Consider the following 57,671-nt stretch of genomic DNA (forward strand, 5'->3'; position numbering starts at 1 on the left):
GTCGATGGCTTCTAATAAATGCAGGGGCCCAGTTGTGGGTGACTGAATATAGAAAATAAGTCCAGGATGACGATTGAGCGGCAGGTAACCTGTGCCTACCATATAGCCCAACTGTTTTTCAGTACGCAGCTCATGGAAGAAGGTGGACGACATAGTGTGATTCAGTAAGCTAAATAGCGCCATTTTTTCGGGTGTTGCCACGGCAGATTGGTAATACACAATAATTGCGCTATCTTGATGATCTATTGCGAGTTCTCTCAGTAACGTGCCTTGGCCTGTTAAATTCACTAATTCTCTGGTGGACTCGGCGCTCGGCGTCGAAACTAAGGATAAAATGTGCTCTAAACGTTTGCCGAGAGCTTGTGCTTCAGAGACTAACCAATCCCCGTAGACTAACCCTTCAAGATAGATCTTTTCGTAGAAGGCGCGTACATGGTTATGTAAATCTTCTAGGCTAATATCTTCCAACATTTGAGCCATACGTGCTGGTTCATAACTGCTTTTTTGCAGCGTAACAGTCAGGCTAGTAAATAATTGTGAAATCGGTTTAGCCTGTGTTTGATTCTGCCAACTGCGCAGAAGCTGAGATTTTATGAGGGCAAAGCGCTCTTCGGTAAAATTGCGCTCTCTGGCTTTATGGATTAATAGCGCTAATAACGTTTCTTGATTGCCGGTAAAGCCCGATAAATGCAGTGTAATTCCGCCTTGATGCGGATAAATGTTATAGCTTAATCCAGCAACTTCGGCCTGATAGGTTGGCTCGGTGAGATAATCGAGTAGCATTTCAACATATAAGCGGGTGAGGGCGGCATGCCTTGGCGTTTTACTTGCCTGCTCTGAATCCAGCGATAAATACATGTGACCCTTTGGCACATTAAACTCATCATCTTTCTTATGCCAAATGCGGTATCCAGTTGATTCAGCAACTATCACAGGCACGTCAACATCGCTCTTATCCGGACGGGCAATCGAGTCGGCGACAATAAAAGGATTTGCAGCCGGTAGTTGTAATTCAGGGCGAATATTGTTCACTTTCCAACGAGCGAGGGACTGTGGCGCAATTGGGCGGACTTTGTACGGCGTGTGATACCAGTTTGCTTTACGATCCGTTTTAACCGACTGGGCGATAAGCTGCAGGCGCATATTCTGTGGCACCATGAGCTCAAGTAGCTCAATGGTTTCAGGGATATCCAGCCCATCCATCCGATAATCGCCAAAGACCAAGTCTTCGACTTCATAGTGATGCATATTGATACTGAGATGGCTGGCTAAATCGAGTGATTTAACTTGCTCTTGATAACGAAACGCCATTTTGAGCAGGTTTGCACGCTCCAAATAACGCCATTCATCTAAGCCTTGGGTTTTGATAAGTTCAATATACTCAAAACAGCAGCTGATAATTTCATCGAGATTGCCTAGCCCTTTATCGGTTAACTGTAAACCGATACTGTAATCCTTGAAGTTATAACCATTTACACCGCCGCCCGCAGACAAGTTGTTCACTAATCCTTGTTCTTTCAGATACGACAACAGACTGCCATGACTCTCATTGCCTAAAATATGGCTGATATAAGTCAAAGGCTTACGTTTGTAGTAGTGATCAATTCCTGGGAAATTAAAACTGATGCTTAAGCGTTTTTGCTCCTTAAGCGGCACAATATCGATTTGCCTCAACAGTTCTTTTTCTGAAAATAGTGGTACTTGAGGATAGTTTTTCACTAAGTTCAAGTTTCGGATCCCACTAAAATAGTGACAGGCTAAATCTTGTAATTCATCAAGGGAAAGCGGAGCGACTAAGCACAAGGTCATTAAGTTAGCGCTGTAATGGCTTTGATAGAAATCGAGTAATTCACTACGTACCTGTGCCTGTTCTCCGCCTAAGGTGACTAAGTTACCCACGGAAAATTTCGAAAATGGATGCCGTGGGTTGACTGTCTCTTTGAGTACTTGATAGGTTCGACGGATATCATCTTTCAGTTTTAAACTAAATTCAGATTCAATAGCTTGGCGTTCTCTATCGACTAAATCTAAATCAAATTTTGGGGCGATAAAAAATTGGCTGAATCTGTCTAAGGAGTCGGCAAATACTTCTTCATTGATGGTGAAAAAGAAGTTAGTGTGCTCTGTGCCCGTCCAAGCGTTATTGCTGCCGCCATGTTGGTTGATAAAGGCGTGATACTCGCCTGAGTCTGGGAATTTCTCAGTACCTAGAAAGAGCATATGCTCTAAAAAGTGCGCCATGCCGGGTCTATCTGCGGGATCATCAAAATGACCCACGCCAACAGCCATAGATGCGGCAGCTTGGCTAGCATCTTGATCTTCAACCAATAACACCCTGAGCGCATTATCTAATACAAGATAACGATACTGGCGGTGATCATTTGGACTTTTATATATGGACTGAGAGGCTTGCAAAGAGACACTCCGGTAACGATAGCTTGTTATATATTGATAGTCTTAATGGTTTTTAGCAAATATCTCTTGTGTTTATCGACTAAAGATTAAGTCTTGTGAGGTTTGTTGAAACGGATTTTAGGGCTACAATTGGGATAAAACAAAAACAAGTTTGAGTCGCGAGAGAAGTATGCAGCTATTTTTGATGAGACATGGTGACGCCGGATTTAATGCTCAGTCTGATAGAGACAGAACACTGACCGATGTTGGAAGGCACCATACTGTGTTGATGAGCAACTGGCTAGCTCGCAGTGTGGCTGATTTCGATCTTGTTTTAGTTAGTCCTTACTTACGAGCACAGCAAACGTGGCAGGAACTGAGTCAGCATTTTCCTGAGCCACGTAAGTGGCTAGTCGCCGATGATCTTGTGCCTTCTGGCGATCCCGCTAATGTAGCCGCCTTGGTTGTGGCTTATGCTGAGTTATACAAAGCGGATAAAGTACTCGTGATTGCTCACATGCCGTTACTGGGCTACTTAGTCAGTGAGTTAGTGGCTGGCGTTGAGCCGCCATTATTCGCGACGTCAGGCATTACGCTCATTGATAAACATGCCGAGCAAGCCTCAATCGTGTGGCAGCACGCCCCCCATAGTATTAGCTAATCTAGGTTTATATCTCTTTTACAAAACAAACGGCCCACATTAAATGGGCCGTTTGTTTTCGCTAAATAGTAAATGTTAAAGCCTAAGCCGATAGCTAGCTAACGTCTATGCGGCTGCTCGCCAATATCAATCAGCACTAATAACGCCGCATCGCCACCCCATTCTTTAGGCGCTTGATGGAAAGCTTTCACCATAGGATGCTGCACTAACCACATGGGAACTTGTTGTTTCAATATGCCACTGCCATAACCATGCATAATGCAGCAGCACAGGCTTTGCTGTTTAACGCAGGCTTGGATCAGTGCCGCTAACTCAAGTTTGGCTTCTGATTGGCGATAGCCGTGCAAATCCAGCAGTAAATCTGGCTGGTAATCGCCGCGTCTGAGGCGCTTGAGCTCTAAGCTTTCAACACCTTCTTCCAACCAACGCATCGGCCCTTGTACAGGCAGTAGTGGTTGATAAGTATCTGAGAAATAACTGTTAGCATGCAGTTGCTGCTCTTTCAGTTCTATTTCTTGTTTGGTTTTTAAGGGCATGCGAAAGTGTCGCTTATTTTGCGTGATGGGTTTAATTCCATCAATAAGCTTTGAGAACATCGCCAAGCCTTCTTTGTCGTCGTCTTTATTCATGGCGGGTATTCTATTGAATCCTATGGTTTCTGAATAGAGTTCAGTTACAATGTTTGCGAACAAACTAGCGGGAGCACGTTTTGGATAAGATCTTTGTAGATGAAGCTGTGACAGAATTATGTACTATTGGCGATATGTTACGTTGGGCCGTGAGCCGTTTTAACGATGCCAATGTGTATTATGGTCATGGTACTGATAATGCGTGGGATGAAGCCATCGCCTTAGTTTTCCATGCCTTACACTTACCCGAAGAAATCGGTCAGCAAGTGATTTTAAGTAACTTGACCAGCAGTGAAAAGCATAAAATTGTCGAGTTGATCATTCGTCGAGTGAGAGAGCGCTTACCTGTGCCTTACTTGACCAACAAGGCGCGTTTTGCTGGGCTTGAGTTTTACGTCGATGAGCGCGTGTTAGTGCCTCGTTCACCGATTGCCGAAATGATCGCTAACCGTTTTAGCCCTTGGTTATATAACAAGCCAGTCACACGTATTTTAGATTTATGTACTGGCAGCGCTTGTATCGCGATTGCCTGTGCCTATGAATTTGAAGACGCCGAAGTCGATGCGCTGGATATCAGCGAAGATGCCTTAGATGTGGCGCAAATCAATATCGAAACCTTAGGTGTGATGGACAGAGTTTTCCCGATGCAATCGGATCTGTTTTCGGCCATCCCAGAAGGGCCTCAGTATGATTTGATTGTTTCAAACCCACCTTATGTGGATGCTGAAGACATTGGCGACATGCCTGATGAATATCACCATGAGCCAGCCATTGGTTTAGCCTCAGGTCGCGACGGGTTAGATTTAACCAAGCGTATACTCGCCAATGCCGCGCAATACCTCACGCCAACGGGTTTACTCGTAGTCGAAGTCGGTAATTCTATGGTGCATTTGATTGAGCAGTTCCCAGAAGTGCCATTCACTTGGATTAACTTTGAAAATGGCGGCGATGGCGTATTTGTATTGACCCGCGATCAACTGGTTGAAAATCAGTCAGTGTTCGGCATTTATCGCGACGCACAATAGCCTAAGATAGCAAATTAGGTTGAGACTTTTCCCGCTGCCAGTTAGGCTTGCAGCGGGAAAATAAATTGTCCAGTGGTCGCTGGACACGGAGCGATGAACAAATAACCTAAGGTGTACAAAGCGGATGTCTGGAAACAGTATTGGTCAAAATTTTGTAGTGACGACGTTTGGTGAGAGTCACGGTGTTGCACTGGGTTGCATTATTGATGGTTGCCCTCCTGGGCTTGAATTAACCGAAGCCGATATGCAGCACGATCTTGACCGCCGTCGTCCTGGGACATCCCGATATACCACGGCACGCCGTGAGCCCGATGAAGTGCGGATTTTATCCGGCGTCTTCGAAGGTAAAACCACGGGCACCTCGATTGGACTCTTGATTGAAAATACCGATCAACGCAGTCAAGATTACTCTAATATCAAAGATTTATTTCGCCCTGGGCACGCCGATTATACCTACCAGCAAAAGTACGGTATGCGTGACTACCGCGGTGGTGGCCGCTCATCAGCCCGTGAAACTGCGATGCGGGTTGCGGCGGGTGCTGTGGCTAAAAAGTATTTAAAGCAAGTTCACGGTATCGAGATCTACGGCTATATGTCGCAGCTGGGTCCTATTTGTGCGCAGACCATTGATCTTGACCAAATCGAGCAAAATGCCTTTTTCTTCCCCGATGCTAGCAAGCTGGAAGCGCTCGATGAATACATGCGTGAGCTGAAAAAATCCGGTGACTCGATTGGCGCGAAAATCTCCGTTATCGCGACAGGTGTGCCAGTGGGTTTAGGTGAGCCAGTATTTGATAGACTCGATGCCGATATCGCCCACGCGCTGATGGGTATTAATGCCGTCAAAGGTGTTGAGATTGGTGATGGTTTTGGTGTCGTGACGCAAAAGGGCTCCGAAGGGCGTGACTTAATGTCGCCGCAAGGCTTTGAATCTAACCATGCGGGCGGTGTGCTCGGTGGGATTTCGTCGGGTCAGCCGATTATTGCCCATATTGCGTTAAAACCCACATCAAGCATCAGTGTGCCGGGTCAAAGTATGACGGCGCAGGGTGAAATGGCCGAAGTTGTCACTAAAGGTCGTCACGATCCCTGTGTTGGGATCCGCGCGGTACCGATTGCCGAAGCTATGCTTGCCATTGTGTTGATGGATCACTTATTAAGACACAGAGCGCAAAATCAGGATGTGCGTAGTCATACGCCCGTGCTTGGTATGCGATAGGCGAATGAGATAGGGGTATGAGATAGGCGCATGAGATAGATGGTATGCGATAACGATACAACAAGTGGCATGAGATAAAGGGAATGCGTTAATGTCAACTTCTTCTAGCACAAGCCGGCAATTGCGCTGGCTTTGTGCCTGCTATTTTTTCTTCTTTTCTATTCTCGGCACTATGGTCCCTTATCTTGGGGTCTTCTTCGAAAATCGCGGTTTTAATCCTCAAGAAATTGGCTTTTTACTCGCCATCCTGATGGCGACGCGCATCGTTGCGCCGAATGTGTGGGCTAAAGTGGCTGACCGAACGGGGATGCGCGCCGAGCTGATCAAAATGGGCGCGGGAGCCGCCGCGCTGGCGTATTTGAGTTTCTTCTACCATGGTGGTTTTGTGTATATGGCGCTGAGTTTGGCCTTATATACCTTCTTTTGGAATGCAATCCTCGCCCAGCTTGAAGTGATCACCTTAGAAACCTTAGGCGAGAATGCCAGCCGCTACGGTCAAATTCGCAGTTGGGGTAGTGTCGGTTATATTTGTCTTGTTGTCGGTGCGGGCTTTGCCATTGGTCAGTGGGGCACTGAGGTGTTGCCTTATATTGGTTTGTCATTATTTATTGGCATGTTAGCCAGTGCGTTGCCATTACCAGCAAATCGTTTAGTGCGCGACACCAGCCAAGTGCGGCCGCCATTGCAATGGAATCGGGCGATTATTTGGTTCTTAGTCTCGGCGATGTTGCTGCAAATGAGCGCGGGACCTTTCTACGGCTTCTTCGTTTTATATTTAAAGCAAGCGGGTTACTCCGAATCCTCGGCGGGCATATTTGTCGCTCTTGGCGCTATGGCCGAGATCGTGATGTTTATGTTCGCGCCGCGTTTACTCGGCCGCTATGGTGTGAATACCTTATTGATTGTCAGCATCGGCATGACTTGCTTGCGTTGGTTATTGGTTGCCTTTGGGGTAGATAGCGTGTTGTGGCTTGGTTTTAGCCAATTATTACATGCCTTTACCTTTGGTTTAACCCACGCCGCATCGATTCAATTTGTGCATAAACATTTCGATGCGAGTCACAGAAGCCAAGGTCAAGCCCTATACGCCAGTTTAAGTTTTGGGGTTGGCGGCGCGCTCGGTACTTGGATTTGTGGCTTTATTTGGGGCGATGGTAGCGGGGCGGTTTGGTCTTGGGTATTTGCCGCAGTATGCGCCTTTGCCGCTATGCTGGCGGTATTCTTTATCCCTAAGGATAAACCGAGTGTTGTAGCCCATACGGCCTAGTCATATCCATTAAGATAAAAAATATAAAAATCAAAAGATTGTGTTAAGTGAGGTAAAGGTGATTCGGTTTCGTTTAGGGTTAGTTGTCAATCCGTTGGCTGGCTTAGGTGGCAGTGTTGGTCTTAAGGGCAGCGATGGCGTTGCCGAAGAAGCGCTCGCCTTAGGCGCTGAACCCAAAGCCGCCTTGCGTATGATGCAGGCCCTCGAGGTTATCCGTGATTATAGTGATGACATTGAAGTCATTACTGCTTCAGGCATCATGGGTGAAGACGCCGCTAAAACACTCGGTTTTACCACACGAGTGGTGTATCAAACTCCGGATAAAACTCAGGCACTGGATACGCAGGCCGTTGTGCGTGCGCTGCTGGATGAACCGCTGGATTTACTCCTTTTTGCCGGTGGCGATGGCACGGCCCGCGATGTTTACTCCGTATTTGAACAAGCCACTATCGACGACAAACTCCCTGTGCTCGGTGTGCCTGCTGGGGTGAAAATTCATTCCGGCGTTTACGGCATTACGCCCCATGCGTCTGGCATGGTGGTCAAGATGTTACTCGATGGCGAACTTGTCAGTTTGATGTCCGCCGATGTAATGGATATTGATGAAGTGGCTTTTCGCCAAGGCACAGTGCGCGCTAAACGCTTTGGTGAGCTCTTAGTGCCCGCCGAGCCGCGTTATGTGCAAGCGGTGAAGATGGGCGGTAAGGAAGTCGATGAACTCGTGCTGGCCGATATCGCCGCCGATGTGATCAATCAAATGGAAGATGAACTGTACATCATGGGCTCTGGCAGTACGGTTGCCTTTGTGATGGAAGAGTTAGGCCTCGATAATACCCTGCTCGGTGTTGATCTTATTCAAAATAAAAGTTTAGTCGGCAGTGACTTAACCGCGAACAAATTACTCGAACTGACCCAAGATAAGCCGGCTAAGTTGGTGATCACTCTGATTGGCGGTCAAGGCCATATCTTAGGGCGCGGTAATCAACAATTGTCGCCCGAGCTCATTCGGCGCATCGGAAAAGACAATATTATTATCCTTGCCACAAAAACTAAGCTAAAAGCACTTGATGGACGACCACTAATTGTGGATAGTGGCGACCCTAAATTAGATAGCGAGCTTGGCGGCTATTATAAAGTGACGACGGGCTACCATGATTACGTCATGTATCAGGTGGCCAATCCAGATTTATTGGTCGCAGCAGATGTGTCGGCCAATCCAGTATTAATGGAGAGTTAGACCCATGTTAGAGCATTACGAAGACGCATTAGAACAGTGGATCGCCAGCGTTGTTAGTCATGGTGATGACGATGCTTTGTTTGCCTGTGGCTACTTACAGGGCCATGTGGCCGTAGTGTTGTCCCAATTGGAAGCACAGGGTGAAACGGATCTTGATGCTTTAATGCTAAAAATGACCGACTGTCTAGCACTCGCGCGCCAAGAATTAAATGATGCCGATTATGCCTTGGTTGAACAGGCATGGGCACAGCTGCAGGCAAAGATTATAGGCGAATTGGATGTTGCCTAGCTCCCAGCCGATGACTGACAACGAGCACGTGACTAATACCGAAGTAACGAGTGTAGAAATGCCGAGTGCTGAATTAGCCTGTGAGCAAACGCTCAATGCTAGCGCGGTATTTATCGGTTTAGTGAATCCTAAAACACCCGTTAACGTCGGTGGCATTATGCGCGCATCGGGTTGTTATGGCGTCGATGGCGTATTTTACACTGGCAGGCGCTACGAGTTAGCCGCGCGTTCGGGTGCTGTGCAATACCATGTCGATACTAAAGATGCTGGCGAGCGCATTCCGCTCACGGGCGTCACTTCATTGTTAGCCGCGATTCCGGCGGGCACTCAGCTTATCTGTGTCGATTTGGTGGTGGGCGCAACGCCGCTGCCGGAGTTTGTCCATCCCGCAAAAGCCTTTTATGTGTTTGGTCCTGAAGATGGCACCATTGGGCAAGAGATTATCGATAAGGCTGATGCTGTAGTGTATGTGCCTACGGTCGGTTGTATGAATCTTGCGGCTTCGGTCAATGTGCTGTTATACGACAGATTGGCTAAATCCCACCGTGAGGCTGCAGATCTGACATCGAGCATAGGCGGCGATGCGCTGATCCGCCAGAGTCGTGATAACAACAATCGTACTCGGGTAAAAGTGGCGAGAGAATCGAGAAAGCCCCGACATATTGAGGCTAGCTGTGTAGAGGCTAGCTGTGTAGAGCCTAGCAGTCTTGAACCTAGCAGCAGTGATAACACTATTGTTGTTACTGCCGCTTAAGTGGTTTACAGAAAATAATAAAAAAGGGATTAAAGCTAAGGCATAATCCCTTTTTTTATAGCGCTCAAAAACGTTATTTTTCTAGCGATTGATTGCCTAGAGCGCTTTGCCCTTGAGCAATTTTCGCAGCCACATACGATTAGGGTTGAGTTTACACAGAGTTGCTTTATCGAGTGGTATTGGCTCGCCGCAAAGCTGCGCCGCGAGACATTCGGCGGCCAGTGGCCCAGAACTTAATCCCCGTGAGCCTAACCCGCCAAGAATATACAGCCCTTGATGCACGGGTGCTGGCATGGTTTGCCAGTAGTGGCGACTTTCTTTAGTTAGTTGATGTTGCGCATAATCTTTAATAATTTGTGGCACATCGGGCGCGCAGCCCATCATAGGGAAATGATCCCGCGTGACCATACGCACGCCAACGCGAGCATTGTTGCCACTCATGTCGATATCTTCAAGCCAAGGCTGATTGGGATAACTCTCGTGCATTTTGGCGAGATTTTCTTGCTGCTCCTGCGGGCAAAAATCTAAATGCTTAGGTTCTTTAACGTAACTCGCGCCAAGGCAGTGGAGTCCTTGGTGACTCGGGGTTAAATAACCGTTTGCGCACAGTACAGTCGCGAGCTGACTCAATTGAAATTGAGCGGGTACATGGCTGACTTGGCCGCGAAAAGGGCTAATTTGTAATTTGTTGCTGGCATCAAATTGCGTGAGCGCTGCGCCATTGGCGAGCACAAGTTGTGCAAAGGGGCCAAAGCGATGCTTAGCGGTGGTTAAATACCAACCTTCACTTTGATGCTTAATTTCAAGGATCTCAGTCTCCAAATGGAGTTTGACCTCAGTAAGCTGCTGCGCTTTTTGTAGTGCGGCTTCGGCATATTCGTAGGGACAAACCCAGCCAGCCAGCGGATAGAAAAAGCCTGATTTGTCGATATTAATGTTCGCAAGAGAATTGGCCTGCTGCGCATCGACTCGATAGGCAATTTCACTTGGCCAGTTCTGGCTTTGAATAATTTTATCGAGTCGTAATTGGCTGCGTTCATCGTGGGCCGTTTGCAATACCCCGCAAAAATCATGGGAAATCGGCGCTTGATTTGGGGCGGGGACAGATGTCAGCGCCTGTACTCTACGTCGACTAAATAAAAATGCTTGCTGGAAGAAGCGGCTTAATTCATCATTTTCCGGTGTCAGCAGCGGATAAATCGCCCCTTGGCGGTTGCCCGAGGCGCCTTGGCCAAGCTTGGCATCTTTACAAAAGAGCTGCGTACTTTGGCCTCGTTCCGCCAAAGACAGCGCCAAATGCGCCGAGGCTAACCCGCCGCCTATGATGGCAATCGAGCTGGGCGCGTCCGAGGGTAAGATTGCAGCCATAGGATTAAAGGCATAGGCTTTAGCATCTTGCTGGCGTAAGACGTGGCGCTCGTGTAACAAAATGGCATCAGGCTGATGGTTTGTCTGTATTGCAGCGCAGGTAAAATCCCTCTCCTCAAAGCCGCAGGCTTGGAAACGGCTCACAGGAGTTTCGCTTAATCCGCTTGATTCGTTTAATCCAATAGTTGCCACAGTGGCGCCATCGTCACTGAGTTTTGCCATCTGCCAATGGATCTGCTGATTTAACCCATTTTGTAGATGGGGCAATACCAGCCAGTGCTGAACGGGGTGAAGCGGAGAATGGATGAGTGAACAGAGCTGGGATTGAATATCACCAAAGTGCAGGTCGATTGTGGTACGACCGTCATCAAAAATTAATCTCTGACAACCTATAATAGCCGTCGGCTCTGTATGAAGTAAGCGTTGGGCAAGTGGCTCAAGTTCAGGCACTTTGGTTAAACTGGCGGATTGATCCCAAAGTAATTTAAGTTCGTACGCATTAATCGGATTGGGTTCGAATACGTTAAGGAGTAATCGTTGGTTAGGATTCGTCTGAGTGCGCCACCAAGATAAGAGTTCAAGCCCGTTGCCTAAACCAATTTGCCCTAATACTAAGAGTTTTTGCTGTGAATGAGCCTCAAATACCCGCTGCTGATAAATGCTCAACTTGCTGAGATAGTGTGCATCAGTGTGAGCTGTTGCGGGATAAAGGTTGATTAATTGCGGGTAATCGCGCTTAATTTGGCAAGGTTTATTGGGCTCTGCAGTCAAAGAAATTTACTCTCGGTCTCATAATTGGCATTATTTTACTCGCCTTTATGGAAAGCTGACCACTTAATTGAGTCAAAACAGATACTATTGGCTCAGCGAAAAGTAGGTACTGACATGTACACAATGGATAGCAATAAAATGAAAAGAGTCGTGATCACCGGAATGGGTGTTGTTTCAAGTATCGGTAATAACAAGCAAGAAGTGACCGAGTCACTGAAAGCGGGCCGCAGTGGTATTACGCATTCAGCTCAGTTTGAAGAGATGCAATTACGTAGCCATGTATGGGGTGACATCAAGTTAAACCCTGCTGAGCATATCGATCGTAAGGCATTGCGTTTTATGGGTGATGCGGCAGCTTATGCCTACATTGCTATGCAAGAAGCGGTTGCCGATGCCAATTTAACTGAAGAACAGTATTCAGATCCACGCGTAGGTTTGATTGTGGGTACAGGCGGCGCATCATCGTCCAACCAAGTACAATCTGCCGATACATTGCGTGAAAAAGGCGTTAAACGCGTAGGTCCGTATATTGTGCCTCGCATCATGTCGAGCACGGCCAGCGCTTGTTTAGCCACGCCATTTAAAATTAAAGGCATGAATTATTCTATCAGTTCAGCCTGTGCAACTAGCGCCCACTGTATTGGTCACGCCGTTGAACTTATCCAAATGGGTAAGCAAGACATGGTGTTTGCCGGTGGTGCTGAAGAAGTGGATTGGACACTGACCATGGGCTTCGACGCTATGGGCGCACTGTCAACCAAGTACAATGCCACACCCGAAAAAGCCTCTCGTACCTATGATGCAGACCGTGATGGTTTTGTGATTTCTGGCGGCGGCGGTATTTTAGTGGTTGAAGAGTTAGAGCATGCTCTGGCTCGCGGCGCAAAAATTTACGCTGAAGTGATTGGTTATGGCGCGTCTTCAGACGGTTATGACATGGTGGCGCCATCGGGTGAAGGCGCTGTGCGTTGTATGCAAATGGCGATGATGGATGTCGATACCCCAATCGATTACATCAATACTCACGGCACTTCAACGCCAGTGGGCGACGTGCGTGAATTAGAAGCGCTACGTGAAGTTTTCAAAGACAAGTGCCCACCGATTGCATCGACTAAGTCTATGACAGGTCATGCATTAGGCGCCGCAGGCGTACATGAAGCGATTTACAGCTTAATCATGATGGAAAACAGCTTTATTGCTCCAAGCATCAATATCGAAAATCTGGACGAAGCGGCGAAAGATATGCCTATCGTGCGTGAATATCGCGATGCTGAGCTGAATACAGTCATGAGTAACAGCTTTGGTTTTGGCGGTACAAACGCCACGCTAGTGATGCGTAAATTCAAATAAGTTTGTTTATCAAACGCGATAGAAGGGAAGCTTAGGCTTCCCTTTTTTATGGGCGTTTTTTGTAAACCTGTTGCATCGACAAGGATTTATCCCATTAGTCTTGTTAGAATACCGAGCATCTTGATGCCTTCCATTCCCACTTTTTTTAGATCAGGTGCCCATGAAGATTTTAGTCGATGAAAATATGCCCTATGTTGAACCGCTATTTGGCGATCTCGGGGAAATTATTCCTGTTAATGGCCGCACGTTAACCGCAGTGCAAGTGCGCGATGCCGATGTGTTATTAGTGCGCTCAGTCACCAAAGTGAATGCCGAGTTGCTCTCGGACAATCATCAACTGAAGTTTGTCGGCAGTGCCACTATAGGCACAGATCATGTGGATTTAGCCTACCTTGCCGAGCGTAATATCCCCTTCTCTAATGCGCCAGGTTGCAATGCGACTGCGGTTGGAGAATTTGCTTTTATCGCTATGCTGGAGCTAGCACAGCGGTTTGATTCGCCGCTTAAGGGCAAGGTCGTCGGCATAGTGGGCGCGGGTAACACTGGCACTGCAACGGCAAAATGTTTGCAAGCCTATGGTATTAAAGTACTGCTTAACGATCCCATTAAAGCTGCAGAGGGCGATCCGCGTAGTTTTGTGAGTTTAGAGACCATCATGGCGCAGGCCGATATCATCAGTTTACATGTGCCCATCACGCGAACGGGCGAGCATAAAACCAAACATTTGTTCGATGAGGCGCGCTTAAAGGCGCTCAAACCCAATACATGGTTAGTGAATTGCTGCCGCGGTGATGTGATAGATAACAAAGCACTTGTCAGAGCTAAACGCCAGCGTGATGATCTCAAACTTGTACTCGATGTGTGGGAAGGTGAGCCAACACCGATGCCTGAACTCGTACCACTGGCTGAATTTGCCACGCCGCATATTGCAGGTTACAGCTTAGAAGGTAAGGCGCGCGGCACTTTTATGCTCTATCAAAAGCTGTGTCAGTTACTTAATATTGCTGCCGATAAAAGTCTGCTGGATCTCTTGCCAAGCTTTAACATTAAGGCGGTCGAACTTGCGACCGCGCCGAATGAAAAAGCGTTATTACAGCTCGCGCGTTTTGTCTATGATTTGCGCGATGATGACAAGATGTTCAGAAATACATTCTTAAATGAGAATGGCTTCGACACTATGAGAAAAAATCACCAACATAGACGCGAATTTAGTGCATTGGCGCTGGCTTATGACGGTCAATCTGAGGTAGATTGGTTGTCTAATTTAGGTTTTTCAGGAGTCGGTCAGTAGCTATGTCACAGGAATTTAATGTTGTCGTTTTAGGTGCATCGGGCGCAGTGGGTCAAACTATGATAGAGATCCTCGAAGAGCGTAATTTCCCGGTTGCCAATTTGTACCCTTTAGCCAGTAGCCGCAGCGCCGGTGAAACGGTCAGCTTTCATGGCAAACAAATTACCATTCTCGACGTAGAAACCTTCGATTGGACCCAAGCTCAAATTGGTTTCTTCTCTGCAGGTGGTGATGTTTCCGCCAAATGGGCACCGATTGCTGCTGAAGCAGGCTGTGTTGTGATTGATAACACCTCTCACTTTAGATACGACATCGATATTCCTTTGGTTGTACCTGAAGTGAATCCGCATGCTATCGCTGATTTCCGCAATCGCAATATCATTGCTAACCCAAATTGCTCAACCATTCAAATGCTGGTGGCACTTAAGCCAATTTATGATGCCTATGGTATCAGCCGCATTAATGTGGCAACGTACCAGTCAGTATCGGGCACAGGTAAAAAAGCCATTGAAGAATTAGCGCATCAGTGCACTAAATTACTGCAAGGTTTACCTGCCGACGCTGAAGTCTATCCAAAACAAATTGCTTTTAACGTATTGCCACAAATCGATAAATTTATGGATAACGGCTATACCAAAGAAGAAATGAAAATGGTCTGGGAAACCCAGAAGATTTTCGGTGACGATGAGATTTTAGTGAATGCGACTGCCGTACGTGTGCCTGTGTTTTATGGTCACTCTGAAGCCATTAATATCGAAACTCGTCAGCCTGTTGATGCCGAAGACGTTAAAGCTTTACTGCGTAATGCCGAAGGAGTGGTATTGTTTGAATCCGATGATGATTATCCAACAGCAGTGACAGATGCCGCAGGAACCGATCCGGTTTATGTGGGTCGCATTCGTAAGGATATTTCTCATTCTCACGGGATTAACTTGTGGGTTGTGTCAGACAATATTCGTAAAGGCGCAGCCTTGAACAGTGTGCAAATTGCCGAGATCTTAGTGAGAGATTATTACTAAGCATTAGATTGCATTTGATGCCCATTGAAAAGCCTGCTGTCAGCAGGCTTTTTTTGTTTTACAATTGTGAACAGTAGCAGGGCGGGGATTTCTGGTTTATAGTAATCTCAATAAATACAATTGCCTAAAGCCTGTTATCAGTGAGATAACTTTATAGCGCTTCAAAGGGAAGGATTGATGAAATTTCGCACTTCGTATCTTGTGGGTCTAATGGCCACTGTTTTAGCTGTTTCTTCTACCGCTTATTTTATTGATCCCGCCGTTGCTGCAGATACACCAAGATTAAAACCCTTAAAAATCATGGGGCCAGACGGACAGATCCGTCAAGTTAACCATCAATATGGTCCAACGACATCGAAAGACACTTTTTGGAGCATAGCGCAAAAAGTCCGTCCTGATGCCAGTGTTAGCGTCTATCAGGTGATGGCCGCCTTATACGATGCTAACCCTCATGCGTTTAACTCTGCCAGTTATAACAGTTTAGAACGCGGTATGATCCTGCTCATTCCGTCTAAAGAAGTCATGCTGTCGATCCCCAATCGTATGGCGATAGCCAGAGCAGAGCAAAGTGATAGACAATCTCGGGCTCCGGCGAAAGCAGCGTCTAAACCACCAGCTAAGGTGACGACAGCAAAAGCGCCAGTCACGGCTCCTGCGGTGATTGTTGAAACGAAAGTGACACCACCTAAAGCGGTTGTTGAAACACCTGTTCCAGAAAAGCCCAAGATGCTGAGTTCAGATGTGACGGCGCGGTTAGAAGCGGCAGAAAGCAAAAATCTGTCATTAACCGATGAATTAGCCCGCACGCAAGATCAACTCTCAGTGCGCACTTCAGATGTTGAAGCGCTAAAAGTTAAAGTTGAAGAATTAAATCAACGGATTGCTGTGCTGGAAGAAACACTTCAAGCCAGCAAACTACAAAACCAAGCCTTGAAAGCCGAAGTTGAAGCTGCGCAAGTGCCAGAGACGATAGCTGTTGAAGCTGAAGTAGAGGCAGAGGCACCGATTGAGCCCGATGACTTGTGGCGCAATATCCTTAACAGTCCTGCGTTATTGATTGCCGCGGCTGTGATCCCTGCCTTGTTCTTACTGCTTGCTGTGTTCTGGTTCCTGCGCCGTAAACGCAATAAAGAACGTCGTGAAATGCAGACACAAGAAGCGGTTATGGCCGCCGGTGCCGCTGGGATTGCAGGTACCGCCATCATGGATATGGATGATGACGATTTAGACGATATGGCGGTACATTTAGATTCTGACCATGCGGACTCCATCGATAGTCTTCTTGATATGGGCAGTGTCGATTTACAACCTGAGCAAGATTTGACTGACTCCCACGATCAGATGGATATGGCTTCTGAAATGTTTGTCGATCCGGGGATCTCTGCCGAACCTGAGGTTGAAGACGAAGGGCAATCTCTTGATGATCTGTGGGCCGAAGCCATGGGCGATCAGGGAGAGGATATTGTTGAGGAGAAACCTAAATCTGGCAATATTCTTGAGGAAGCCGATCTTGATGCACTATTAGCGGGCCTAGGTTCTGACGACAGCACTTCTGAAGACAGCACCGAAGCCGAAGAGGATTTAAGTGAATTAGAGCGTAACTTTGCGAGCGATTTAGCTCAAGAAGATGACAGTAATGATGTTACTTCTAAGTTGAATGATGTTGAAGTCGCAGACACTAAACCTGCCGATGAAGCCATCGCGGATGACGATGATCTTGATGCATTACTTGCCGAGTTTAGTGTTCCTGCAAAAGATACTGAGACTGCACAAGCGCCTGCCCCAGACGTTGTTGCATCTGATGATGAAGATCTCAGTGCTGCCATCGCGGCAGAACTCGGTGATGAGCTAGATGATGAACTTAGCGGAGAAGACGTTGATGATATCGATGCCTTATTGGCTGATTTCGATAAACCAACGCCAGCCGCTGAACCTGAAGTCGAGCCTGATCTTGGCGCTGAAATTGCTGCTGAACTAGATGCGGAGCTTAATGAACTGGGCGTAGAAGACACCGATGACATCGATGCCCTGTTAGCCGATTTCGATAAACCTGCAGAACCTGAAGTTGAACCTGATCTCGGTGCTGAAATTGCCGCAGAGCTAGACACTGAGCTTAATGAACTGGGCGTAGAAGATACCGACGACATTGACGCCCTGTTAGCCGATTTCGATAAACCTGCAGAACCTGAAGTTGAACCCGACCTCGGCGCTGAAATTGCCGCCGAGCTAGACGCTGAGCTTGATGAGCTGGGTGTGGAAGATACCGACGATATTGATGCTCTGTTAGCGGATTTTGATAAACCGACGCCAGCGGTTGAACCTGAAGTCGAGCCCGATATTCGTGCTGAAATTGCCGCTGAGTTAGACGATGAGCTTAATGAATTAGGCGTAGAAGAATCCGATGATATTGATTCACTACTGGCGAGTTTTGATGCTGAGCCTGAACTCAAAGTCGATGCAGAAGATGATGATATCAGTGCAGAAATCGCCGCAGAATTAGAAGCTTCGTTACCGGAAGACATAAAAGGTGAAGCGTCAGGTGATGATGATTTAGATGCACTCTTAGCTGAGTTTGATGTGCCGGAGCAATTGGATGCCGATGAAGATGAATTCGACTTTGATATGGAAACGGCGCAACTCGATTCAGACGACAATTCAGTTGACGAAGATAATTTACTTAAAGGCATAGGTGCGGCTCACTCTATCGACGGCACCGATGATACTTTTACATTAGTCGAGGAACTGAGTGACGATAACGACGCTGATGTATTAGCGACGGCCGCAGTCACTTTGGCCGCTGCTGCAGCCGCGGCCAGTGTTAAAGAAAAAGAATCTTCTTTCTTTAATGATTTAAAAGCCAATAAGAGCAAAGATCCCCATGTGCTCGATTGGGACTCAGAGCTAGATTTTGCACCTAAGGCTAAGCCTGCTGCAACGCAAGCAGATGTAACGGCTAATGATGTTGAGCCTAATAAAGATGCCACTGCGCTCGATTATGCTTCTCAAGAGAAGCCCATTAATGCTACGCGTAACGATATTGATTATAGTGAAGATTTTAAACTTGATATCAAAGAAGACGCGGATGATTTGGACCTTGAGCAAGGGCTAGACTTAAGTGACGATAACGTGCTCGCCGCTTTTACAGCCAATACAGATTATGACGATGAAGATGTGTTGACGTCGGAAGACAGTTTCTCTCTGGTCGATGATCATAATCTTACCGTCGATGAAGCCTTGGCTGCACTCGATGCCCAGGAGTCGCGAAAAGCGCAGAAAAAGTTTGTTCCTGACCATGATTTAACCAGTTTTCAAAATGAAAACGGTTTTATCGACATCGACAAGTTGCTGAATGATGCCGATGAAGAGGGCGCAGATACCGATTTGTATTCGGAAGTTGACGTTGAGATGAGTGATGTCGGTGCCTTAATCGGTGATGCCGCGATGATCGATGTTGATGATGAAGAAAACTCAGTCAACGCTAAGCTGGATTTAGCGCGTGCTTATATCGAAATTGACGACAGCGACAGTGCGAAAGCCCTGCTCAAAGAAGTGCAAATTGACGGTAACGAGCGCCAGCAGGATGAAGCAGGACGTTTGCTCAAAGAGATTAGTTAATCCCGGTTGAGAGTGTTTCAATCTAACGGCGCCTTCAGCGCCGTTTTTTTTATGGGCTGCTGTGATAAAATGCGCCGCTAAATCAATTGTGAGGATAAGTGATGCGGATTGCATTAGGTATTGAATATGACGGTAATGGTTATTTTGGCTGGCAACGTCAGGCCGAAGTCGATTCAGTACAAGGGCAATTAGAACGGGCGTTATCGATAGTGGCCAATGAGCCTATCGGCGTCTTCTGCGCTGGCCGTACCGATGCGGGCGTGCATGCCACAGGCCAAGTGGTCCATTTTGAAACCAATGCTATTCGTAATGAAGGCGCATGGACCTTAGGGGTGAATGCTAATTTGCCCGACAATATTGCCGTTCGTTGGGTCAAAGAAGTCGACGACAGTTTCCATGCGCGCTTTTCGGCCACCGCCAGACGCTACCGCTATGTGATTTATAATCACACTTTTCGGCCTGGGATTTTACGCCATGGTGTAAGCCATTATCACGGCAATATCGATGCTGACAAAATGCACCAAGCGGCACAGGCACTCTTGGGTGAGCAGGATTTTACTAGCTTTCGCGCTGTTCAGTGTCAGTCGAAAACACCGTTTCGTAATGTGCATTGCGTTAATGTAACGCGCCAAGGTATGTATGTGATTGTTGATATCGCCGCGAATGCTTTCTTGCATCACATGGTGCGCAATATTGTCGGTTCATTGTTAGAAATCGGTCTAGGTAATCAGCCACTGACTTGGATGGGCGATTTGCTCGCGTTAAAAGACAGAAACCAAGCCGCAGCAACGGCTAAACCCCATGGACTCTATTTAGTTGATGTGACTTATCCAGAACAATATCAATTACCTAAGCTCGCTCTTGGGCCATTATTCATATTGGATTGAAAAGATCTTATTTGAGAGATAATCGAATACGAGGATATACGGACATGCTTACAGTACCAGCGTCAAATGCAGCATTGGAACAGTGGTTGGATTATTTGCTATCTATACATCCAACCGAAATCGATATGGGGTTAACCCGTGTCTCTAAGGTCGCGCAAACCCTGGGTCTTTTGGATTTAGGTACAACCAAGATAGTGACAGTGGCGGGGACGAATGGCAAAGGCACCACCTGCGCCATGCTCGAAAATATTCTGCGCCTATCGGGTTTGACTGTGGGCGTATACAGTTCGCCACACATGCTGAAGTACAACGAGCGAGTGCGTATCAATGGTAGCGATGTCAGTGATAGTGGTTTTGTTACGGCATTTGAGCAAATTGAAGCCGCGCGCGGCGATATTTCTCTGACCTTTTTTGAGTACGCTACGCTCGCAGGCTTGATACTCTTTAAAACCGCTAAGCTTGATGTGGTTATCTTAGAAGTCGGTTTAGGTGGACGGTTAGATGCTACCAATATTATCGATGCCGACATTAGCGTACTGACGTCGGTCGATTTAGACCATGAAAGTTATCTCGGTAATACCCGTGAGCTTGTGGGCCGTGAAAAGGCGGGCATTTTCCGCCGTGGTAAACCTGCCATTGTGGGTGAACCCAACTTGCCACACACTGTCAATGATGTCGCCAATGAGGTTGGCGCCATCTTGTATCGTGTCGGTAATGAATTCAGTTATCAAGCCCATGGCAATCTGTGGGATTTTCAAGGTCAAGTGCTCAAACTGCACGATTTAGCGTTACCAACTTTGCCATTACCTAATGCGGCGACTGTATTGGCAGTGATTGAACAGGGCTGGCCGGATATCACGCCTTCAATTATTGCTGAGGGTATTAGCACGGCTCGGTTAACGGGTCGATTAGAGCGGGTGAGTGAGCAACCGTTAGTGTTACTCGATGTTGCCCATAATCCCCATGCTGCGCGGTTTTTGGTACAACAGTTAGCGCCAATCGTTGTGGGTAAGCGCGTGTTCGCCCTTTGCGGCATGTTGAAGGATAAAGATATCGCAGGTGTGTTGCCTGTGATCAACCCTCTGATCGACACTTGGTATTTGGTCAGTCTGCACGGAGAGCGTGGCGCGAGTTCGGCCATGTTACGCAAAACATTAGCCACTGAGGCTGCTGCATTTGAGTTTGAGGACATATCTGAGGCTTGGTCTGCATTAAAAGCGCAAATTAACCCAGATGATGTGGTAATTGTGTTTGGCTCCTTTTACACTGTGGCAGGTTTTAAGTCTCAATTTATGCAGGAAGTCAGTTTTGTCTAGCCAGTTTCATAATCGTTTAGTCGGCACTGTAGTGCTGGTTGCGCTTGGGGTAATTTTTTTGCCGGATATTTTGGATGGCAAAAAAGATCGCCAAGAAGAGCAGTTTTCCGAAATTCCTTTGCGCCCGACCGTGATTGAGCAGCAAAAAGCCGACGATGATATGTTTGAAGTCTTGTCGGCCGAGGATGCTGCTGCGCTGAATGGGACTGAGGTCGCCTTAGCCGAAATGCCAGTTAATGCTGACAATGAAAAGTCTGCCGTTGCGCCAGTAATCGAAGTCGCAAAGCAAGATGTTAAGAAAGACGTTAAGCCTGATGTTAAAAAAGCAGAGCCTAAGCCTGAAACGAAACCTGAAGCTAAAAAAGAGCCGCCTAAAGCCACTGTAAAAACTGAGCCGGCTAAAAAAGCGGACGCTAAAGCGACTACTGTGGCTAAGGCTGAAAAGCCTAAAGCAGAAACGCCCAAAGCCAGTGCAGCCAAAGAGGATGCCGTTAAAGTGGTCAGCCGTGACAGCTTGAAAAGTGGCTTTACCTTGCAGCTTGGCAGTTTTAACAACGCAACGAATGTTAAAGCCTTGGTTGCACAGCTGCGTAAGAGTGGTTTTAAAGCGTACACTATTCCTGAAAACCCTAAAGATGGCGTATTAACTAAAGTGTTTGTCGGACCCGATGTGTCTGAAGCAAAGCTGAAGAAAGTACAAGTTGAGGTGGAAAACCTTACACGTCTCAAGGGCTGGATTGTTCCTTTTAATCCCTTAGAATCTTAATGGTGATACAACACACGAGACTGAAAATGATTTATTTACCTCACTAGGGGTGAGAATCGTTTCAGTCTCTGGTAGAATCGCGCCGTCTTAAAGCCCATGTCGGAAAGCCATCTCAATGGTTTGGATTGATTACGCTATCATATTCGTCATCGGATTATCGACTCTCATCAGTCTGATCCGTGGATTTGCCAAAGAAGCCATGTCCTTAGTGGTATGGTTTGCGGCTTTCTTTGTTGCCAGCCAATTTTACCAAGATCTTGCCGTTCACTTAACACAAATGAACGATGAGATGCTGCGTAATGGCGTTTCTATTGCCATCCTCTTTATTACCACTTTGGTACTCGGTGCCTTAGTTAACTATATTCTCGGACAACTTGTTGTCAAAACCGGATTATCTGGCACTGACAGGCTTTTGGGCTTGTGCTTCGGTGCTATTCGAGGCGCGCTTATTGTTAGCGCCTTGTTGTTTTTCATGGATGCTTTCACAGGCTCTCCCAACTCCCAATGGTGGAAAGATTCTGTGCTAGTGCCCGAATTTGGCGTTGTTATTCAATGGTTTTTTGACTATTTGGAAAATACCTCCAGCTTTGTACCCAAACTATAAGAAAGAAAATAAAATAATCCTAAGTGATAGAACATCTTACAATGAGGAAGCTTACCCATGTGTGGTATCGTCGGAATAGTTGGCCAATCATCGGTTAATCAGACCATTTATGATGCACTGACAGTGTTGCAGCACAGAGGTCAGGATGCGGCAGGTATTGTGACCATTGATCGTGGTGCTTTCAGACTACGTAAAGCCAATGGTTTGGTTAAAGACGTTTTTGAAGTCAAACATATGCAACGCCTACAAGGTAATGCTGGTATTGGCCATGTGCGTTATCCAACTGCGGGCAGTTCAAGCGCATCTGAAGCGCAGCCTTTCTATGTTAACTCGCCATTTGGGATCTCATTAGCCCATAACGGTAACTTAACCAACACAGTCGAATTAGCCGAAGGGCTTATCAAAAAACGTCGCCATGTGAACACCACTTCGGATTCTGAAGTCTTGTTAAACCTGTTGGCCGACGAACTGCAAAAAACCACGAGTTTGACTCTGACGTCGGAAGAAGTGTTCGATGCGGTCGCTAACGTACACCAACAAGCTCGTGGCGCTTACGCGGTTGTTGCCATGATTATTGGTCAAGGCTTAGTTGCGTTCCGTGACCCATTTGGTATTCGTCCTTTGGTATTAGGTAAGCACGAAACTGCCACTGGCACTGAATACATGGTGGCTTCTGAAAGTGTGGCACTCGATGCCGTTGGCTTTGAAGTGATGCGTGATGTTGCACCGGGTGAAGCGATTTATGTTTCAATTGACGGCCAGCTGTATACCCGTCAATGTGCAGCCGAGCCTAGCTATGCACCTTGTATCTTCGAATTTGTTTATTTTGCCCGTCCAGATTCGACGATCGACAAAGTGTCTGTATATGCAAGTCGCGTCAACATGGGCGCTAAGCTTGGCGAGAAGATTAAGAAGGAATGGTACGATCACGATATCGACGTGGTTATTCCTATTCCTGAAACCTCTTGCGATATCGCGCTGGAAATTGCTCGTTGCATGGATTTACCGTACCGCCAAGGTTTTGTGAAAAACCGTTATATTGGCCGTACCTTCATCATGCCTGGTCAACAGGAGCGTAAGAAGTCAGTGCGTCGTAAGTTGAATGCCATTAACACTGAGTTCAAAGGCAAAAATGTCCTGTTGGTGGACGACTCTATCGTTCGCGGTACGACCTCAGAGCAAATCATCGAAATGGCCCGTGAAGCCGGTGCCAAGAAAGTGTACTTTGCCTCTGCCGCACCGGAAATTCGTTTCCCGAACGTGTACGGTATTGATATGCCAACGTCGAATGAGCTTATTGCACACGGTCGTGATGCCGATGAAATCGCCAAGTTAATTGGTGCTGATGGCATTATTTTCCAAGACTTACCCGATTTAATTGAAGCGGTAAGAATGGAGAATCCTGCGATTAAACGTTTCGAAACGTCCGTATTTGATGGTCACTACATCACGAACGACGTTGACCAAGCGTATTTAGATCACTTGACGCAACTGCGTAATGACGATGCCAAAGCCGATCGAAATAAAGATATTGGCACTAACTTAGAGCTGCATAACGTCTGTCACCCATAAGGATTGTGGGTAATTCAGTATCGTAAAGTTTGTGTCCTTTTTGTTCTAAACGATACAAAAAAAGCCAGTGAGAAATCACTGGCTTTTTAATGGCTTATATTTGCTTAACGGATCATCGTGATAACGTCTACGTATTTATGCGTTGCGCTGTTTCAGTCATTACATTTTCTTCAGCGTGCTTACGTTCAACCCAGTAATCCGCATTTTTAATACCCAGTTTTACCGGATCAAAAAGTGGCTCTATGCCAAGTGCCTGCTGTGATTCATAATCTTTAAGGCAAGTGAATGCGGTTTTCCTCAATAGAATAATGGCAATAATATTGAGCCATGCCATGAGTCCAACACCAATGTCGCCCATTCCCCAAGCCATATCAGCCGTTTTAACTGTGCCGTATACGGTTGAGCCAATGATCACGACTTTGAGAACGACCATGAACCAAGGATGATTTACTTTACGGTTAATATAGGCAATGTTGGTCTCGGCAATGTAGTAATAAGCCACTATGGTCGTAAAGGCGAAGAAGAACAGTGCGATAGCCACAAAGATATTGCCAAATCCTGGCATCATACTTTCCATTGCCGTTTGTACGTAGCCTGGTCCTGCAGCGACTCCGGCAATGCCGGTATAGAGCGCCGCACCGTCTGGGCCCTGAACATTATACAGTCCTGTAATGAGCAGCATGAAACCTGTTGCAGAGCAAACGAATAAGGTGTCGATATACACAGAAAAAGCTTGAACTAACCCTTGTTTGGCTGGATGGCTTACCGCCGCTGCAGATGAGGCATGTGGCGCTGTACCTTGACCCGCTTCGTTGGAGTAAATACCCCGCTTTACCCCCCACATGATGGCTAAGCCTAAAATGGCACCAAAACCCGCATCAAAGCCAAAGGCACTTTTGATAATTAACCATAAAATACCCGGTAGCTGGCCAATATTTAGCGCTATGATGACACAAGCCACTATGATGTAACCCAGTGCCATAAAGGGGACGACGGCACTGGCAAAGTGAGCGATACGTTTTACACCGCCAAAAATGATAAAGCCTAGAAGCATAGCCAGTATGGCTGCAGTCACATTAGGATCTATGTTGAAAGCGGTTTTTAAACTTGAACCAATCGAGTTAGCTTGTACGCCCGGCAGCAGGATCCCGCAGGCAAATATGGTCGCAATTGCAAATACCCATGCATACCATTTCATGCCTAAGCCTTTTTCAATATAAAAAGCAGGTCCACCGCGATACTCACCATTGATTTTTTCTTTATAGACTTGACCTAAGGTAGATTCAACGAAAGCGGAGCTGGCACCGAGAAAGGCAACCATCCACATCCAAAATAAAGCGCCAGGACCACCAAAGGTGATTGCTGTGGCAACCCCTGCAATGTTACCTGTACCGACTCGGCCCGCTAATGTCATCGCGAGTGCTTGAAAAGACGACACTCCCGCATCAGTACTCTTACCATCAAACATCAGGCGGATCATTTCTGGCAGATGGCGCAGCTGCAAAAATCGAGTGCGAAGGGAGAAATAGAGCCCGACACCTAGGCAAAGAAAAATAAGTGCAGGGCTCCAAATTACACTATTGATCGCGTTGACAATCTCATTCATAGACTCCGATTCCTTTATTGTGTTGTTTTAGCAGAGTTTTTAGGTTTACGGTTATTCAACAGATGTTGAGTTAGGACATTCACTTTTGATTAAGACATTTTTTGTAAATATCCAAGATACTCAACATAACTATTTTTTAGGGAGCTTCATAGTTAAAGTGTTAAATATTTGAAACCAATGTGTTTTGAAATTGAGTTTTAGCATGGATAAATAGAGCGGAGGGGCGAGTTAACTCGAAATACGGTAGTGATTTATTATGAATGTCAGTTATCCCATTACCCAAAGTAGCATCCACACGCCGAATAAGCTGCTTAAGCTATGGCGCGTGATTTGATGGCTGAGTAATAGAGATAAACTCACAGCAATAGGAATGACGAGAATGAATCCCCATGCTAACGGCATATCGATGATTTTCATTTGTCCCAGCCAGGTACTGGTGAGCATGCTTATTGCGAGTAACATTAAGCTATGGAATATCAATAACTGATTGAATCTTAATATTAATACTGGAGTTATTGTCATAGCCTGTCGCGCATTTATTGCAAACTGTCTCATAGTCACTCCTTAGTTATTTAGTGTATCTTATGCCTTGTTGAGAATCATTCGCAATTGAATTTACACTTAAGCTTTTACATTTAAGCTCGGTTTACTACAGAAATTTGCACTCAACTGGCGTTTGGGCTAAATTATACTGTAATTATATCCAGTGCTTGGTGTTTGTATGATTCTCTATATCGCAGAAAAACCTAGCCTAGGGCGGGCCATTGCCGATGTATTGCCTAAACCCCATAAAAAAGGCGATGGATTTATCGAAGCCGCCAATGGCGATTGTGTGTCTTGGTGTGTCGGTCACTTGCTCGAGCAAGCAGAACCTGATGCCTATAATCCTGAATTTAAGTCTTGGAAATTCGAGCATTTGCCAATAGTGCCAGACAAGTGGCAACTAAAACCTAAGGCTGCGACCCGCAGCCAACTCACAGTGCTAAAACGATTAGTCAAACAAGCCAACACCTTGGTTAATGCGGGCGATCCCGACCGTGAAGGGCAGTTACTCGTGGATGAAGTGATTGCCTATCTTGGCGTGACGGGGGACAAGCTACATCAAACTCAGCGTTTACTGATCAGTGACTTAAACCCACAAGCTGTAAAACGAGCTCTAACGCAGCTACGCAGTAATCGCGAGTTTATTCCTTTATCCACATCAGCCTTAGCCCGCAGTCGTGCCGATTGGCTCTATGGCATGAATATGACGCGTGCGTACACCATCCAAGGTAAAAAGGTCGGTTATCAAGGCGTGTTATCCGTCGGCCGAGTACAAACGCCATTGCTTGGGCTAGTGGTGCGCCGTGATGAAGAGATTGCCCACTTTCAATCTAAGCCTTTTTATGAAGTACTAGCGCATTTGGCGACCGAGAAGCAAGAAACTTTCAGCGCCAAGTGGCAACCTAGCGAAGCTTGTCAGCCTTATATGGATGAAGAAGGACGAGTGTTAGTGAGAGGGTTAGCGCAAAATGTGGTGAGTCGCATCAGTGATAAACCCGCCTTAGTCACTCAATTAGTGGCTAAGGACAAGAAACAGAATCCACCATTGCCCTACAGCTTATCCGCGTTACAGATTGATGCGGCTAAACGGTTTGGTATGAGTGCTAAGGATGTGCTCGATACCTGCCAAAGTTTGTATGAACGCCATAAACTCATTACTTACCCACGCTCCGACAGTCGTTATTTACCCGTTGAGCAACATAACCTTGCGCCTTCGGTTCTTAAGGCGATAAGTGACGGCGCTGCTGAGTTATTGCAAGGTGCTGATGCACCCGATCCCCGTCTTAAATCTAAAGCATGGGATGATAAAAAAGTGGACGCCCATCACGCAATCGTCCCCACAGCGAAGACGGCTAACTTATCTAGCTTGAGTCAGCGTGAGAGGCAGTTATATCTTCATGTTGCTCGCCAGTACTTAGCCCAGTTTTATCCGGCTTATTGTTACAGTGAAACCACAGTGCAAGTGACAATCGAGGGGGGCTTATTTAATACCAAGGCGCGTCAGGATAAATCCCTCGGCTGGAAGCAACTCTTTGCCCGCCAAGAGCCTAATGGCAGTAAGGCGAGTGGCAACAAGTCGACGGAAGAAAGCGCAGGTAAGGACGATGAGGAGAATGACGAGTTTATCGGCCAATTACCGCCTTTGAAATTGGGACAGGCTTTGCATTGTACTCGAGGCGAATTGTTGGAGAAAAATACTCAACCACCAAAGGCCTTTACCGATGCCACTTTACTCGGTGCTATGACGGGTATTAGCCGTTATGTGACCGATCCTGAGATCCGTAAAATTCTTAAAGAAACCGATGGATTAGGTACAGAGGCTACCCGTGCAGGTATTATCGAATTGCTGTTCAAACGCGGTTTTTTACAACGCCTAGGTAAATCTATTGTCTCGACAGACGTGGGGAAAGGATTGATTAACAGCTTGCCCGCGAGTGCGACTACGCCGGATATGACAGCGCTTTGGGAAGCGAGCCTGAACGGCATTTGCCATAAAGAAACCTCTTATCAAGCCTTTATGCAGCCACTGCTCGGCACCTTATCCACGCTTATCCAGAATGCAGGCGCACAACTGCCAACCGCGCTTAATGGTTTACAAGGCCAAGGTTATCGTAAAACGGCAAGTAATAAATCTGGTTATCGTAAGTCGTACTCTAAAAAATCAAGTTCAGCGAAAGGTATAGGTACAACAAAAAACGATGGTTCCAACAAATATGCTTCCCAAAAGACCAGTTCCAAAAGTTCGGTAACTCGATCAACCAGTCGTTCAGCTTCTAATAGCCGTAAATCTACAACAGCAGTGTAATGACACACTTGTTGCATATATGTCGTTATTGTCTCTTGATGTAATAACGACATTTAATTTATCTAACGGTATTTAACAACCGATAATCACGATATTTCGAGATTGCCTGATCCGTATCTAAAAAACACCTTGATTTTCAGCTTTTCCTCCCGGTGGCATATAACCTGCTTAGTATTGTTTGGGGAAAATAATATATTAAATAAATCATGTAATTATATGTGGTTTCGCTGAATTTAAAGGTAGATTAAATGAAAAAGACATTGCTCGCTTTGATGATCCCAAGCTTATTGTTAATGGGAACTGCTCAAGCCGTTGAGTTGTATAATGACCAAACTAACAGCGTTAACATGATAGGTTGGTTAGGTTTTGCCGCGTTAAATGATGGTCATGAAACTTCCGTTATAGATAATTTTTCTCGTGTTGGTTTTCGTTTCGACCGTCAAGAGAAAAATGGCTGGAGCTCCTTTGCCCATACGGAATGGGGTATCAATATGGTGACCAGTGATGACGGCCTTATATACACGCAAGGCCAAGGTGGCGGTCAGTTATCTGCATCTAAAAATTCAGATTTTTTATTCAATCGATTGGGTTATGTAGGGATGTCCCATGAGAAATGGGGAAAGATCAGTTTTGGTAAGCAATGGGGGGCTTACTATGATGTTGCTTACACAACCGATGTGCTCAATGCTTTTACGGGGTGGTCAGTGGGGGCCTATACCTTCGGTGACGGTGGTTTAACAGGGGCAGGACGTGCCGATGCTGCGCTGCAATATCGTAATACTTTTGGTAATCTACATGTCGCAGTGCAGTATGCCTCTAAACAAAATAGCGATGTTGCCTTGTATGATGGCAGTGGTGCTCCCTTGAATGATGGTTCCGAATTGAGTTTCGAACCTAGCTACGGTGCAAGTGTAACTTACAACTTTACTGATAAATTTAAAGTGCTAGCGGGATTTAATCGTGGTGATTTTACCGGAAATCTTGCAGGCCAAGAGGTTGATAACACTAACCAAATTATTGGGATTGGCGCCCAATACGGTAGTTTCTATCAATATGCTCCAGGTCGTGATGCTGACGGTTTATACGTAGGTTTTAACGCCCATAAGAGTGAGCAAAACGAATTAGTGGGGGGAGATTTATATGATTCAACTGGAGCAGAGTTTATTGTTGCTTATCAGTATGATAATGGTTTCGTTCCAACAGTATTACTGACATATCAAGATCTTGATACCGATGTAGATACTGCGATCCAAGGAAAATGGACACGCCAATTTGCAGTGTTAGGTCTGCATTATCGCTATAGCCGCGACACAATTATGTACGTTGAGGCCAAAATAGATTTCAGCAGTATGGATGATAAAGCCTATGAAGATCTACAAGATAACAACTATGCGGTGGGAATCCGTTATTTCTTCTAGATCCTATGGTTATCATTAATTTTTCAAAGGTCACTTATGTGACCTTTGTTATTTATGCACTTTGTTAACCGATGCTTTCTATTTTTGTTATAGAGCACTCGTTAGCCTTGAAAGATTATACAATCCCCAGTTTCTTCATTTTGCTGCGCAGGGTATTGGCATTGATGTCCAATAACTCAGCCGCACCTCCTGGACCATAGAGTTTTCCACCTGTAATCCTCAGTGCATGACTAATATATTTTCTGGTCATAACATCAAGGGGCACAAGTTTATCGCTCGCATAGTTTGGATCTATGATAACGGTTTGATTTGCTTGGGTCGTAATTTCCTCACCCTGATGTGGAGCAAGGAAGCCAAAATCTAACGGTCCTGAAGGTTGTTGTATTATCGCCCGTTCGAGCACGTTAATGAGTTCTCGGACATTTCCTGGCCAAGCGTATTGATTCAGAATATTCAATTGTTCCGGTGTAACTCTTGGTAATTGAGGCAGGTTGAACTTTGAACTCAGTTGCTCGATAAAATGCTGTACGAGTAAAGGAATGTCTGTACGTCTTTGTCTTAATGAAGGGATTTCAATAGGGAAAATAGCTAAGCGATACCAAAGATCTTCCCGAAACATTTCTCTGTGTACCATAGCTTGTAAATTTCTATGGGTGGCAGCCACTATACGAATATCCAGCTGTACAGCATCATGCCCACCCACACGGGTAATACTGCTATTTTGAAGCACACGGAGTAATCGAACCTGTGCGGATAGTGGTAGCTCACCAATTTCATCGAGGAAGATAGTGCCGCCATTGGCTTGTTCGAAGTAGCCAATTTTACGGGACTCAGCCCCAGTAAATGCCCCTTTTTCATAACCAAAGAGTTCGGAGTCAATCAAAGTATCTGGAATGGCGCCGCAGTTGACCTTGATAAAGGGCTTATCCGAACGTTCAGAAAGTTCGTGAATAGCATTAGCTATCACTTCTTTTCCACACCCCGTTTCACCCAGCATTAGGACGGTCGTATTAATCTTGGCAATAGATTGCACTTGCTGCATGACGTGTTTCAAGCCTGAATTGGCTCCCACTACGCCATTCTGGACATCCAGTGTTCTGCGAAGACTCACATTCTGCTTTGAGAGTGCTTCATTTTCTTTAAGTAAATTACGTCCGCGTAGATTTAGTGCAGTGATTAAGGCTAATGCATGCATATGCGGAGCAATTAAATCAGCATGACGAGGGCGAAAAACGCCTGTCGTTTTGGCATAAAATCCGACTATCCCAAGGTGGGTATTTTCGATAGACATTCTCAAAATGATCAGCGAACGAATACCACTGATCACCTTAGGCGCAACTAAAGCTGTGATTGGGTCGTGCTCAATATCATTAACAATTCTCACGCGTGGGCGTTGAGGATCATCTAAGCACTTAGCCAGTTCTTCAGGGATAGATATTTGCCTATCTAAGGTACATGATTGGTTAGCATTGACATGAGCAATAAATTGTATGTCATTAAATTGTTTGCGAAAAATATTAATAAATAGCCCATCAATAGGCAGTTCATCCCGAATAAACTCGAAGTAACTTTGCAGGGACTTTTCGAGTTGTAGGCTACTGCATAATCTCAGTGTCGATTCGTGATAAAAGTGTTTTTCCATTGATATTTCATGTTAATCATTAAGTATCGTGATTGTAGATCTTTATATTTCGTGATTCCGTGCCTCTAATCAAAGTTCCCCACTTAATTACCTCTTTTTAGGTGCTTGGCACAGCGCATGCACTTCCATGCTGACAAGTTCCAGCCATTATTGAAGGAAGTAAGCATGAGTAAAACTCAAGATATTGATACGGGCCGTCGGCAGTTGCTAAAAGGTGGGGCTGTGATGGCTGCGGGCTTTGGGGCTGCAATAGCCTTACCTGCAACAGCAAGTTGCGATGCTGTTCCTGAAGCATTCGACGAGATTGTAGATGTGCTGGTCGTCGGCAGCGGCTTTGCTGGTATGTCTGCAGCATTACAAGCAAGGGAAGTCGGTGTCAGTGTGATGGTTGTGGACAAGATGCCTGTCTTTGGCGGTAACTCAACAATCAATGGCGGTGCCATGGCTGTGGCGGGCTCTGAGTTGCAAAAACAGGCCGGAATTAATGATTCTGTCGATGAAATGGTCGCCGATATGATGCGAGCAGGTCGGGGCATGAACGATGTTGAGATGTTAAAACTGGTGTGTAATGGCACGGCTGAATCCTGTCAGTGGTTGATTGAACATGGGGTTAAGTGGAAACCTTTTGTACAGCATTTTGGTGGACACTCAATACAACGAGTCTTGCAAACCGTTGAAAGTTCAGGGGCAGGTATTATCAGACCGCTGATTAACGCCGCGAGAGATAAAGGCGTGGTGATGAGAAATCAGACCAAGCTCGAAAGCTTTGTGAAAGATCTCGATGGTCGCGTGATTGGGGTCGAAGTTCGTGAAGGTTTTTATTTCCCTAATGAGCGAACCGGTAAAATACGTCGCATAGGCGCGCGCCGTGGTGTTGTCATGGCAACGGGGGGCTTTGGTCGCGATATTGAATATCGCATGATGCAACTACCTGAGTTAAATAACGACTTAGATTCCACCAATCATGCTGGTGCAACTTCAGAAGCCCTAAAGCAAATGATGCTCTTAGGTGCTAACCCTATTCATTTAGACCAAATTCAACTCGGCCCATGGGCATCTCCCGATGAAAAAGGCTTTGGTACTGCATCCCAGTTCAACACGATTGCGACCTATCCCCACGGTATTGTGGTGGATGTGCGCACTGGTGAACGTTTTTTCAATGAACTTGCAGATCGTAAAGCGAGAGCTGACGCTATCATGACTCGCCGTGATGAACATGGTCAGCCTGTTTATCCTATTGGTTTCACTAATGCAGAAGGGGCTAGTAAGGCGCAAACCTTAGATTGGGGACTGAAATATAAGGTGATTAGTAAAGCAGAAACCTTAGACGAACTTGCTGCTATTTATGGTATGCCAGCCAAAGCACTAAAAGCTCAAGTCGCCCGTTGGAACGAAGCGGTAAAAAATGGTGTTGATAAAGAATTCGCACGTCCTCTGCAAGAAGCCATTGTGCTAGATAAAGGGCCTTGGTATGCCGTTCGTATGTGGCCAAAAGTTCACTATTGCATGGGCGGCGTTAAAGTGAATACCCGATCAGAAGTACTGCATTTAGTCACCAACCAAGCCATTCCAGGGCTGTATGCCGCAGGTGAAGCAACCGGAGGAATTCACGGTGCTAGCCGTTTAGGCGCTTGTGCTGTCGCAGAGGGCGTTGTTACTGGTCGCAACGCGGGCCGAAATTGTGCCGCGGCAAAGGCGGCGGTGCTTAAGCAAGCATAATTAGATTTTTATTAAAAATTACAATGTATTGGAGAATGGTAATGAATAAATCAGTGTTGATGGCATCGCTTACTTTAAGCCTACTCTCTGGGAGTGCTTTAGCGATGGAGCACGTTGTCCTCGATGGTAAACATTTAACGCAAGAACAAGCATGGGCAATCGCCGATGGCGCTAAAGTCAAGATTGCATCTCAAGCGAAAACCCAACTCGTTAAAGCTAATAGTTTGTTGATGGAAGCTGCTCGTTTAGGTAAGCCTGTTTATGGTCTTACTGTGGGCGTTGGTTTGAACAAAGATCACAAGTTATTTGATGCCAATGGCAAGTTAAGTGATGAAGTGCTTGAGGCATCACGTAACTTTAACTACAGCACTTTTCGAGCTCATAGTGCAGGAGTCGGTGACGCTGCACCGATTCGGTTAACTCGATTAGCCTTGGCGGTACGCTTAAATACTATGCTCGCGGGACAAACAGGGGTGCAACCTGTTGTGGCTGAACTCTATGAGGCATACCTTAACAAAGGGTTAACGCCAGTCATCCCCGCCCACGGTACTGTAGGTGAAGCGGATATTTTGCTCTCATCCCATGTCGGGTTAGCTATGGTGGGTGAGTGGGAAGTATTCTACAAAGGACAACGTGTTAGCAGTAAAGATGCTATGGCGGATGCCGGAATTACACCACTTGTGCCTATGGGTAAAGATGCGCTATCAATTCTGTCTAACAATTCGTTTTCAGTTGCTTATGCGATGCAAGGTTACCGTGAGGCCAAGCAATTACTCTCTATCTCGCCAACGCTATTTGGTTTAAGCCTTGAGGGATTAAATGGTAACGTGGCGCCATTTTTACCACAAACCAATGATATTCGTCCTTTCCCTTATATTAAAGCCAGCACAAGTGACATTCTAAAACAGTTAGATGGCAGTTATTTATGGCAGCTTAATGATGAACGTCCTTTGCAGGACCCTCTCAGTTACCGAACGACAGCATACACGTTAGCCAGTGCTGAACAAGCGTTAGCAGAATTGAATTATGTGGTAAATATTCAAATAAATCATTCGGATGATAACCCTGCAGTTATTGTTGGCGCATCGAATGAGTATGCGAAGTTTCCACAGGTTGCTAAGTATATTGTCGAAGGGCAAGGTGGTGTGTTCCCAACCACGAACTTTGAACCTTTGCCTGTTGCACTGGCAGTACAAAACTTGAGCGTGGCGTTGACGCATGTATCCCATAACAGTGTCATGCGCACTATCCACTTATCCGATGATCACTTTACTAAACTGCCACGCTTTTTAAGTGCTCCAGGTAATAATGGCCATGCTTTTGGCGCGATTCAAAAAGCTTTTGTAGATATGCAGGTTCGTAATAAACAGTTGGCGACCCCAGTGTCATTTGATGGGATTTCAATTGCGGGGGGAATTGAAGATACTTTCACTAACCTGAAGCTTGCTGCGGACAATTTGATCCAGATTGTCGACAACACACGTGTGATCTACGGTTTAGAGTTGCTGCATTCAAGTCAAGCAATTGATTTACGTAAGTTGGCCACTCCAGATCTTCATTTAGGTAAAGCGACCGAAGCCATGTACAAGGCTTACCGAGAAAAAGTGCCATTTGTTGCTCAAGATCGCCCATTCACGCCTGATATCCAAACTTCAACTGAATTTATCGCAAATTATTAATATGTTATGCGGGGCAGTATGCCCCGCTATAGGAAGAGTCTGATGTTAAAACCCTTATATACACTTTTACTTGGTTGCATGTTCATGCTGCCAATAACAACAAATGCGATGAATATTAAGGATTATCATAAGGATGTGATGACAAGTGAGAATGGTCAGGTCGACTGTACTGCCTGTCATGGTGATGTAAAGCGTAAGACCATACCTGATGCCGCAGTGTGCGCTAACTGCCATGGTTCTCCTCAGGATGTGGCTAAACTGACTAAGCGACCTGAAGACGCGGGGCATTCGGTTGAGCCCAATCCCCATGACAGTTTACATTACGGTTCTGATTTACCATGTACCTACTGTCATCAAGAACATAAAGAAAGCAAAGTTTATTGTAATCAATGTCATGAATTTACTTATCCTAAAATGAAGCGATAGTTTTAAGATTTTGTCACTTTGCTTTGTCGTCTATTTTATTGGGCAATGCACTCGCCGAAGGTGAGTGCATTTTTTGCAAAAAAAAGAGTAAACCAAAACGGTTTACTCATACGGAAATGGGTCGTTAAAGCTTGCCAAAATCACTCAACTGATGAGGAGCAGGCATATAATCTCAGCATTAACTTAATTAGCCCTTAAAGCTCATATTTATCTTAGGGTGTCGCCTCGGTTTAAGCTGATGAGCTTATCCAGTATGCGTTCTCCATCCATGCGGATGCCGTTATGTTCATATTCTGATGTTAACCAATACTTTAGCCTGCCAACTTGTTTTGTGGTTTCTAAACTGTATTGCATCTCTACAAACATATCTTCACTGTAAATGGCCGCTGCAACAGGGACTCGGTTTTGTGCCAGTTGCTCTAGATTGTAAAGTGTTGGCCAATCTGATTTATGGGCAAGGATTTCTGCCGCGGCTTTAAGCGGCACTAAGTGACTAAATTGGTCAAACATCCATGGGTATATCATCTCACCTGTGAATAAAAACGGTTTACCTTGTTGATAGTTAAAGGCGGGGAATTGCTGTCTAACCCTGTGTGCCGACCATTGTGAAGCCGAGTGTTGACAGTAGATGGCTTCATGCAACAGGGCAAAAATCGGGTTAGTGTTGTAATCGAGCATTTGACCGAAATGATTTAAAAATAACGGGTTAACGACTGTCCCTGAAGCCGTGTTGATCAAGGCTTGTTCAAGCAAATAATAAACCGATTCAGGCCCTTGCTCCATTCCAATATTAATACCCAGCAGTTGCAGCATTTCAACCGTGAGGCGTTCACCCGTTGCCAAATACACTTCATTTTCAAGCAAATGTTTTGCTAAGCGAGTGACGAGATGTTGAGCATCGTGGAAGCGTTGGAAAAATTGTTTATTCTTCGCCAGTACGCGTTGATAAGTCGCAAGATAGACGTCGTCGCTGCTACGGGTTAATGATGGTATGCCACCCGTGATATAGGCTTCACTGACGCCTTGAGGGGCGGCGCTTAAATAATGTAACACGCAAAATCCCCCGAAACTTTGGCCGAGAATCGCCCACTTATCGGCGGGACAAAGCTGGGCACGAATCGTTTCGGCATCACGAATGATATTGTCAGCCCTGAAATGGCTTAGGTAATCCGCTTGAGCTGCGGGATCTAAGTGTTGCAGGCTTTGGTAATTAATCGGTGTTGATAAGCCTGTGCCACGTTGATCGAGTAATAACACCCGATATTCTTTTAATGCGCGGCGGATCCAGCCGCTGTTGCTGGCGGGACGCATGGCCGCAAATCCAGGGCCGCCTTGAAAAAATACGATATAAGGTAGTTTTTTATCTTTGTTTTCTGGGCTACAGAGTTCTCTGGCAAACACTTGGATTTGCTCTGCAATTGGATTTTGATAGTTGAGGGGCAAGGTAAAAGTGTGTTTCTTCGCCAGCACTCCGGCGAGAATAATATCGGGTTTCATCAAACAACCTTAATGGCAGAGGATCATGTTATTGTGATTGGCAGATTGTATACCCAAATAAGCTGAAGATGCAGTAACCTAGGCTACCTGAAACGCGTATCTTCAGCTAACTTGGGTATAGACAAAATAGTTTATGTCGTAAGCTAGGATTATTTGATTAGCTTTTGGTGAAGATCAATTTTTTGGATATAAATTTGAGCCATGATGAGTTTCTTAGCGTAATCTATCGCTTATGGATAACACGAGATTGAAGCTATGAAGTATCAGATTATTCCAGTGACACCTTTTCAGCAAAATTGCAGCTTGATCTGGTGTGAAAAAACCAAGGGTGCTGCGGTTGTGGATCCTGGCGGTAATATTGACAGGATCCAAAACGAAGTGGCGAAACTTGGACTCGTCCTTGAAAAAATCCTCCTTACCCATGGGCATATCGATCATGTCGGTGGTGCAAAAGCCCTAGCGAAAGCCGCTAATGTGCCGATTATTGGCCCGCATATTGCTGATAAATTCTGGATTGATAACTTACCTAAGCAAAGCCAAAATTTTGGTTTTCCCCATTGCGATGCCTTTGAACCGGATCAATATCTACAGGATGGCGATATTGTTAAAGTGGGCGAGCAAAGTTTATCTGTGCTGCATTGCCCTGGGCATACGCCGGGACACATTGCACTTTTCTCTGCCCAATCTAAGTTGGCGTGGGTGGGGGATATTTTGTTTCGAAGTTCTATCGGTCGCACCGATTTCCCCCAATCAAATCATCAGGATTTAATTCACTCGATCACCGAAAAACTGTGGCCCTTAGGTGCCGAGGTTGAATTCATTCCTGGGCATGGTCCTATGTCGACCTTTGGCGAAGAGCGCGAGCATAACCCCTTTGTCGCGGACCAACTTTTACTGTAATTGAGACGCCATTCAGCATTGCTTGATTTGTGAGCGATAATCACTCGCAAATCAAATGATTATTTCAGCTAATAAACCAACCTTTTTTATGTTTTCTGTTTTTCCTTCTAGACTTAAAGCAGTTCTTCCGTCTACTGGGGTAAGTATGAAAACAAAAACAATGATGAGCGTGGTCTTTTCGACCATAGTCGCGAGTGCCGTGATTTCTGCGGTATTGAGCTTCAATGTTAAGTCTAAAATCGATCTCTTTAATGATGCGGCTAGCGTCCGATATCAGTCCTATCAAGTCGCCGATGAGTTAAGACAAAGTTCTGATGACCTAACGCGTCTCGCTCGAACTTACGCTGTTACGGGTGATGAAAAATACGAAAAAATGTATATGGATATTTTGGCTATCCGTAATGGTGAGAAGTCTAGACCTGAAAAATATCACCAGATTTACTGGGATTTGGTGCTGAGCTATGGCGATAAGCCAAAACCCGACGGTGCTAGCATTGCGATAAACACGCAAATGAAGTCCCTCGGTTTTTCTGATGAAGAATTCCGTTACCTTGAACAAGCCCAGCAAAACTCAGATGCGTTAGTCGCCCTCGAAGTGAAAGCCATGAATGCCGTCAAAGGTATTTTTATGGACCCCAACACCCAAACTTACACGATCAAAGGTGAGCCTAACTTAACCATGGCGAGGGAGTTATTACATAGCGACCAATACCACAGAGAAAAAGCTAAGATCATGCAGCCGATTGATGAGTTTTTTACAGCATTGGATAAACGTACCGATGGTGATGTGAATAACCGACTCGATTCCCTGCATGCAGCATTAAACTGGTCCCAACTGGTGTTATTTATCGTGATTTTAGCCGCCGTTGGCGGATTTATTATCGTTAAGAGCAGGATTGTGACTCCCTTAGTGCAGACCTGTGTTGAATTGCTCGATATTCAGCGCTCTAAAAATCTTGCGCGGCGGATCTCTGTTACGACTCAGGGGGAAATTGGTGAAATCGTTAATCAAATCAACTTGTTTATCTCTTCCCTTGCCAGTTCATTATCGACAACGGATGGTATTGCAAAAGAGGTGGCTGATTTAGCGAAGCAAACTAAAGCATCAATTCAAATTTCGCGTGAAAGCTCAAATCGAGTGGCGAGAGAACTGGACGCCAGCGCCAGTGCGATGGAAGAAATGACCACGACCTTAGTGCATGTAAGTGAGAGCACCTCGAACGCTGAAAGCCGCGCCGCCGAAAATGAAACGCATGTCACTGTAGGTAAACAGACAGTATCGGAAGCGTTGAAAGCCATGTCGGTATTAGAAACTGAGTTTAGGAATACTCAAGACTCTATGTCACATCTAGTGAACGAAAGTACCCAAGTCAGCAATGTGTTGAGTGTGATTAAGGCGATTGCTGAGCAGACTAATTTGCTGGCACTGAATGCCGCGATTGAAGCCGCACGGGCCGGTGAGCAAGGACGAGGCTTCGCTGTGGTAGCTGATGAGGTTCGATCATTAGCCCAGCGCACTCAAGATTCCACCAAGGAAATCGATGATATTGTCGCAAGCCTTCAAAGCCGTACCAATCAAGTGGGTACATCAGTGACTCAAGCGGCGACGCTAATGCAAAAGGCGGGGGTAGAACTGCAACGTATCGTGGCAGTATTTGAGGATATTCGCCATAGTACGGAAGCGATTCATGGGATCAATACTCAGGTTGCCGCTTCAACCGAAGAACAATCCTTGGTTTCTAAAGAAATCGCTTCGAGCATGATGGTGATCCGCGATAATTCCCGTGAAGTATCACAGATTATCGAACAGATTGAATCGACATCCATTAGTCTAGACAACCAATCCCAGATACTGCGCACTAAGGCGGGGGAATACCAGTTTTAGATAAATGTGATTGATTTGCGAACAAATGCCACTCAGACATGGACGTCAATTCTTCCTCTTTAACTTCCCCTGAACATATTTTATGCTTCAACACTTTTTGAAATCTATTACTCCTTTCAATACGCACACGCCTTTGCTAACTTGGTTGTCCATATGTTTAATGCGAGCGTTTGACGAAGCAGTTTTATTTGCTGATAAAACTTGCGTCAAGCTTTGATGACAAATAGACGTCGATAGCTGCGTTATTAACGGTTGATAGTTTCAATAGCGATAAGCGCATTAAATTTTTTAAATCTCCCTAACCCAATGGAGTCCTTGCGGATGGATCACCAAATCGAAGATTTACTAGAGCATTGGCTACCACTGGCGGATGACGCTTGGGTGCTTGCGGTGATCACCCAAATTCAAGGTTCGGCCTATCGTAAACCCGGTGCCATGATGTTGTTCCATGAGTTTGGTCAAGGCGTGGGTATGTTAAGTGGCGGCTGTTTAGAAGCCGATTTACGTCGCCATGCTCAAAATGCCATGCAGACTAAGCAAGTCATGTGCGTCACCTATGATGCAAGCGATGAGTCCGATGCCAGCTATCGACTCGGTTGTGGTGGCATAGTAGATATCATGTTGATCCCTCTGCTAAAAGAGAATCATGATCTTGGCTTAGTTGAGCTAGTGCAGGCATTTCGCCACGGTCGGTCGGGTTTTTACCAATTGCCTTTAGTCAAAGCAGGGACGGATGCGCGCCAGTATCACGCTGCGTTTTATTCTGAGGAGTTGACGCCATTCCCCGCCAGCGATTTTGTACGCACGGGCGTCTTCACCCAAGACGCGGGAGAATCACTGATTATTCCCTTGAGACCAAGATTCCATCTTGGGATCTTTGGCGGTGGTATCGATGCTAAGCCCGTTGCCGCCATGGCCCACACTTTAGGTTGGCAAGTGACTGTTTTCGATGGTCGTACCGCCTATGCCAGAGCGGCGGATTTCCCCCATGCCCATATAGTGAAACTGACCGCGGGGGAATTAACCGCGAATCATATCGCTCAATTGGATTGCGCCGTGGTGATGAACCATAACTTGGGCTTAGATGCTGCGGCATTAAAGGTTATTCAAGCGCATCCGCTAGCCTATATCGCCTTGCTTGGTCCCGCCCATCGACGGGATAAAGTGCTTGGAATGGCAGGGCTCAGTGCTGAATCTTTTTCTGGGGTATTTTCTGCTCCCGCGGGGCTTGCCCTTGGCGGCGAGTTACCGAGTGCCGTGGCGTTAAGTATTTTGGCCCAGTGCCACGGCGTGCTCCATGGCGCAACCTTAAAACATCTCGATGAGATAATGCGTTAATGACGTTGCCGCCAGTACAAAAGTCTTCTGTACTAATGTCTACAGCGCCAAAGTCGGCAGCGCTAACGTTGACAGAGCAAACGCCACTTTCATCCAAGCGGCTGCTGATTGTGGTACTTGCGGCCGGCGAGAGTAAGCGCTTTGACGGGGTAAAGTTAGCGCAACTTCTACCATCACATAGCGCTACGAAAATTCGCGAACAAACCATCATTTGCACTCATGTTGAGCGTTTACAGCAGCTTAGTTGCCAAGATTTAGGTTTGGATCGCAAAGACACTCATTCGCTCCAGCATACGCCTTTGTTAATCATACTCGGTGCTCATCAGCACATATTGCAGCCATTATTAGTCGAGCTTCATTCCCGCCAACCCTTTGATATTTTAGTTAATCCACAGTGGCAAACAGGCTTGGCATCCTCAGTGAGTTTGGCGGCAAGCTATGCCAAAGAGCAGGGCTTTGATGCCATGCTGCTGACATTGGCAGACCAAGTGGCCTTGAGTGCAGACGATTATCGACAACTGATTTTGACATGGCATGAAACCGGTAAAGACGTTGCCGCCCATTATTTGGATGATTTAGGCGTACCAGCTATTTTTAATGCCTCTACATTACCGCAGTTCACTCACTTGAGTGGTGATCGCGGGGCTAAATCGATTCTAAAACAACAAGCACAGCGGGGAGCGTTAGTCGCTATAACACTACCCCGCGCCGCAATTGATATTGATACCCAAGCCGATCTTGCGTCGTGGTTGGCACTTAAGGAGTGAGTTATGGCAGAAGTATTATCAACCACTGCAGTTATCAAGGAAGTCAGTACCGCCGCTTCCACCCAAACACTTTTCATCAACGGTAAATCATTTACCTTAGATGCCGATCCTAAGATGCCAATCCTGTGGGCGTTACGGGATATTTTAGGGCTCACGGGCACTAAATATGGTTGTGGTGCAGGGCTATGCGGTGCTTGCACTGTGCATTTAGACGGCCAACCTGTGCGCACCTGTTTAACCAGTTTGGGGCAGGCACAGGGAAAACGTCTGACAACAATTGAAGGGCTGGATAATCAAAAGCTTAAAAATGCTTGGGCCGAACATAACGTGCCCCAGTGCGGCTATTGCCAAGCGGGACAATTGATGTCGGCTGCGGCGTTAGTGGCGCAGCATCCGAAACCTTCTGCAGAACAAATCAACTCTGCCATGTCGGGGAATATCTGCCGCTGCGGCACCTATCCTAGGATCAAAGCCGCACTGCAAAACTATGCCAAACAGGAGGGCTAATATGAGTACTTTTACTGCCGTAGAAAATATCAGCCGCCGCGACGTGTTAAAACTGTTTGGCGCAGTAGGGGGCGGATTAGCATTAGGGGCGAGCGGACTAACATGGAGCCCCATGGCGCTGGCGCAGGATAAAGAAGCGCGGCTGAATCTGTTTATTGCCATTGGTGAAGACGACAAAGTGTACCTCACTTGCCATCGCTCCGAGATGGGACAGGGGATCAGAACCGGTATTCTGCAAGTCTTAGCCGAAGAGTTAGAAGCGGATTGGGATAAAATCGTCCCCATTCAAGGCTTAGCTGATAAACGTTATGCCAGCCAAAACACTGACGGTAGCCGCAGTATTCGCGAAAATTACGACCGCATGCGCCAGATGGGGGCGATGGCAAGAACCATGCTAGAGCAGGCCGCCGCCGCACGTTGGAAAGTTCCCGTGAGCGAGGTGCATACCGCCGACCATAAAGTGTTGCATGCTAAAACGGGCCGCTCGGCCAAGTTCGGCGAGTTAGCGTTAGCCGCATCAGAGCAACCCGTACCTGCCGTTGAGTCGTTAACCTTTAAAGAGGTTAAAGATTTCAAGCAGATTGGTGCATCACGCCAAATCGTTGATATGGATGCCATGTTAAGCGGCAGCGCGATTTATGGTTACGATATCAAACTCGAGGGCATGCTCTACGCCAGCATCATGCGTCCGCCCGTGCTTGGGAGCGATGTGGCAAGCTTGGATGATACCGCAGCGCGCAAAGTGGCCGGTGTCGTGGATGTGTATCGTTTGCCCGCCGCTAAGGGCGCACCCGCGTTTCAGGCTTTGGGCGGCGTTGCTGTCATCGCCACAAACACGTGGAGTGCCCTTGAAGGGAGCAAAGCTTTAAAAGTCACTTGGACTCAGGCCGACAATAGTCAGCATGATTCAAGCCTTTATTTGAAAGAGTTGGTCGAGCGGGTACAGCAAAGCGGTAATGTCGTGCGCCAAGTTGGTGATGAGATCAAAAACTGGCCCGAGGCGAATACGTTAAAGGCGGTTTATACCGTGCCTTATTTAATTCATTCTTCTATCGAGCCGCCCGTTGCTACTGCCCATGTGACTGAAAAGGGCTGTGAAATCTGGGCATCGACCCAAACGCCGCAAAGTACCCAGCAAAATGTGGCCGCTGCACTGGGTATGGAAGAAGATGCGATTAAAGTGAATGTCACCCTATTGGGTGGTGGTTTTGGGCGTAAATCCAAACCTGATTTTAGTGTTGAAGCCGCGCTGTTATCGAAGCAATTCAAGCGTCCAATTAAAGTGAGTTGGAGCCGCGAGGATGAGATCCAAAACGGTTATTACCATGCTATCAGCGCCCAGTCCTATAAGGCGCTGTTCGATACCAATAACAAACCGACCGCGCTTTTAGCCCGTACGGGATTCCCATCGATCAGTTCAACCTTTGCCGAAGGGGTAGAATATCCCTCTGGCGGTGAGTTGGATTTAGGCTTTGTGGATGTGCCCTTTGCTTTGCCAAATTTAAGATACGAAGCGGTAAAAGCGCAGGCGCACAGCCGTATTGGTTGGATGCGCTCTGTGTGTAACATTCAGCACGGTTTTAGTGTCGGCAGTTTTGTCGATGAAATGGCTCATCGTTCTCAGGTTTCTTGCCCTGCAATGTGGCGTAGCCTGTTAGGTGAAGCAAGGCGTGAGACCTTTACCGACCAACAGTTCACTTACGGCAACTATGGCGAAGAGCTCAATCGTCACCCTGTGGACGTCAGTCGCTATTTTGGGGTCATTGATGCGGTCGAAAAAGCCCAAACTAAGGCGCCCAAGGCGGGTAAAAATCAGGGCTGGGGGTTTGCCGTGCACCGCAGTTTTGTCAGTTATGTCGCCGTGGCTATGCTGGTGGAAGTGAGTGAGGATAAACAGCTTAAAGTGCTAAATGCCATCGCTGCTATCGATGCGGGCACGATAGTTAACCCTGATAGGGTAAAAGCACAGACAGAAGGTGCGATTATATTTGGCCTGAGTTTAGCCTTGATGGGGGAAATCACTTACAAAGAGGGCAAAGTGCAGCAATCGAATTTCCACGATTATCCTTTGCTGCGACTTCCCCAAACCCCCGATATGGAGATCATCATTATTGCATCCGATGCGCCGCCCGCAGGCGTGGGTGAGCCGGGTGTACCGCCCGTCGCCCCAAGTTTGACCAATGCAATTTTTGCGGCGACGGGGCAGAGGATCCGCGATCTTCCCGTGAATAAACTATTGCGAGTGTAAGTGTCGGCAAGAGGGTTAACTGAAAGCCGTTTGAACAAAAAAGCGCCTAATAAGCGCTTTTTTCGTTTTTTTACCACAAAAAATTTGCTTGTTAGCGATTTTACGGGCATTAATGCCGAAAATTAGCAATAGATCAGGTTTTTGTTACCAAAATAGAGGTAATTTAACCAATATGTTTACCCAAGCTACCTCAAAATACACATTTTAGAGCGCCCAAGGGTATTAAACTTCCGTGAATAGAATTACTAAAGGGGTCATCCATGGAAAATCGTTGGCAAGTCGCTATTTCTGCCGGCCTATTGGCGGCTATTTGGTGTGGCGTCGCAGATGCTTTTCATCTGGTCACTTGGATCGGCTTTTTAGGTTGTAGCACTTTTTTTGCTCAACCTAAGGCTGGCTTTCAGGGCGTGATGATGGCGTGGTGCACAAACCTGTCCGGTGTATTTTGGGCTTGGCTCATTATCTCGGGTAGCAGCTTTTTTATTTCGCCCGTATTTGGGTATATTTTTACCGGCATAGCCACTTCGGCCATGTGTTTACAGGCAAGTTATCAAAAGCTTAGCTTTATTCCCGGCGCATTTATTGGCTGTTGCACTACCTTTGCTATGGCGGGTGATGTGGCCAATGTCGTGCCGTCGTTGATCATTGGTGGCTTATTAGGTTTTAGCATGAGCCTGTTAACGGGGCAGTTGGTTACTCTGACACAAAAGTTGTCTGCCGCCACACGTAACCAAGTTGCTAGCGCTGATTAGCATAATACCTGCTCAGATCTTATGACTGACATAGTTGTCGTGACAATCTGAGCTATACTGCTGATTTAGTGCCAAATAGCATTTTGTTCTTAGGAATTATCAAGATGAAACAAATCCAGTTTCGTACCATTGATGCCATATTGATCAAGTTCAGTCTCAACGGAAAGTTTTGGGTAGTGTGTTCTATGGTGGCGCTGATCACGGCCGCCGTGGCGCTTGTCAACTATCAACATGCGCACCGTAACCTTGAGCAGGCCTCTATCGCTCGGGTTCAAGCTAGCGTCGATACCCTAGCGCAAGTTGCAATGGCGCAAAAGCTAGAAGCTGACGCCTTATCTCAATTTGCCAGCCAATACGGGTTAACTGTAACTTCAAGGCAAAGTGACGCGCAGCGTCAAGGGGATAAAGTGACGGCCAGTGCCAGTGTGTCAGGCCAAGCCTTACAACTGACGCAGAATGTCCATGAGTGGGAAGCCGATGCGCGTAGCGATGCTAACTTTATGTTCTGGTTAGCATTAGTGGGCTTGTTGCCTTTATTCCAACTGAGTTACTGGATTTCGACTTCACTCGGTGGTGGATTATGGGATATGTACTTAGCCATCAAACGCTTAGCCGATGGTGATTTGAGCTTTAGATTAAACTTCTTTGGTACTGACGATTTCAGTTTGATTGCCCGGGAAATCGATCGCTGCGCCGACAATATGAGTGAAATGGTGTCAGCCATTGGCAAAAATGCACAGACCTTATCATTGGCATCCGATGAATTTAATCAACAGGCGGCCACCAGTGATAAACTGATTGGGTTCCAACATCAATTCCTCGATTCCGTTGCCGTGGCGATGGCACAAATGACCTCAGCGATTGAAGAAGTCTCTGTTAATGCGAGTAATACTTCGTTGCAAACCAAGGAAAATTCAAGCCAAATGTTGGCCAGTCGTGGGCGTATTAGCCATACAGTGGAAAGCATTGGTTTACTCTCAACTAAGATTGGTGCGGCGTTTTCATCGGTGGAACAATTGTCTAAGGATGCGGCGAGTATCGATGCTGTAGTCACAACCATTAACAGTATTTCCCAGCAAACCAATTTATTAGCCTTAAATGCGGCCATTGAAGCGGCCCGTGCCGGTGAGCAAGGTCGTGGCTTTGCTGTGGTAGCCGATGAAGTGCGTACCTTAGCGGGTCGAACTCAACAGGCCACGGTAGAAATTCAGGCCATGATTGAAGGCTTACAATCTGGCACGAGTCGTTTATCTAGCATTACCATGGAAATAGTCGATCAGGCCGATGAAGGTCGCAGTGCGATTATCGCCGTCGGTGATGATGTTCAAGGCATGGCGCAATCGGTCAATGCGGTATTTGATATGAGCAGCCAAATTGCCGCCTCGGCGGAAGAGCAGAGTGTCGCCGCTCGCGACATTGCCGGACAATTGAATGAAATCCGCCATCAGTCGGAAACTATCAAACAAACAGCCCAGCGCAGTGTGACCTTAGCTAATGATCTGCACCATGCCTCGGTCGAGTTAGATGGCATTTTAAAGCAGTATCATACTAGCTAATGTTCACCTTCAAAGTGGAACGTTCGTATTGGTCGCAGAGGCATAAAGTCCGATACTGAGTCTCACATTGAGTATTAACCTATCATCTGAAAATGGCGGAAATCTTAGATTTCCGCCATTTAAATTTGGAAGAACCCAAAGAACTATTTAGTTATATTGCCTCATTCCGTTCTATCAGCATGACATTATCTAAATTGACGGTAATAGATTTCAGGGGAGAAAGTTATGTCTGAAAATGTCCTTTTTGCGGAGGGTATTTCACTGTGGTTGAAATGGTTGGCGGTGGAAATCTGTGTTTTGCAAAAATAGAATTTTAGGAAATTAATTGTTTCTATGTGAATGATTATGTTAACCTTTATTGGCCATATCTAAGAGGGATATCAAGCAATTTTAAATTGTTCGTTGATGATAAACGCTCACCAGAGTATCACTTGTTCGCCTCGGTCAATTAAAATTGGCTTGGGACGCCGCTTAATGTTAGGCAACAATAATTATGAATAACGATCCATTTCGAAACCCGACAGATACCGAAATAACCAGCGCTGAAAGCAAACTGGGCATCAGTTTTCATGACGACTACCGATCATTTTTGAAGTCTCACAACGGCAGCACTAATGAAGAATGGTCGAATCTTTCTGCATGGCACAAGCAGGTTTGTGTAGACCTTGAGTGACTGTGATAGCATAAATAGTGGTTCAAATCGTTCGCTCCGCTCTCAGTGATGGGTTAAAGCCTGCCCCTTAGCCAAACGTTAACCCATACAAGCATTTAAAGCGGGACTGCTAACAGTTTGCTCGGCTTCGCTACACAATTTTAGCAAACGATTATCAGCCCCTTAAATGGGCGTTAAGCATTATGAGCAAATATCGAGATAAATTCGAATATCCGGAAAATCCAGCAAGTGCTGAAGAAATTCAGGTTCTTGAGAAATGGTTAGGAACAGATCTTCCGAGTGAGTATAAGAAGTTCTTGCTTGAAACTAATGGGGCAGAAACTTCGATTGGCGTGCAAGAACCAGATGACTCAGTTGTGCTCTGGAGCGCTAAAGAGATATCCGAATTAACAGAAGCCTATTGCTACGAGCAATACTTGCCTGGGTTGGTTGCTATTGGTTCAGATGGTGGGGGAGAGTCAATTGTCTTCGATACCACACATAATATAAGCTCAGAAGACTGGCCAGTTTATAGGGTACCTTTCGGCGATTTAACGAAAGAGTCTATGGTATTGTTGGCGGCAAATTTCAAAGAGTGGGTTTCCAGTGGTTTTTCGCTCAAGTTCGAAAATGTTTAACAAGGCCAGTCAATCTGACCTCCGTAAACTGTCTTCTTTTTTGCAAAAAGACGTAAAAAAGCTTCCAACTCACTCCGGCAGTTGCTGGTGGCGTTATGTTTAAAGCGGTAGAAATTAGAAAGAGGGCATCGATATGTCAGGAGAGCGAATATCGGGTGATGGAGAACGAGAACGATGTCCTGTACATGGGCATACGAGAAGGCTATCTAGCAAAGAAATTAATGAGATTAAGCACGCTGTAGAAGTTGCTAACTCACAAGCTAAACGTAAGGGCGTTACACCTAAAGATCCTCAAATTGGTCTTTTCAGTTGTAAATGTAATTGCTTCTATGTGAAAGTTGAATAATGATCCATCAATATGTTGATAGTATTATCAGAATGCGAACATAACAAATTGCTGTATCTGACATTTTTCCGTTCCTTCTTTTTTGTTTGATAACACAAAAGCTTCTACTCCAAAAATGCAGCTGAGCAAGGCGTTACACCATAGAAATTTCTATGCGAAATTCACTTGTTATAGCTGATGACCTAATACGCTTTTGTCCCAAAGCATGCTACCTATTTCTTTAAAAAAAAACAGGTTTCGCCAATGCTAAACAGGTGAGCCTTGGTGATTTGCGAGACGACCGTCCGCCCCATAGCCGCTCTTTGGCGTTCATGCCATCGCGGCATTTGTGAATCCTTTCACATCAGATGGGGCGGTTGAGCATCCACGGATGGATTGGCTGCGAGTCGACGAGCAAATACCATGGCAAGCATGTGTGAGTGGATATCTGCAAACGCTAAACTCCTCACAACTAAAATTATTGGTCCCCAAACACTCGTCTTCAAGACATATCTGTCCAAAAGTGAATTACGTTCAGTTTCAAACCTGACTCATTAACTATTCATCGAACGACAAAGATAAAATATGTTTCGCCCATAAAAAAACATCGACCTAAGCCGATGTTTTATATCTACTAAGATGATCGAACGTTAGCGGGTTAAGCCTCTTTGAACGTGCTCCAGATGGGCGCGTGATCTGAGGGTTTATCTATGCCGCGCAGATCGTAATCGACGTCGGATTCGACTAAACGTGCTGCCAGTGAAGGCGTTGCTAAAATCACATCAATACGCAGGCCGCGGTTGTCATCGAACCCTTTGCTGCGGTAATCGAACCAAGAATAACGTTCGATGCGCTCTGGATGTAATTGACGGAAAGTGTCGATTAAGCCCCAGTCTTGTAAGGTTTTTAACCACTCACGCTCTTCCGGTTGGAAGCTACATTTGCCGGTTTTTAGCCAACGCTTACGATTGACTTCACCTATGCCTATGTCTAAATCGGTCGGCGAAATATTGATGTCACCTATGATGGCGATATCTTCATCGTTGCTGTGATTTGTCTGCAAGTAGTGCATTAAATCCTGATAAAACTTACGTTTAGCAGGATATTTTGTGGGGTGGTCTATGCTTTCGCCCTGGGGGAAATAGCCGTTGAACACAGTCAATGGACGACCATTCGCTTGGGTAAATGTGCCGATAATCATGCGGCGCTGGGCATCTTCATCATCGCTTGGAAAACCCTTTTGCAGTTTTTCTGGTGCGACTTTAGACAGCATGGCAACACCATAGTGAGCTTTACCGCCGTGGTAATGCACTTGATATCCCATGGCTTCGACTTCGGCTAATGGAAACGCCTCATCGTGCACTTTGGTTTCTTGCAGGCCGATAATGTCGGGCTGGTGGCTATCGATTAAGGCTTGCAATTGATGCAAGCGTGCCCGCAGACCATTGATGTTAAAGGACACTATTTTCATTAAGGCAGGACTCGTTTAAAGGGTTTAACCACAACACTTTGGTAAACGCCCGCTTCGATATAGGGATCGGCATCAGCCCAGTGTTTTGCTGCCACTAAGGATTCAAAATCTGCGACAACCAGTGAACCACTAAAGCCTGCATCACCTGGGTTTTCGCTGTCGATGGCTGGGTGTGGGCCAGCGATCAGTAAACGACCTTCATCGGCGAGGGCTTGCAGGCGAGCTAAATGGGCTGGGCGTGCGGCTAAACGTTTTTCTAAACTATTCTCAAAATCTTGAGCTGAAATCATATACCACATTATTTGAGTTCCTTGCGTTGATCTTCGGGAAGGTGTTTATAAAGATAAAATACGGTCAGGACAGTATTAATTAAGGTTAAAGCGGTTAAACCAAACACTTTAAAATTGACCCAAGTTTCTAATGGCAAACTAAAGGCGACATAAATATTGACTAGGCCACAAGCGGCGAAAAAGATCACCCAATACCAAGTTACGCGAGCCCAAATTTTGTCGTCTACTTGCATTTCTTTGCCTAACATCGACTTTAATATCGATTTATTGAGCAATTGACTGACACCTAAGGCGATGGCAAACAAACTATAGATAATGGTCACTTTCCACTTGATAAAAGAATCATCGTGAAACACTAAAGTGAGTGTGCCAAACACTGTCACCATCGCAAAGGTGATTAAGTGCATCTTTTCAAGTTTCTTATATAGCGCATAGGTCACGATCAATTGAAGCGCGGTGGCTGCGATCAATGCGCCGCTGGCGATATAAATATCGAAAAATTTATAAACGGCAAAAAAGATGACGAGGGGCAGGAAATCAAGCAGTTGTTTCATAAATAATCATGTTAAAGAGACATGGGCTTGAGTGTAGCATGTGCAACATAAGGGCAAAAGCACCATGGGCCTAGGATTGCGATTTTGCCCATTAAATGGGTTTAATGGGCAAGTTAGACTTGTGCCTGTTTGGTTGCGTTTGTCTTAGCGTTAGGGCGACTTCGTAGTGGGCAATCGTGGCATTGGCCAGTGTTGGCGAGTTGATATCTTAGGCAGCAAGTACGGCGAATGCAGTGGAGGTTTGTGCAGCCTTCTTTGGGTTCAACAATCAAATTGATGCTGTTATACAGTGGATTTTGGGTGCCATCAAAAAAGGTCGTTCTGCGAAACAGAGCTTGCTTAAGTTGCTGACTCTGCTGCTGAGATAATCCCAACTCACCTAGATACCAGTGGATCAGATAGCCTAAGTGACTCCAATATAATTTAGCGGGCACGGGGCTCAAAGTGAGTAGGCGCTCAACACTCGGTTGCAGTAAGTTTAAGATAAAGCCTTGTAGGGCGAGTTCTTTATCAACTGGCGGCTTATATGAAGTTAATGGCGAGTGTACCTTAGTGTCTGTCTTGAAACTTGGCTTAGTGTTTGTTTGGGCAAGTGGCTCGATGCCGTGGTATTTTTTAAAGGTCAAAGCGGTATTTGGCTGACGATTTGCGATGTTAAATTCAAATTTTGCCACTCGGCCACTGGCGTGTACCTGCATAAAAACGGACTGTGGCTGCCAGTGAATCGGCTCGAAATCGGCTTTTTTTGCGTTAAAAATCCACTCCATCACAGGCGGAACTAAAAGGCCAAAATACCATTGACCCCAAAGTGAATGCAGCGCTTTGCGAGTGTCTTTTCTACTGGCCGTAGCGCTTTTACTGACTAAGGCGCTTTTACTGGCGAAAGCGTGCGCTCGGCTGTTTGCAGCTGTTTTAGTCGCCTCGGTTTCAGCTTCAGTTACAGTTTCAGTTTCACTCTGAGTTTCTGCGCTAGGGTGTGCGATGGCAAAACGTGCAATGATTTTTTGATAAGTATCGACGTTACTCCATTCATCAAAACTGAGCCCTGTAGGTGACTGCGTTGCGCGAAGGTGCTCGCCATAGAAGGGTGCCCGTTGATGTAACAGCTGATTGAGTGTCAAAATGGTGTGATTCAAACCGTCTTGGCTGAGCGATGTATCGCGCAAGAGTTGCAGTCTGGTGTCTCTCCGTTGGCTTGCCATAGTGACTCCTTAATGGCTGTGATTGATTGCCGCGGTTATCGATAAGTCCATGTAAATGATTACCTTGCGAGCCCAAGATTTGGGCTCACAAGGTTTTTCGAACGATCTCAATATAAATCTGACTTAGAAGCGATAGTCCAAGGTTAAGCTGGCACTTCGCGGCGTACCGTATTGGAATTGACTATATTGACCGACTTGGCTGTAGTAGCTTTTATCTAAGGCGTTGTGCAGGTTTGCGCTGAGCTTAAGCTGCTCTGTGAAGGCGTAACTCGCCATTAGACTCGCTAGTGCGTAAGAGCCTTGCTCGACTTCGACTTTGCCAAGTGGCGAATTAACTGTTTGGTAGACGCGGCTCTGCCAGTTAACCCCCGCACCTATTTGCAATTTATGCCAATCACCGCCAAAGGTATAAGTGGTGAAGAGTTTTAACTGCTGACGTGGTGACGTGGTACTGATACGTTTGCCTTCAGGATCTTCGCTAGTGAACTGGGTGTAACCTAAGTAAAGATTCCAGTCATCAGTGATTTTACCCGTTGATTCAAATTCGAATCCCTGTGTTTTTGTACCGTTTACGCCTTCATACACTTGCGTTGTTGTTCCTGGGATCACATCGCCAGTGCTGACTCCGACATTGTCTTGTCTGATCTCAAACACCGACAGCGACATATCTAAAGCCTCATCGAACAGGCTCGCCTTAATCCCGCCTTCGTAGTTTTTCCCTTTGACCGGATCTAGATAGCTTTTATCGATTTTTTGCTTAGTTTGCGGTGCAAAAATATCCGTATAACTGGCATAGAGCGAATATTGCTCGGTCAGGGCGTAGGTGAGGCCGAAGTAAGTGGTGAGTTCGTTGCTGATGTTGAAATCGTAGCGGCTGCCAAAGTTATCTTGGTCGGTTTCCCACTCATTGAGGCGTAATCCGACGAGGACAGCTAACGCGTCGCTGAGATTAAGCTGAGTCGCTACATAGGCTGCACTCTGTTTGGTTTCGCCAAATGAACCCGTGGTATAGGTTTCCTTCCATTGAGGTTTTGGATATTGGAAGTTCGGATCGCGAAAATCCCCCAAAGGCGGTACTGCCGCAGTGGGATAATAGTAGGGATTGGCGAACTCTTGGCGTTGGCCATTCCAGCCAAACATCAATTGATGTTCCTGACCAAAGAGTTGGTATTGTCCTTCGGCGCGCAAATCCACATTGTGTTGGGTGCGACTGCCGTCGACATAGGCGATAGAGCCTGCAGTGGCGCCGATATTGGTTACAGGATCAGGATATCCCTTGGCCCATAGTACATCGAACTCCAATGAGTTATCGCCGTAGGTGTAAGTCCCTTTTAGGTTCCAACCGTTATCTAATCTGTGTTCGAGACTCGCAAAGGTGTTGAGTCCTTGGGTATGCGCCGAGCCCCAATCGGGCGCCGTTGAAGTGGCACGATCATAATTAGTGCGACTGCCATCGCTGTAAAATAGCGGTAAACCGCCCGACATAGTGCCGCTCGGCGTAGCATCTTGGTAATCGACACCAAGGGTGAATAAGGTGCTATCGCCAATATCGGTTTCGACTATGCCGTATAGCGTTGTGCGCTGCTGCTCGTACCTGTCTTGGAATGAATCTTTATCCTGATAGGCGGCCACCAAGCGACCGCGCACAGAACCCGAGTCATTTAAGCCGCTGGAAACATCGACCATACCGCGCACATTATTCCATGAGCCCACACTTAACGAGGTGTTGCCCATAAACTCTTGAGTCGGGCGTTTACGGATAAGGTTAATCGCCGCCGAGGGATTACCTGCACCTGTCATTAAACCTGTTGCGCCGCGTACCACTTCTACTCGCTCGTAGATGGCGGTGTCGATCAGATTATCGCCATAGTTGAAGCGGGTATCGTAGGTGGTTGGCACGCCATCGTACAAAATGCTGGTCACGGCAATGCCGCGGGCACTAATACTGTATCTGTCGTTATCCATTGGGCGGGCATTGATCCCCGCAACGCTGGTCATGGCATCAATCACGCTATTAAGCTGTTGATCATTCATCATTTGGCGGGTGATAGACGTGACCGATTGCGGCGTTTCTAGATAGGATAAATCGAGCCCAGTTGCCGTGTTCATCGCTTGGGTTTTATAACGGTTGTCGTGTAAGTCCTTAGCGCCAATGACATTGATGACTTCAATTTCTTTCTGGTGCTTTTTAGTCTTACTATCCGCATCGACAGTGTCAGCTGTGGCATGGGGAACCGTGGCTAACATGGCTGAGCACAGCAATAGCTTCGGGTTAACGAGGGCTTGCCGACAGACGAGTGCGATGCTGGAGAGAGGAAAAGTCTTCATAATGTTGATCTTTAATTCCGTTTAGGTTGGGGGTTAAACAAGCTGGGCCAACATTGGCCCATGCTAAAGTTTCGGGGTTATCCACTTTGTGGTGTGTTAACGTGTCCTTTGCTCAGCGCTGCTAAGCATAGGGCGCTTAAAGGCATGGCTTTGTCTAAAGGCCGCCAAGGGATTGTCGATGCCGCCGGCGAAACGCAGGTTTTTCTCCCTGTCGGCGAGGTCTATCATTTGCTGGTTATTATTCAATTGGATACGATTGAGGCACGTGCGTACAAAGCTGTCCTTAAACAGATCGTATTGGGCAAACTTGTCGGCCAAATGTGGATGCTGGGCTTGGTAATCACGTACATTGTCCGCCACTAACTCCCAGAATTGGCTTTCACTGACACTGGTTTGCTCATCGAGCAGCGGTGCTAAATAGCGGAAAATACAGTCAAAAATATCCAGTAAGATGTAGTTAAGTTTCATCTCTTCTTCAAGGCTCACCGCAAGGCGTTTTACATCATCAGGTAGCGGCTTCGCGCCATTGAGTACCGCGACTTCTTCGCCTATGTCTTTCATCAAAATCTTGACTGGCACATATTCATCGAGCACTAAGATCAGGTTTTCACCATGGGGCATAAAGACCAGATCGTAGGCGAAAAAGGCATGTAACAGCGGCGATAAATACAGGTTTAAGTAGCGACTGACCCAGTCCTTTGCTGGCAAGCCTGAGGCGGCTATCAAGGCTGCAATAAGGGCCTTATCTTCATGATCAGTATGCAGTAGCGCAGCCATGGTCATCAGATTTTGCTTAGGCTCAATGTGTGGCAGTGGGCTTTCGCGCCACAGGGCAGAAAGCATTTTTTTGTAGGCGCTATCTTGGGTGAGTGCCTGCTCGTAATAGGTGTGGTGATAACCTATTGCGGCAATTTCTTTGAGGATCACAAAGCCTTGTTGGGCAAAGTAAGGATCGTTTTCAACCAAGTTTGCAACCCACGCATTGATCTGCGGTGTGCAGCTCATGTAAAGGGGCGATAGACCACGCATAAAGCCCATATTAAGGATAGAAAGCGCGGTTTTGACGTAGCACTTTTGCGGTGACGCAAGATTGAAGAAAGTGCGTATCGATTGCTGCACTTGGTATTGCTCATTGCCTTCACCAAGATAAACCAGATCGCCACGGGCTATATCGCCGGCAAAGACGCGGGCGATTTTTTCACGCCACTGCCAAGGGTGCACAGGCATAAAGTAGAAGTCCTGTGGATCATGCTGCTGGGTTTTAAGACGTTGTTGGAAGTCAGTGAACTGCTGGCCAAGCTCTTCCTTTAGTAATGCGTCGTGACTCAAGTTTTCGAGGGCGGCAAACGTGGTTTTGTTTTTGCGGACTCCAAGCCAGACTAACTGCATCGGCATCGCGCTTTCAGGGGCAAATTGACGGTAATCCTGCATATCAAAACCAATCCGGCCATTATTGGCAATAAACACCGGATGGCCTTCTGTCATACCCGCTTCTATGCTCTGATAATCGGCTCGCGCCAGCGTGGCTGCGGGAATCGCCTGATGCGCTAACTTGTACGCCTTGCTGTAGAGGGTACTAGTGATTTCCTCTAAATACGTGGGCAGTAAGGTTTCGCTGATCCCTAAGTCATTTTTAAGGGAAATGATCAGCGACATTGCATCGAGGATTTGCTCTTGTCCTGCAAGTGAAACGCGGATGGTATCGGCATCAATCGCGAGATGATCTAGCTGATAATGTCGTGCACTAAAATAATAAGTGCTGTCTTTGAGCCTGAGTTCATAGTGATTGAGCCCCGCTTTTTGCCCGTACAGGGTCGGCGTAATGAGCTTCTCGTGGGTGAATTCGCAGAGGATTTTCTTCACTAAATGACGATTAGCCGCTTGCCAATAGGCGGGAGTCAAATGCTCCGGCATAGAAGTCGATGTTGTCGACAGCGCCGAGCTTTGTTGAGCATGTACTGCTTGATCATGATGATCTTGCGTTGGCAATGGGTTAATTAATAAGGCTTTTGTGGGTAAGTTCATCTAATTCACCTAAAGAGTCGATAATGTCATGGGAGAGATTGCAGATGCCGCGAGCGAGCTTGGCTTTGCTAGGGCTGGGCTTGCTAAGTTTGGCAGAGCAGACGTTGACTGATCTGAGCTTGGCAGGGCAGAGGTTGTTTGGGCTAGGCTCGTCAAAGAGGGTGTGCTCGATGGTCGAAGGCGCTGGGCCGCAGTGCAAAATCCGAGGAAAGCAGCTTTAGTGTTTAACTTAATCGCTTTTTCATAGCGAATGCCTATCAGGCTATTTAAGCGATGAATTTTGTTATTGAGTTGATCGGGTTCAACCACGAGGCGATTAAAGGCTAGTTTTTCAAGCACGAGCTGCGCTATCGCATCCATCACCTTCAAGGATAAGCCGCTGACGGGTTTGCCATCTGGCGGCGCGATAATCAGATGCATACCACAATCACCCGGCGCAACACGATAGTGCTGGCCGATTTCATCGTGGACGGGATCGTAGAGCTCCACCATAAATAGCGCTTTGGCCTGCCATTCACCTATCAAGGCAAACTTGTGCTCTGTTGTTGCTAACAGATTTTTTATGGCATCAAGGTTCAAGCCCTGCATACCCCAAAACTTGGCGTAATCTTGGTTAAACCAAGACTGTAGTGTTGGGATGTCTTGTGTAAGGTCTAACGGTCTGAACTGAAAACCATTAATGCTCGAAATAGCGGATAGTTGCGTTAAACAATGGTTACTAAATTGGCTTGCCATTATTATGCCTCCTGGTTCGGCGCCATTAAGACCGGCATATTGGTTCCCGCGCCTGAACTAACGGTTGAACTTGTGCCAGAACTTGGAATCTTGGTTGGAGGGATAGTTTGTGGCGCATCAACTTGAGTTTTTCTGTGCGGCGCCTTAGGAAAATGTCTTGGATTAAGATCCAGCGTGTTAATTGCATTGGCGCCGCAGGGCTGATGACTGGCAAGTTTGGCCGGATCGAAGGTTTGAAACGCGATATGTTCCTCAATGTGGTAGGGCGCATAACCGAGCACAGCTTTTAAGATGGTGCCGTTGCGATAACAGCCCATACCCAGATCTGGAGAGCTTATCCCATGGGTATGCAAACCGACATTCTGGACAAAAATATCCCCTCGAATATCTATGCTGTAATCACGCTGCACGCTAAGTTGTCCGGCGTCATCGAATTCGACTTGTTGCTTAATACCACTGATAAACTCGGGTAAACGATAGTGGTAACCTGTGCCTAAAATAACGGCGCCCGTTTCTTGCTCAAAGGTGTGATTTTTTTCATTGTGGTGGAAATGCAACTTGAGCATATTGGCTTGGGGCTCGATATGAGTCAGCGCCGCATTTGTCATCAGTCGGCATTGAAAATCGGC

At 46.4% G+C, this 57,671-nt stretch carries 46 protein-coding genes (2 of these 46 cut by a window edge); 31 read left to right on the top strand and 15 right to left on the bottom strand.

Annotated features, from left to right (window positions below; all coding sequences use genetic code 11):
- Window positions 1–2,415, bottom strand: the 5' portion of a protein-coding gene (locus tag L5M17_RS07015) for an insulinase family protein (RefSeq protein WP_263146199.1). The gene continues 375 nt to the left of window position 1, outside the view; the window shows 2,415 of its 2,790 coding nt (coding positions 1–2,415); it begins with the start codon at window positions 2,413–2,415; its stop codon lies off the left edge, out of view.
- Between the two features lie 169 nt (window positions 2,416–2,584).
- Between L5M17_RS07015 and sixA the strand changes: the two genes are divergently transcribed.
- Window positions 2,585–3,055, top strand: a complete 471-nt coding sequence (gene sixA, locus L5M17_RS07020; protein WP_028761045.1) for a phosphohistidine phosphatase SixA — start codon at window positions 2,585–2,587, stop codon at window positions 3,053–3,055.
- Between the two features lie 98 nt (window positions 3,056–3,153).
- On the opposite strand, the gene smrB is transcribed toward sixA, so the two are convergent.
- Window positions 3,154–3,684 carry an endonuclease SmrB gene (gene smrB, locus L5M17_RS07025; RefSeq protein ID WP_263146201.1) on the bottom strand — a complete coding sequence of 177 codons (531 nt, stop codon included), beginning with the start codon at window positions 3,682–3,684 and terminating at the stop codon, window positions 3,154–3,156.
- An 80-nt stretch (window positions 3,685–3,764) separates the two neighbouring features.
- Between smrB and prmB the strand changes: the two genes are divergently transcribed.
- From prmB to L5M17_RS07055, 6 genes are all read left to right on the top strand, one after another.
- Entirely contained in the window at window positions 3,765–4,709 is a 945-nt protein-coding gene (gene prmB, locus L5M17_RS07030; RefSeq protein WP_263146203.1) for a 50S ribosomal protein L3 N(5)-glutamine methyltransferase, read from the top strand.
- A gap of 124 nt (window positions 4,710–4,833) precedes the next feature.
- A complete protein-coding gene (aroC, locus tag L5M17_RS07035) occupies window positions 4,834–5,928 on the top strand; it encodes a chorismate synthase (protein ID WP_028761043.1) in 1,095 nt (364 codons plus the stop codon).
- Window positions 5,929–6,019: 91 nt separating this feature from the next.
- A complete protein-coding gene (locus L5M17_RS07040; RefSeq protein ID WP_263146205.1) occupies window positions 6,020–7,195 on the top strand; it encodes an MFS transporter in 1,176 nt (391 codons plus the stop codon).
- Window positions 7,196–7,253: 58 nt separating this feature from the next.
- Window positions 7,254–8,432, top strand: a complete 1,179-nt coding sequence (locus tag L5M17_RS07045) for an ATP-NAD kinase family protein (protein WP_263146208.1) — start codon at window positions 7,254–7,256, stop codon at window positions 8,430–8,432.
- 4 nt (window positions 8,433–8,436) lie between these two features.
- Window positions 8,437–8,721, top strand: a complete 285-nt coding sequence (locus L5M17_RS07050) for a YfcL family protein (protein ID WP_011788898.1) — start codon at window positions 8,437–8,439, stop codon at window positions 8,719–8,721.
- The gene (locus L5M17_RS07055) at window positions 8,711–9,475 is read left to right on the top strand and encodes an RNA methyltransferase (protein ID WP_263146214.1); all 765 of its coding nucleotides are present in this window, start codon (window positions 8,711–8,713) and stop codon (window positions 9,473–9,475) included. Before L5M17_RS07050 ends, L5M17_RS07055 begins: the two co-directional genes overlap by 11 nt.
- A gap of 96 nt (window positions 9,476–9,571) precedes the next feature.
- On the opposite strand, the gene mnmC is transcribed toward L5M17_RS07055, so the two are convergent.
- The gene (gene mnmC, locus L5M17_RS07060) at window positions 9,572–11,614 is read right to left on the bottom strand and encodes an FAD-dependent 5-carboxymethylaminomethyl-2-thiouridine(34) oxidoreductase MnmC (protein ID WP_263146218.1); all 2,043 of its coding nucleotides are present in this window, start codon (window positions 11,612–11,614) and stop codon (window positions 9,572–9,574) included.
- 138 nt (window positions 11,615–11,752) lie between these two features.
- Here mnmC and fabB point away from each other — a divergent pair, with 138 nt between their 5' ends.
- The 9 genes from fabB to purF all read left to right on the top strand — a co-directional run bounded on the left by fabB (window position 11,753) and on the right by purF (window position 24,034).
- Complete coding sequence (fabB, locus tag L5M17_RS07065; RefSeq protein WP_041408164.1) at window positions 11,753–12,964, top strand: beta-ketoacyl-ACP synthase I; 1,212 nt, start codon at window positions 11,753–11,755, stop codon at window positions 12,962–12,964.
- 160 nt (window positions 12,965–13,124) lie between these two features.
- Entirely contained in the window at window positions 13,125–14,255 is a 1,131-nt protein-coding gene (locus tag L5M17_RS07070) for a 4-phosphoerythronate dehydrogenase (protein WP_263146223.1), read from the top strand.
- Window positions 14,256–14,257: 2 nt separating this feature from the next.
- Window positions 14,258–15,274: an aspartate-semialdehyde dehydrogenase gene (locus L5M17_RS07075; protein ID WP_131523510.1), complete on the top strand. Its 1,017-nt coding sequence runs from the start codon at window positions 14,258–14,260 to the stop codon at window positions 15,272–15,274.
- 177 nt (window positions 15,275–15,451) lie between these two features.
- Window positions 15,452–18,889, top strand: a complete 3,438-nt coding sequence (locus L5M17_RS07080; protein ID WP_263146227.1) for a FimV/HubP family polar landmark protein — start codon at window positions 15,452–15,454, stop codon at window positions 18,887–18,889.
- Window positions 18,890–18,990: 101 nt separating this feature from the next.
- Window positions 18,991–19,776, top strand: a complete 786-nt coding sequence (gene truA, locus L5M17_RS07085; protein WP_212600666.1) for a tRNA pseudouridine(38-40) synthase TruA — start codon at window positions 18,991–18,993, stop codon at window positions 19,774–19,776.
- A 44-nt stretch (window positions 19,777–19,820) separates the two neighbouring features.
- Window positions 19,821–21,092 (top strand): bifunctional tetrahydrofolate synthase/dihydrofolate synthase, encoded by a 1,272-nt coding sequence (folC, locus tag L5M17_RS07090; protein ID WP_263146232.1) that lies wholly within the window; start codon window positions 19,821–19,823, stop codon window positions 21,090–21,092.
- The gene (locus tag L5M17_RS07095) at window positions 21,085–21,858 is read left to right on the top strand and encodes an SPOR domain-containing protein (RefSeq protein WP_028761031.1); all 774 of its coding nucleotides are present in this window, start codon (window positions 21,085–21,087) and stop codon (window positions 21,856–21,858) included. Before folC ends, L5M17_RS07095 begins: the two co-directional genes overlap by 8 nt.
- A 115-nt stretch (window positions 21,859–21,973) precedes the next feature.
- Window positions 21,974–22,462, top strand: a complete 489-nt coding sequence (locus L5M17_RS07100; RefSeq protein WP_028761030.1) for a CvpA family protein — start codon at window positions 21,974–21,976, stop codon at window positions 22,460–22,462.
- A gap of 57 nt (window positions 22,463–22,519) precedes the next feature.
- The gene (gene purF, locus L5M17_RS07105) at window positions 22,520–24,034 is read left to right on the top strand and encodes an amidophosphoribosyltransferase (protein ID WP_028761029.1); all 1,515 of its coding nucleotides are present in this window, start codon (window positions 22,520–22,522) and stop codon (window positions 24,032–24,034) included.
- Between the two features lie 127 nt (window positions 24,035–24,161).
- Here the strand turns inward: purF and L5M17_RS07110 are convergent, their stop codons facing one another.
- The gene (locus L5M17_RS07110; protein ID WP_105252099.1) at window positions 24,162–25,640 is read right to left on the bottom strand and encodes an alanine/glycine:cation symporter family protein; all 1,479 of its coding nucleotides are present in this window, start codon (window positions 25,638–25,640) and stop codon (window positions 24,162–24,164) included.
- A gap of 267 nt (window positions 25,641–25,907) precedes the next feature.
- Window positions 25,908–26,195 (bottom strand): hypothetical protein, encoded by a 288-nt coding sequence (locus L5M17_RS07115; RefSeq protein WP_263146234.1) that lies wholly within the window; start codon window positions 26,193–26,195, stop codon window positions 25,908–25,910.
- Between the two features lie 166 nt (window positions 26,196–26,361).
- On the opposite strand from L5M17_RS07115, the gene L5M17_RS07120 reads away from it, so the two are divergent.
- Together L5M17_RS07120 and L5M17_RS07125 are read left to right on the top strand one after the other, a co-directional pair.
- Complete coding sequence (locus L5M17_RS07120; protein WP_263146236.1) at window positions 26,362–28,488, top strand: DNA topoisomerase III; 2,127 nt, start codon at window positions 26,362–26,364, stop codon at window positions 28,486–28,488.
- A 248-nt stretch (window positions 28,489–28,736) separates the two neighbouring features.
- On the top strand, window positions 28,737–29,906 hold the full coding sequence (locus L5M17_RS07125) for a porin (RefSeq protein WP_263146239.1): 1,170 nt from the start codon (window positions 28,737–28,739) through the stop codon (window positions 29,904–29,906).
- Between the two features lie 115 nt (window positions 29,907–30,021).
- Here L5M17_RS07125 and L5M17_RS07130 read toward each other — a convergent pair whose 3' ends face one another.
- Window positions 30,022–31,548, bottom strand: a complete 1,527-nt coding sequence (locus tag L5M17_RS07130) for a sigma-54 interaction domain-containing protein (RefSeq protein ID WP_028761024.1) — start codon at window positions 31,546–31,548, stop codon at window positions 30,022–30,024.
- 165 nt (window positions 31,549–31,713) lie between these two features.
- Between L5M17_RS07130 and L5M17_RS07135 the strand changes: the two genes are divergently transcribed.
- The 3 genes from L5M17_RS07135 to L5M17_RS07145 are packed head-to-tail and all read left to right on the top strand — an operon-like array spanning window position 31,714 to window position 35,372.
- Window positions 31,714–33,267, top strand: a complete 1,554-nt coding sequence (locus tag L5M17_RS07135) for a flavocytochrome c (RefSeq protein ID WP_263146242.1) — start codon at window positions 31,714–31,716, stop codon at window positions 33,265–33,267.
- 41 nt (window positions 33,268–33,308) lie between these two features.
- Window positions 33,309–34,946: a histidine ammonia-lyase gene (gene hutH, locus L5M17_RS07140; protein ID WP_263146245.1), complete on the top strand. Its 1,638-nt coding sequence runs from the start codon at window positions 33,309–33,311 to the stop codon at window positions 34,944–34,946.
- Between the two features lie 42 nt (window positions 34,947–34,988).
- Complete coding sequence (locus L5M17_RS07145) at window positions 34,989–35,372, top strand: cytochrome c3 family protein (protein ID WP_173244080.1); 384 nt, start codon at window positions 34,989–34,991, stop codon at window positions 35,370–35,372.
- A gap of 207 nt (window positions 35,373–35,579) precedes the next feature.
- Here the strand turns inward: L5M17_RS07145 and L5M17_RS07150 are convergent, their stop codons facing one another.
- Window positions 35,580–36,869: an alpha/beta fold hydrolase gene (locus L5M17_RS07150; protein ID WP_028761020.1), complete on the bottom strand. Its 1,290-nt coding sequence runs from the start codon at window positions 36,867–36,869 to the stop codon at window positions 35,580–35,582.
- Between the two features lie 255 nt (window positions 36,870–37,124).
- Between L5M17_RS07150 and L5M17_RS07155 the strand changes: the two genes are divergently transcribed.
- The 10 genes from L5M17_RS07155 (at window position 37,125) to L5M17_RS07195 (ending at window position 48,112) form a co-directional block, all read left to right on the top strand.
- Window positions 37,125–37,769 (top strand): MBL fold metallo-hydrolase, encoded by a 645-nt coding sequence (locus tag L5M17_RS07155; protein ID WP_263146279.1) that lies wholly within the window; start codon window positions 37,125–37,127, stop codon window positions 37,767–37,769.
- A 145-nt stretch (window positions 37,770–37,914) separates the two neighbouring features.
- Window positions 37,915–39,654 (top strand): methyl-accepting chemotaxis protein, encoded by a 1,740-nt coding sequence (locus tag L5M17_RS07160; RefSeq protein ID WP_028761018.1) that lies wholly within the window; start codon window positions 37,915–37,917, stop codon window positions 39,652–39,654.
- Window positions 39,655–39,975: 321 nt separating this feature from the next.
- Complete coding sequence (locus tag L5M17_RS07165; RefSeq protein WP_263146282.1) at window positions 39,976–40,992, top strand: XdhC family protein; 1,017 nt, start codon at window positions 39,976–39,978, stop codon at window positions 40,990–40,992.
- Window positions 40,992–41,759 carry a nucleotidyltransferase family protein gene (locus tag L5M17_RS07170; protein ID WP_411568934.1) on the top strand — a complete coding sequence of 256 codons (768 nt, stop codon included), beginning with the start codon at window positions 40,992–40,994 and terminating at the stop codon, window positions 41,757–41,759. The genes L5M17_RS07165 and L5M17_RS07170 overlap by 1 nt, the downstream gene beginning before the upstream one ends.
- A gap of 3 nt (window positions 41,760–41,762) precedes the next feature.
- Window positions 41,763–42,266 (top strand): (2Fe-2S)-binding protein, encoded by a 504-nt coding sequence (locus tag L5M17_RS07175; RefSeq protein WP_263146287.1) that lies wholly within the window; start codon window positions 41,763–41,765, stop codon window positions 42,264–42,266.
- A gap of 1 nt (window position 42,267) precedes the next feature.
- Window positions 42,268–44,514 (top strand): xanthine dehydrogenase family protein molybdopterin-binding subunit, encoded by a 2,247-nt coding sequence (locus L5M17_RS07180; RefSeq protein ID WP_263146290.1) that lies wholly within the window; start codon window positions 42,268–42,270, stop codon window positions 44,512–44,514.
- A 260-nt stretch (window positions 44,515–44,774) separates the two neighbouring features.
- Window positions 44,775–45,266, top strand: a complete 492-nt coding sequence (locus tag L5M17_RS07185) for a DUF1097 domain-containing protein (protein ID WP_263146292.1) — start codon at window positions 44,775–44,777, stop codon at window positions 45,264–45,266.
- A 104-nt stretch (window positions 45,267–45,370) separates the two neighbouring features.
- On the top strand, window positions 45,371–46,822 hold the full coding sequence (locus tag L5M17_RS07190) for a methyl-accepting chemotaxis protein (protein WP_263146294.1): 1,452 nt from the start codon (window positions 45,371–45,373) through the stop codon (window positions 46,820–46,822).
- A gap of 493 nt (window positions 46,823–47,315) precedes the next feature.
- A complete protein-coding gene (locus tag L5M17_RS23125; RefSeq protein WP_411568935.1) occupies window positions 47,316–47,495 on the top strand; it encodes an SMI1/KNR4 family protein in 180 nt (59 codons plus the stop codon).
- Between the two features lie 182 nt (window positions 47,496–47,677).
- Window positions 47,678–48,112, top strand: coding sequence for an SMI1/KNR4 family protein (locus L5M17_RS07195; RefSeq protein WP_263146297.1), 435 nt, complete (start codon window positions 47,678–47,680; stop codon window positions 48,110–48,112).
- 983 nt (window positions 48,113–49,095) lie between these two features.
- Here the strand turns inward: L5M17_RS07195 and xthA are convergent.
- The 8 genes from xthA to L5M17_RS07235 form a co-directional block, all read right to left on the bottom strand.
- Window positions 49,096–49,908, bottom strand: coding sequence for an exodeoxyribonuclease III (gene xthA / locus L5M17_RS07200; RefSeq protein ID WP_028761009.1), 813 nt, complete (start codon window positions 49,906–49,908; stop codon window positions 49,096–49,098).
- A complete protein-coding gene (locus L5M17_RS07205) occupies window positions 49,908–50,207 on the bottom strand; it encodes a YciI family protein (RefSeq protein ID WP_028761008.1) in 300 nt (99 codons plus the stop codon). The genes xthA and L5M17_RS07205 overlap by 1 nt, the downstream gene beginning before the upstream one ends.
- A complete protein-coding gene (locus tag L5M17_RS07210) occupies window positions 50,207–50,752 on the bottom strand; it encodes a septation protein A (protein WP_028761007.1) in 546 nt (181 codons plus the stop codon). Before L5M17_RS07210 ends, L5M17_RS07205 begins: the two co-directional genes overlap by 1 nt.
- Before the next feature lie 113 nt (window positions 50,753–50,865).
- Window positions 50,866–51,954 (bottom strand): siderophore-iron reductase FhuF, encoded by a 1,089-nt coding sequence (fhuF, locus tag L5M17_RS07215; protein WP_263146298.1) that lies wholly within the window; start codon window positions 51,952–51,954, stop codon window positions 50,866–50,868.
- Window positions 51,955–52,077: 123 nt separating this feature from the next.
- Window positions 52,078–54,282 carry a TonB-dependent siderophore receptor gene (locus L5M17_RS07220; RefSeq protein WP_263146300.1) on the bottom strand — a complete coding sequence of 735 codons (2,205 nt, stop codon included), beginning with the start codon at window positions 54,280–54,282 and terminating at the stop codon, window positions 52,078–52,080.
- Window positions 54,283–54,378: 96 nt separating this feature from the next.
- The gene (locus L5M17_RS07225) at window positions 54,379–56,307 is read right to left on the bottom strand and encodes an IucA/IucC family protein (protein WP_263146302.1); all 1,929 of its coding nucleotides are present in this window, start codon (window positions 56,305–56,307) and stop codon (window positions 54,379–54,381) included.
- Window positions 56,308–56,316: 9 nt separating this feature from the next.
- Window positions 56,317–57,042, bottom strand: a complete 726-nt coding sequence (locus L5M17_RS07230; RefSeq protein ID WP_263146304.1) for a GNAT family N-acetyltransferase — start codon at window positions 57,040–57,042, stop codon at window positions 56,317–56,319.
- Window positions 57,043–57,044: 2 nt separating this feature from the next.
- Window positions 57,045–57,671 carry the end of a lysine N(6)-hydroxylase/L-ornithine N(5)-oxygenase family protein gene (locus tag L5M17_RS07235; RefSeq protein ID WP_263146306.1) on the bottom strand. It continues 888 nt past the right edge of the window, so only the last 627 of its 1,515 coding nucleotides appear in the window; the start codon falls outside the window, past its right edge; it ends in the stop codon at window positions 57,045–57,047.

The sequence above is a fragment of the Shewanella sp. SW24 genome (assembly GCF_025653395.1).
GTDB classification, from domain to species: domain Bacteria; phylum Pseudomonadota; class Gammaproteobacteria; order Enterobacterales; family Shewanellaceae; genus Shewanella; species Shewanella oncorhynchi.

Coding starts and splice junctions, on each gene's coding strand:
- sixA (WP_028761045.1), top strand. CDS start 2,585: ATGCAGCTATTTTTGATGAGACATGGTGACGCCGGATTTAATGCTCAG.
- smrB (WP_263146201.1), bottom strand. CDS start 3,684: ATGAATAAAGACGACGACAAAGAAGGCTTGGCGATGTTCTCAAAGCTT.
- aroC (WP_028761043.1), top strand. CDS start 4,834: ATGTCTGGAAACAGTATTGGTCAAAATTTTGTAGTGACGACGTTTGGT.
- L5M17_RS07040 (WP_263146205.1), top strand. CDS start 6,020: ATGTCAACTTCTTCTAGCACAAGCCGGCAATTGCGCTGGCTTTGTGCC.
- L5M17_RS07050 (WP_011788898.1), top strand. CDS start 8,437: ATGTTAGAGCATTACGAAGACGCATTAGAACAGTGGATCGCCAGCGTT.
- L5M17_RS07055 (WP_263146214.1), top strand. CDS start 8,711: ATGTTGCCTAGCTCCCAGCCGATGACTGACAACGAGCACGTGACTAAT.
- fabB (WP_041408164.1), top strand. CDS start 11,753: ATGAAAAGAGTCGTGATCACCGGAATGGGTGTTGTTTCAAGTATCGGT.
- L5M17_RS07070 (WP_263146223.1), top strand. CDS start 13,125: ATGAAGATTTTAGTCGATGAAAATATGCCCTATGTTGAACCGCTATTT.
- L5M17_RS07075 (WP_131523510.1), top strand. CDS start 14,258: ATGTCACAGGAATTTAATGTTGTCGTTTTAGGTGCATCGGGCGCAGTG.
- L5M17_RS07080 (WP_263146227.1), top strand. CDS start 15,452: ATGAAATTTCGCACTTCGTATCTTGTGGGTCTAATGGCCACTGTTTTA.
- truA (WP_212600666.1), top strand. CDS start 18,991: ATGCGGATTGCATTAGGTATTGAATATGACGGTAATGGTTATTTTGGC.
- folC (WP_263146232.1), top strand. CDS start 19,821: ATGCTTACAGTACCAGCGTCAAATGCAGCATTGGAACAGTGGTTGGAT.
- L5M17_RS07100 (WP_028761030.1), top strand. CDS start 21,974: ATGGTTTGGATTGATTACGCTATCATATTCGTCATCGGATTATCGACT.
- purF (WP_028761029.1), top strand. CDS start 22,520: ATGTGTGGTATCGTCGGAATAGTTGGCCAATCATCGGTTAATCAGACC.
- L5M17_RS07110 (WP_105252099.1), bottom strand. CDS start 25,640: ATGAATGAGATTGTCAACGCGATCAATAGTGTAATTTGGAGCCCTGCA.
- L5M17_RS07115 (WP_263146234.1), bottom strand. CDS start 26,195: ATGAGACAGTTTGCAATAAATGCGCGACAGGCTATGACAATAACTCCA.
- L5M17_RS07120 (WP_263146236.1), top strand. CDS start 26,362: ATGATTCTCTATATCGCAGAAAAACCTAGCCTAGGGCGGGCCATTGCC.
- L5M17_RS07125 (WP_263146239.1), top strand. CDS start 28,737: ATGAAAAAGACATTGCTCGCTTTGATGATCCCAAGCTTATTGTTAATG.
- L5M17_RS07130 (WP_028761024.1), bottom strand. CDS start 31,548: ATGGAAAAACACTTTTATCACGAATCGACACTGAGATTATGCAGTAGC.
- L5M17_RS07135 (WP_263146242.1), top strand. CDS start 31,714: ATGAGTAAAACTCAAGATATTGATACGGGCCGTCGGCAGTTGCTAAAA.
- hutH (WP_263146245.1), top strand. CDS start 33,309: ATGAATAAATCAGTGTTGATGGCATCGCTTACTTTAAGCCTACTCTCT.
- L5M17_RS07145 (WP_173244080.1), top strand. CDS start 34,989: ATGTTAAAACCCTTATATACACTTTTACTTGGTTGCATGTTCATGCTG.
- L5M17_RS07150 (WP_028761020.1), bottom strand. CDS start 36,869: ATGAAACCCGATATTATTCTCGCCGGAGTGCTGGCGAAGAAACACACT.
- L5M17_RS07155 (WP_263146279.1), top strand. CDS start 37,125: ATGAAGTATCAGATTATTCCAGTGACACCTTTTCAGCAAAATTGCAGC.
- L5M17_RS07160 (WP_028761018.1), top strand. CDS start 37,915: ATGAAAACAAAAACAATGATGAGCGTGGTCTTTTCGACCATAGTCGCG.
- L5M17_RS07165 (WP_263146282.1), top strand. CDS start 39,976: ATGGATCACCAAATCGAAGATTTACTAGAGCATTGGCTACCACTGGCG.
- L5M17_RS07170 (WP_411568934.1), top strand. CDS start 40,992: ATGACGTTGCCGCCAGTACAAAAGTCTTCTGTACTAATGTCTACAGCG.
- L5M17_RS07175 (WP_263146287.1), top strand. CDS start 41,763: ATGGCAGAAGTATTATCAACCACTGCAGTTATCAAGGAAGTCAGTACC.
- L5M17_RS07180 (WP_263146290.1), top strand. CDS start 42,268: ATGAGTACTTTTACTGCCGTAGAAAATATCAGCCGCCGCGACGTGTTA.
- L5M17_RS07185 (WP_263146292.1), top strand. CDS start 44,775: ATGGAAAATCGTTGGCAAGTCGCTATTTCTGCCGGCCTATTGGCGGCT.
- L5M17_RS07190 (WP_263146294.1), top strand. CDS start 45,371: ATGAAACAAATCCAGTTTCGTACCATTGATGCCATATTGATCAAGTTC.
- L5M17_RS23125 (WP_411568935.1), top strand. CDS start 47,316: ATGAATAACGATCCATTTCGAAACCCGACAGATACCGAAATAACCAGC.
- L5M17_RS07195 (WP_263146297.1), top strand. CDS start 47,678: ATGAGCAAATATCGAGATAAATTCGAATATCCGGAAAATCCAGCAAGT.
- xthA (WP_028761009.1), bottom strand. CDS start 49,908: ATGAAAATAGTGTCCTTTAACATCAATGGTCTGCGGGCACGCTTGCAT.
- L5M17_RS07205 (WP_028761008.1), bottom strand. CDS start 50,207: ATGTGGTATATGATTTCAGCTCAAGATTTTGAGAATAGTTTAGAAAAA.
- L5M17_RS07210 (WP_028761007.1), bottom strand. CDS start 50,752: ATGAAACAACTGCTTGATTTCCTGCCCCTCGTCATCTTTTTTGCCGTT.
- fhuF (WP_263146298.1), bottom strand. CDS start 51,954: ATGGCAAGCCAACGGAGAGACACCAGACTGCAACTCTTGCGCGATACA.
- L5M17_RS07220 (WP_263146300.1), bottom strand. CDS start 54,282: ATGAAGACTTTTCCTCTCTCCAGCATCGCACTCGTCTGTCGGCAAGCC.
- L5M17_RS07225 (WP_263146302.1), bottom strand. CDS start 56,307: ATGAACTTACCCACAAAAGCCTTATTAATTAACCCATTGCCAACGCAA.
- L5M17_RS07230 (WP_263146304.1), bottom strand. CDS start 57,042: ATGGCAAGCCAATTTAGTAACCATTGTTTAACGCAACTATCCGCTATT.